54 protein-coding genes and 1 CRISPR repeat array (2 of these 55 cut by a window edge) are annotated in these 56,456 nt (G+C 73.0%); of the genes, 23 read left to right on the forward strand and 31 right to left on the reverse strand.

Translation table 11 applies throughout. From position 1 onward, the window contains the following. Positions 1 to 194 carry the beginning of a LysR family transcriptional regulator gene (locus BUE43_RS29400; protein WP_073489591.1) on the reverse strand. The gene continues 697 nt to the left of window position 1, outside the view, so the window shows 194 of its 891 coding nt (coding positions 1-194); it begins with the start codon at positions 192 to 194; its stop codon lies beyond the left edge, outside the window. 72 nt (positions 195 to 266) lie between these two features. Here BUE43_RS29400 and BUE43_RS29405 point away from each other — a divergent pair, with 72 nt between their 5' ends. Continuing rightward, on the forward strand, positions 267 to 1,184 hold the full coding sequence (locus BUE43_RS29405) for an EamA family transporter (protein ID WP_073489592.1): 918 nt from the start codon (positions 267 to 269) through the stop codon (positions 1,182 to 1,184). Between the two features lie 23 nt (positions 1,185 to 1,207). Here BUE43_RS29405 and BUE43_RS29410 read toward each other — a convergent pair whose 3' ends face one another. Continuing rightward, the gene (locus BUE43_RS29410; protein ID WP_073489593.1) at positions 1,208 to 2,434 is read right to left on the reverse strand and encodes a methyltransferase domain-containing protein; all 1,227 of its coding nucleotides are present in this window, start codon (positions 2,432 to 2,434) and stop codon (positions 1,208 to 1,210) included. A gap of 45 nt (positions 2,435 to 2,479) precedes the next feature. Then, positions 2,480 to 3,352: an aminoglycoside phosphotransferase/kinase family protein gene (locus BUE43_RS29415; protein WP_200797717.1), complete on the reverse strand. Its 873-nt coding sequence runs from the start codon at positions 3,350 to 3,352 to the stop codon at positions 2,480 to 2,482. Positions 3,353 to 3,529: 177 nt separating this feature from the next. Here BUE43_RS29415 and BUE43_RS29420 point away from each other — a divergent pair, with 177 nt between their 5' ends. Further along, on the forward strand, positions 3,530 to 3,772 hold the full coding sequence (locus tag BUE43_RS29420; RefSeq protein ID WP_073489594.1) for a hypothetical protein: 243 nt from the start codon (positions 3,530 to 3,532) through the stop codon (positions 3,770 to 3,772). Between the two features lie 17 nt (positions 3,773 to 3,789). Here BUE43_RS29420 and BUE43_RS29425 read toward each other — a convergent pair whose 3' ends face one another. The 5 genes from BUE43_RS29425 to BUE43_RS29445 form a co-directional block, all read right to left on the reverse strand. Next, positions 3,790 to 4,239 carry an NUDIX domain-containing protein gene (locus tag BUE43_RS29425; RefSeq protein ID WP_073489595.1) on the reverse strand — a complete coding sequence of 150 codons (450 nt, stop codon included), beginning with the start codon at positions 4,237 to 4,239 and terminating at the stop codon, positions 3,790 to 3,792. Beyond that, on the reverse strand, positions 4,236 to 5,231 hold the full coding sequence (hemC, locus tag BUE43_RS29430; protein ID WP_200797718.1) for a hydroxymethylbilane synthase: 996 nt from the start codon (positions 5,229 to 5,231) through the stop codon (positions 4,236 to 4,238). Before hemC ends, BUE43_RS29425 begins: the two co-directional genes overlap by 4 nt. A 33-nt stretch (positions 5,232 to 5,264) precedes the next feature. Beyond that, entirely contained in the window at positions 5,265 to 5,501 is a 237-nt protein-coding gene (locus BUE43_RS29435; protein ID WP_073489596.1) for a hypothetical protein, read from the reverse strand. Between the two features lie 46 nt (positions 5,502 to 5,547). Continuing rightward, positions 5,548 to 5,856: a hypothetical protein gene (locus BUE43_RS29440; protein WP_073489597.1), complete on the reverse strand. Its 309-nt coding sequence runs from the start codon at positions 5,854 to 5,856 to the stop codon at positions 5,548 to 5,550. A gap of 121 nt (positions 5,857 to 5,977) precedes the next feature. Beyond that, positions 5,978 to 6,304 carry a hypothetical protein gene (locus tag BUE43_RS29445; protein WP_143174475.1) on the reverse strand — a complete coding sequence of 109 codons (327 nt, stop codon included), beginning with the start codon at positions 6,302 to 6,304 and terminating at the stop codon, positions 5,978 to 5,980. A gap of 618 nt (positions 6,305 to 6,922) precedes the next feature. Here BUE43_RS29445 and BUE43_RS29450 point away from each other — a divergent pair. The 4 genes from BUE43_RS29450 (at position 6,923) to BUE43_RS29465 (ending at position 8,877) form a co-directional block, all read left to right on the forward strand. Then, positions 6,923 to 7,768, forward strand: a complete 846-nt coding sequence (locus BUE43_RS29450; protein ID WP_073489599.1) for a helix-turn-helix domain-containing protein — start codon at positions 6,923 to 6,925, stop codon at positions 7,766 to 7,768. Further along, positions 7,755 to 7,964, forward strand: coding sequence for a DUF397 domain-containing protein (locus BUE43_RS29455; protein ID WP_073489600.1), 210 nt, complete (start codon positions 7,755 to 7,757; stop codon positions 7,962 to 7,964). The genes BUE43_RS29450 and BUE43_RS29455 overlap by 14 nt, the downstream gene beginning before the upstream one ends. Before the next feature lie 107 nt (positions 7,965 to 8,071). Next, positions 8,072 to 8,416, forward strand: a complete 345-nt coding sequence (locus BUE43_RS29460; RefSeq protein WP_073489601.1) for a DUF397 domain-containing protein — start codon at positions 8,072 to 8,074, stop codon at positions 8,414 to 8,416. Between the two features lie 197 nt (positions 8,417 to 8,613). Beyond that, positions 8,614 to 8,877, forward strand: a complete 264-nt coding sequence (locus tag BUE43_RS29465; RefSeq protein WP_200797719.1) for a DUF397 domain-containing protein — start codon at positions 8,614 to 8,616, stop codon at positions 8,875 to 8,877. A gap of 12 nt (positions 8,878 to 8,889) precedes the next feature. On the opposite strand, the gene BUE43_RS29470 is transcribed toward BUE43_RS29465, so the two are convergent. After that, complete coding sequence (locus BUE43_RS29470; protein WP_073489603.1) at positions 8,890 to 9,513, reverse strand: ferritin; 624 nt, start codon at positions 9,511 to 9,513, stop codon at positions 8,890 to 8,892. A 195-nt stretch (positions 9,514 to 9,708) separates the two neighbouring features. On the opposite strand from BUE43_RS29470, the gene BUE43_RS29475 reads away from it, so the two are divergent. Next, positions 9,709 to 11,553, forward strand: coding sequence for a sugar-binding protein (locus tag BUE43_RS29475; protein WP_073489647.1), 1,845 nt, complete (start codon positions 9,709 to 9,711; stop codon positions 11,551 to 11,553). On the opposite strand, the gene BUE43_RS29480 is transcribed toward BUE43_RS29475, so the two are convergent. The 4 genes from BUE43_RS29480 to BUE43_RS29495 are packed head-to-tail and all read right to left on the reverse strand — an operon-like array spanning position 11,543 to position 15,710. After that, a complete protein-coding gene (locus BUE43_RS29480) occupies positions 11,543 to 12,349 on the reverse strand; it encodes a carbohydrate ABC transporter permease (protein ID WP_073489604.1) in 807 nt (268 codons plus the stop codon). The two genes, BUE43_RS29475 and BUE43_RS29480, sit on opposite strands and share 11 nt — an antisense overlap. Continuing rightward, positions 12,346 to 13,269: a carbohydrate ABC transporter permease gene (locus tag BUE43_RS29485; RefSeq protein ID WP_073489605.1), complete on the reverse strand. Its 924-nt coding sequence runs from the start codon at positions 13,267 to 13,269 to the stop codon at positions 12,346 to 12,348. Before BUE43_RS29485 ends, BUE43_RS29480 begins: the two co-directional genes overlap by 4 nt. Beyond that, positions 13,256 to 14,662 carry an ABC transporter substrate-binding protein gene (locus tag BUE43_RS29490; RefSeq protein WP_143174476.1) on the reverse strand — a complete coding sequence of 469 codons (1,407 nt, stop codon included), beginning with the start codon at positions 14,660 to 14,662 and terminating at the stop codon, positions 13,256 to 13,258. Before BUE43_RS29490 ends, BUE43_RS29485 begins: the two co-directional genes overlap by 14 nt. Beyond that, on the reverse strand, positions 14,652 to 15,710 hold the full coding sequence (locus BUE43_RS29495) for a carbohydrate kinase family protein (protein ID WP_073489648.1): 1,059 nt from the start codon (positions 15,708 to 15,710) through the stop codon (positions 14,652 to 14,654). The genes BUE43_RS29490 and BUE43_RS29495 overlap by 11 nt, the downstream gene beginning before the upstream one ends. A gap of 196 nt (positions 15,711 to 15,906) precedes the next feature. Here BUE43_RS29495 and BUE43_RS29500 point away from each other — a divergent pair, with 196 nt between their 5' ends. Next, complete coding sequence (locus BUE43_RS29500; protein WP_073489607.1) at positions 15,907 to 17,250, forward strand: 6-phospho-beta-glucosidase; 1,344 nt, start codon at positions 15,907 to 15,909, stop codon at positions 17,248 to 17,250. Between the two features lie 28 nt (positions 17,251 to 17,278). Here BUE43_RS29500 and BUE43_RS29505 read toward each other — a convergent pair whose 3' ends face one another. From BUE43_RS29505 to BUE43_RS34460, 4 genes are all read right to left on the reverse strand, one after another. Further along, positions 17,279 to 18,169: a LysR family transcriptional regulator gene (locus BUE43_RS29505; protein WP_327083595.1), complete on the reverse strand. Its 891-nt coding sequence runs from the start codon at positions 18,167 to 18,169 to the stop codon at positions 17,279 to 17,281. A 31-nt stretch (positions 18,170 to 18,200) separates the two neighbouring features. Beyond that, positions 18,201 to 19,538, reverse strand: a complete 1,338-nt coding sequence (locus BUE43_RS29510; protein ID WP_083960290.1) for an Nramp family divalent metal transporter — start codon at positions 19,536 to 19,538, stop codon at positions 18,201 to 18,203. 34 nt (positions 19,539 to 19,572) lie between these two features. Continuing rightward, positions 19,573 to 20,235, reverse strand: a complete 663-nt coding sequence (locus BUE43_RS29515; protein WP_234995992.1) for a cupin domain-containing protein — start codon at positions 20,233 to 20,235, stop codon at positions 19,573 to 19,575. Between the two features lie 387 nt (positions 20,236 to 20,622). After that, on the reverse strand, positions 20,623 to 21,105 hold the full coding sequence (locus BUE43_RS34460; RefSeq protein WP_073489608.1) for a hypothetical protein: 483 nt from the start codon (positions 21,103 to 21,105) through the stop codon (positions 20,623 to 20,625). A gap of 225 nt (positions 21,106 to 21,330) precedes the next feature. On the opposite strand from BUE43_RS34460, the gene BUE43_RS29525 reads away from it, so the two are divergent. Next, a complete protein-coding gene (locus BUE43_RS29525) occupies positions 21,331 to 21,975 on the forward strand; it encodes a protein-L-isoaspartate(D-aspartate) O-methyltransferase (RefSeq protein ID WP_073489609.1) in 645 nt (214 codons plus the stop codon). A 21-nt stretch (positions 21,976 to 21,996) separates the two neighbouring features. Here the strand turns inward: BUE43_RS29525 and BUE43_RS34465 are convergent, their stop codons facing one another. Then, positions 21,997 to 22,170, reverse strand: coding sequence for a hypothetical protein (locus BUE43_RS34465; RefSeq protein WP_159447809.1), 174 nt, complete (start codon positions 22,168 to 22,170; stop codon positions 21,997 to 21,999). A gap of 435 nt (positions 22,171 to 22,605) precedes the next feature. After that, a complete protein-coding gene (locus tag BUE43_RS29530; RefSeq protein WP_143174478.1) occupies positions 22,606 to 23,709 on the reverse strand; it encodes a glycosyltransferase family 9 protein in 1,104 nt (367 codons plus the stop codon). A gap of 192 nt (positions 23,710 to 23,901) precedes the next feature. Between BUE43_RS29530 and BUE43_RS29535 the strand changes: the two genes are divergently transcribed. The 7 genes from BUE43_RS29535 (at position 23,902) to BUE43_RS29560 (ending at position 34,242) form a co-directional block, all read left to right on the forward strand. After that, complete coding sequence (locus tag BUE43_RS29535) at positions 23,902 to 25,272, forward strand: NsdA family TPR-like regulatory protein (RefSeq protein WP_073489610.1); 1,371 nt, start codon at positions 23,902 to 23,904, stop codon at positions 25,270 to 25,272. A gap of 200 nt (positions 25,273 to 25,472) precedes the next feature. Next, positions 25,473 to 26,309, forward strand: coding sequence for a DUF1932 domain-containing protein (locus BUE43_RS29540; protein WP_073489611.1), 837 nt, complete (start codon positions 25,473 to 25,475; stop codon positions 26,307 to 26,309). A 619-nt stretch (positions 26,310 to 26,928) separates the two neighbouring features. Beyond that, on the forward strand, positions 26,929 to 27,603 hold the full coding sequence (locus BUE43_RS29545) for a response regulator transcription factor (protein ID WP_083960292.1): 675 nt from the start codon (positions 26,929 to 26,931) through the stop codon (positions 27,601 to 27,603). A 166-nt stretch (positions 27,604 to 27,769) separates the two neighbouring features. Next, on the forward strand, positions 27,770 to 30,463 hold the full coding sequence (gene lanKC, locus BUE43_RS29550) for a class III lanthionine synthetase LanKC (RefSeq protein ID WP_073489613.1): 2,694 nt from the start codon (positions 27,770 to 27,772) through the stop codon (positions 30,461 to 30,463). Positions 30,464 to 30,630: 167 nt separating this feature from the next. Continuing rightward, the gene (gene norA, locus BUE43_RS36120) at positions 30,631 to 30,735 is read left to right on the forward strand and encodes a noursin family copper-binding tricyclic lanthipeptide (RefSeq protein WP_456114878.1); all 105 of its coding nucleotides are present in this window, start codon (positions 30,631 to 30,633) and stop codon (positions 30,733 to 30,735) included. A gap of 149 nt (positions 30,736 to 30,884) precedes the next feature. Then, the gene (locus BUE43_RS29555) at positions 30,885 to 32,123 is read left to right on the forward strand and encodes an MFS transporter (protein ID WP_073489614.1); all 1,239 of its coding nucleotides are present in this window, start codon (positions 30,885 to 30,887) and stop codon (positions 32,121 to 32,123) included. After that, positions 32,116 to 34,242 (forward strand): prolyl oligopeptidase family serine peptidase, encoded by a 2,127-nt coding sequence (locus BUE43_RS29560; protein WP_073489615.1) that lies wholly within the window; start codon positions 32,116 to 32,118, stop codon positions 34,240 to 34,242. The genes BUE43_RS29555 and BUE43_RS29560 overlap by 8 nt, the downstream gene beginning before the upstream one ends. Here BUE43_RS29560 and BUE43_RS29565 read toward each other — a convergent pair. Beyond that, the gene (locus BUE43_RS29565; RefSeq protein ID WP_268844455.1) at positions 34,157 to 34,885 is read right to left on the reverse strand and encodes a type 1 glutamine amidotransferase; all 729 of its coding nucleotides are present in this window, start codon (positions 34,883 to 34,885) and stop codon (positions 34,157 to 34,159) included. The two genes, BUE43_RS29560 and BUE43_RS29565, sit on opposite strands and share 86 nt — an antisense overlap. After that, entirely contained in the window at positions 34,882 to 36,126 is a 1,245-nt protein-coding gene (locus tag BUE43_RS29570) for a MurT ligase domain-containing protein (RefSeq protein WP_073489654.1), read from the reverse strand. Before BUE43_RS29570 ends, BUE43_RS29565 begins: the two co-directional genes overlap by 4 nt. A gap of 337 nt (positions 36,127 to 36,463) precedes the next feature. Between BUE43_RS29570 and BUE43_RS29575 the strand changes: the two genes are divergently transcribed. Next, complete coding sequence (locus tag BUE43_RS29575) at positions 36,464 to 37,246, forward strand: 5-formyltetrahydrofolate cyclo-ligase (RefSeq protein ID WP_083960293.1); 783 nt, start codon at positions 36,464 to 36,466, stop codon at positions 37,244 to 37,246. Between the two features lie 396 nt (positions 37,247 to 37,642). Here BUE43_RS29575 and BUE43_RS29580 read toward each other — a convergent pair whose 3' ends face one another. Next, positions 37,643 to 37,855, reverse strand: coding sequence for a hypothetical protein (locus BUE43_RS29580; protein WP_073489616.1), 213 nt, complete (start codon positions 37,853 to 37,855; stop codon positions 37,643 to 37,645). Between the two features lie 114 nt (positions 37,856 to 37,969). Here BUE43_RS29580 and BUE43_RS29585 point away from each other — a divergent pair, with 114 nt between their 5' ends. Beyond that, complete coding sequence (locus tag BUE43_RS29585) at positions 37,970 to 40,750, forward strand: ATP-binding protein (protein ID WP_159447810.1); 2,781 nt, start codon at positions 37,970 to 37,972, stop codon at positions 40,748 to 40,750. A gap of 200 nt (positions 40,751 to 40,950) precedes the next feature. On the opposite strand, the gene BUE43_RS29590 is transcribed toward BUE43_RS29585, so the two are convergent. After that, entirely contained in the window at positions 40,951 to 41,235 is a 285-nt protein-coding gene (locus BUE43_RS29590) for a hypothetical protein (RefSeq protein ID WP_073489618.1), read from the reverse strand. 1,018 nt (positions 41,236 to 42,253) lie between these two features. On the opposite strand from BUE43_RS29590, the gene BUE43_RS29595 reads away from it, so the two are divergent. After that, positions 42,254 to 42,772, forward strand: coding sequence for a helix-turn-helix domain-containing protein (locus BUE43_RS29595; RefSeq protein WP_073489619.1), 519 nt, complete (start codon positions 42,254 to 42,256; stop codon positions 42,770 to 42,772). 51 nt (positions 42,773 to 42,823) lie between these two features. On the opposite strand, the gene BUE43_RS29600 is transcribed toward BUE43_RS29595, so the two are convergent. Further along, positions 42,824 to 43,291: a carboxymuconolactone decarboxylase family protein gene (locus BUE43_RS29600; RefSeq protein WP_073489620.1), complete on the reverse strand. Its 468-nt coding sequence runs from the start codon at positions 43,289 to 43,291 to the stop codon at positions 42,824 to 42,826. Between the two features lie 73 nt (positions 43,292 to 43,364). On the opposite strand from BUE43_RS29600, the gene pdxR reads away from it, so the two are divergent. After that, positions 43,365 to 44,729: a MocR-like pyridoxine biosynthesis transcription factor PdxR gene (gene pdxR, locus BUE43_RS29605; RefSeq protein ID WP_083960294.1), complete on the forward strand. Its 1,365-nt coding sequence runs from the start codon at positions 43,365 to 43,367 to the stop codon at positions 44,727 to 44,729. A 30-nt stretch (positions 44,730 to 44,759) separates the two neighbouring features. Here the strand turns inward: pdxR and BUE43_RS29610 are convergent, their stop codons facing one another. Both BUE43_RS29610 and BUE43_RS29615 read right to left on the reverse strand, forming a co-directional pair. Continuing rightward, the gene (locus BUE43_RS29610) at positions 44,760 to 46,061 is read right to left on the reverse strand and encodes an MFS transporter (protein WP_073489622.1); all 1,302 of its coding nucleotides are present in this window, start codon (positions 46,059 to 46,061) and stop codon (positions 44,760 to 44,762) included. Positions 46,062 to 46,216: 155 nt separating this feature from the next. Further along, on the reverse strand, positions 46,217 to 46,975 hold the full coding sequence (locus BUE43_RS29615) for an EI24 domain-containing protein (protein ID WP_073489623.1): 759 nt from the start codon (positions 46,973 to 46,975) through the stop codon (positions 46,217 to 46,219). Positions 46,976 to 47,055: 80 nt separating this feature from the next. Here BUE43_RS29615 and BUE43_RS29620 point away from each other — a divergent pair, with 80 nt between their 5' ends. Further along, the gene (locus tag BUE43_RS29620; RefSeq protein WP_073489656.1) at positions 47,056 to 47,784 is read left to right on the forward strand and encodes a helix-turn-helix transcriptional regulator; all 729 of its coding nucleotides are present in this window, start codon (positions 47,056 to 47,058) and stop codon (positions 47,782 to 47,784) included. A gap of 87 nt (positions 47,785 to 47,871) precedes the next feature. Continuing rightward, positions 47,872 to 48,692: direct repeats of the CRISPR family, unit length 28 nt; unit sequence GTCGGCCCCGCGCACGCGGGGATGAGCC. A 166-nt stretch (positions 48,693 to 48,858) separates the two neighbouring features. Continuing rightward, positions 48,859 to 49,260, forward strand: a complete 402-nt coding sequence (locus tag BUE43_RS29625; protein WP_073489624.1) for a hypothetical protein — start codon at positions 48,859 to 48,861, stop codon at positions 49,258 to 49,260. Between the two features lie 115 nt (positions 49,261 to 49,375). On the opposite strand, the gene BUE43_RS29630 is transcribed toward BUE43_RS29625, so the two are convergent. Continuing rightward, on the reverse strand, positions 49,376 to 49,777 hold the full coding sequence (locus BUE43_RS29630; protein ID WP_073489625.1) for a VOC family protein: 402 nt from the start codon (positions 49,775 to 49,777) through the stop codon (positions 49,376 to 49,378). 224 nt (positions 49,778 to 50,001) lie between these two features. Here BUE43_RS29630 and BUE43_RS29635 point away from each other — a divergent pair, with 224 nt between their 5' ends. After that, positions 50,002 to 51,432 carry a pyridoxal phosphate-dependent aminotransferase gene (locus BUE43_RS29635; RefSeq protein WP_083960295.1) on the forward strand — a complete coding sequence of 477 codons (1,431 nt, stop codon included), beginning with the start codon at positions 50,002 to 50,004 and terminating at the stop codon, positions 51,430 to 51,432. Positions 51,433 to 51,447: 15 nt separating this feature from the next. On the opposite strand, the gene BUE43_RS29640 is transcribed toward BUE43_RS29635, so the two are convergent. The 4 genes from BUE43_RS29640 to BUE43_RS29655 form a co-directional block, all read right to left on the reverse strand. Beyond that, on the reverse strand, positions 51,448 to 52,416 hold the full coding sequence (locus tag BUE43_RS29640) for an oxygenase MpaB family protein (protein ID WP_083960305.1): 969 nt from the start codon (positions 52,414 to 52,416) through the stop codon (positions 51,448 to 51,450). Between the two features lie 161 nt (positions 52,417 to 52,577). Continuing rightward, positions 52,578 to 53,294, reverse strand: a complete 717-nt coding sequence (locus BUE43_RS29645) for a hemerythrin domain-containing protein (protein ID WP_073489626.1) — start codon at positions 53,292 to 53,294, stop codon at positions 52,578 to 52,580. Between the two features lie 88 nt (positions 53,295 to 53,382). Continuing rightward, positions 53,383 to 56,049, reverse strand: coding sequence for a pyruvate, phosphate dikinase (ppdK, locus tag BUE43_RS29650; protein ID WP_073489627.1), 2,667 nt, complete (start codon positions 56,047 to 56,049; stop codon positions 53,383 to 53,385). Positions 56,050 to 56,289: 240 nt separating this feature from the next. Continuing rightward, positions 56,290 to 56,456: the end of an aminotransferase class IV gene (locus BUE43_RS29655; protein WP_200797721.1), read on the reverse strand. Its footprint extends 529 nt past the window's final position; 167 of the gene's 696 nt are visible here — the last part of the coding sequence; the start codon falls outside the window, past its right edge; the stop codon is at positions 56,290 to 56,292.

The following is a 56,456-nucleotide window of genomic DNA, read 5'->3' on the forward strand; positions in this document are numbered from 1 at the left end:
AGCACCTGGCCGGCGTCGGTCAGCCGGAGCCGGCGGCCGTCCCGCTCGACCAGCCGGGACCGGGTCTCCCGCTCCAGTTTCGTCAGTTGCTGCGACACCGCCGACGGGGTGCAGCACAGCACCCTGGCCGCTTCCGTCACGGTCCCGTAGGCCGCGACGGCGTGCAGCGCCCGCAGCCGACCCAGCTCAATCATGAAGCCACACTAACAACACACCCTTACTACAACGCGATTGTGCTTAACGTTCGGCCCGCTGAGGATCGACGCATGCGACCACGTCACATCGCCCTCGCCGTCGGCGTGGCCTTCCTGTGGGGCTTCAACTTCGTCGTCATCCACGTGGGGCTGGGCCATCTGCCGCCGCTGCTGTTCAACGCGCTCCGGTTCGCCTTGGCCGCCTTCCCGGCGGTGCTGTTCGTCGGGCCGCCCCGGGTGCCGTGGCGCTGGGTGCTCACCGTCGGGCTCGCCCTCGGCGTCGCCAAGTTCTCCTTGCTGTTCGCCGGAATGGCGGCGGGAATGCCGGCCGGACTGTCCTCACTGGTCCTCCAGTCCCAGGCCGTCTTCACCCTCCTGCTGGCCGTGCTCCTGCTCCGGGAGCGCCCCGACCGGCGACAGCTCGTCGGCATGGGACTGGCGGTGGCCGGACTGGCCGTGGTCGCCTCGGGCGTCGGCGGCGAGCGCCCGCCCCTGGCCTTCGCCCTGGTGATCGCGGCGGCTGTCGCCTGGGGAGTGTCCAATGTGGCCACTCGCAAGGCCGCGCCACCGGACAGCTTCCGGTTCATGGTCTGGGTGAGCGCGGTCGTGCCGATCCCCGTCCTCGGCCTCTCCCTGCTCACCGAAGGCGTCGACACCGACCTGCGCGCGCTGGCCTCGCTCGACCTCACGGCGATCGGCGCGCTGGTCTACGTCGCCGGCGTGGCCACCCTGGTCGGTTTCGCGGTCTGGGGCCGGCTCCTGCGCACCTACGACGCGGGCACGGTCGCGCCGTTCTCCATGCTCGTGCCGTTCTTCGGAATGTCCTCGGCCGCACTGCTCCTGAACGAGTCCATCCACCTCACCGACGTGGTGGGCGGAACCGCCGTGGTGGCCGGCGTCCTCTACGGCGCCCTCCGCCGCCACAAGCCAGCCCCCACCACCCCACCCCAGACCACACCCACCCCCGCCGAACCCGCCCCCTCCCTCTGACCAACCTGCCCTGGGCCGCGGGCTCACACGAGTGGGAGCGGCCAGCGGTACCACCCCGTGTCGCTGTCGAGCCACACGAACTGTGTCGTGTCGGTGGCAACGAGGCCGTAGCGGTCCGGGGCAGGTTGGCCGAGGTGGGTCCACAGTCGCACGGTCGCTTCCACGGTGTCCCACAGGCGGCGCGGACCCTGCTGAACCACTCGGTGCGCCTTGTCGTGGTCAGGTTCGATGAACGCCTCGGCGCGTGAACCGTCGGCAGCGGAGATGACGAACACCTCGCGGTCGGTTCCCCGGTCGGACCTGGTTCCCCGGTGGAAGGCGCGGGCGCCGGAAACCTGGAGTTGCAGCAGGAACCGGAACCCGTCGTCGTCGGCGATCTCGGCGACGCGAGCCACATCAGGGCTTGTGGTTGTCCTGGCAGGCTCAGAACGCCCGCCCGGCGGGATGATCTCGTGCGGTCGGTGGGGGTCCTCGATGTGGGGTCGGACCCACATGAAGTGGCCGCCCAGGGGAAGAAAAGGCCCGACCACCTCGTCGTCCTCGTCCTTCTTCGCCAGCAGACACAGGGTCCCGCCGAAGAGGTCGCCCCGAACGTTGGCGAGGATCTTGCCACCGGGTGCGAGCTGCTCGATCCACGCGACCGGAATCTCGGGCACGGCGGCCGTGGCGATGATCCGATCGTAGGGACCGTGCTCAGGAACGCCACCGGCGCCGTCGCCGACGACCAGGGTCGGGGCCAGGCCCAGGCGGCCGAGATGACGACGGGCGGTCGTGACGAGGTTGGGGTCGATGTCGATGCTCACCACGTTGTCCGCACCGAGCCGGTGCGACAGAAGGGCAGCGTTGTAGCCGGTACCGGTGCCGATCTCCAACACCCGGTGCCCGCCACGCACATCGAGCGCCTCAAGCATCCGGGCCATGAGTGACGGCATGGTGCTCGAACTGGTCGGCACCTGCACCGGCTCACCACTGGGCAACCTGTATCCCGCACCGTGCGGGCGCTGTTGGGTCACCAGTGACTCGTCGGAGTACACAGTGGACAACCACCGCTCTCGATCCGCGTCGGCGGAGAGGACCTGATGCCCGGCCGGGGTCTGCCGCAGAACGCGAGGAACGAAGACGTGCCGAGGGATGGCGGCGAACGCCGCACGCCACGGGGAAGAGACGAGATCGCCCTGCTCGACCAGACTCGCGACAAGCGAGCGCAGGTGCGCGCCCCACTCGGATTCGGGCTGGTCGGTCACCGCCATGACGCAGCCTCCGGAAGGCAGGCCATCGATTGGGCACTCCTTGTCTCAGGAAAGTCGGTGCGCCGCATAGGTTTGGGCCGTGGTCGCGCGGGCCGCGCCGCCCGGGGCTGGGGCTGTGATGGCGCGGTACCGCCAGAGGCCGGAGACGTAGGCCGCGAATGCGGTGAGCGCTTCCTCAGACGCCGTGTGCCAACCCGGCACAGTCCCAGCCCACTTCTCGGCCTGTTCCGGGGTGTGGCCCGCACCGATCAACCGGATGACGAGGAAGGCGGTGTCGACCCAGGGGGCACCGACGGCCGGCCATGACCAGTCAATGACGCGGACGCCGGAGGACTCGGTGATGAGGAACTGCTGTTGGTGGAGGTCGGTGTGGAGCAGGACAGTCCCATCCACCAGTTCGGGCGCGCGCTGCTCCCAGCGAGTCAGTCTGGTCAGGTTCGACTTCGCCCACTCGTCCAGCACTTCGGGGTGTTCGCCGCCGAGCGTGTGCCACCACCTGCCGCCCGCCCAGCGCTCACGGAGGGACCGGATCTCCGGCGCGCCGCACATGCTGAGACGTCCCAAGGTCTCGGCGACCAACGGAAGATCCGGAGAACCAGGCGCGAAGCTCGCTGGACGGCCGTCCACGTACTCGAAAGCGACGATCAGCCAGTCATCAGTGTCGACGTGGAACAGCACCGCTGGGGCCAGACCGGCCGCCAACTCACCTTGGGTGGTCTCGTTCCGCAGCCGTCGCATCCGAGGAGTACGCGCACCCCGGACGCCCTTGACGAACACCCGCCGATGAGCGATATGGAGGACGGCAGCCAAGTCGCAACTCTGGCCTCGCCGGATCGGGGTGACGTCGTTGACCGGTCCCGTGTGGCTCAGGATCGCGTCGCGGACAGCGGGCGGCAGTTCAGCCCAGTCAACGTGCACGGGTCTCCTTTCTGATGTCGTGGGAGTTATTGGGCGATCGCTTTCGGTGACCAGAGACGGGTGCGACCGGGGGTGGGTGCTGATCTTAGGGTTGCCTTAGTAAGGTGAGCCTGACTCTGGCCGGCTCCGGTCGGGGTCGGTGTCGGCAGCGGCCGACTGACGTGGACGGAGGAAGGCGTGGCTGCCGGCTCGTTCGACGACCACTACTACGACGTTCCGGACCTGCGCGACGTGGTCGCCCGGTTCGGTCTGGTCGGCGCGTTGGAGCGGGTCAACAGCCAGGCGATCCACCCCGAGCTGCCGGCACTGCGCTCCTGCTGGCGCGAAGCGTCGACCGAGCGCCACTTCGGCGGCGTCCCCCGGCTGACCAGCCTCCAGATCCACCTCGCCAACACCGCCCCGGTGCGCCAGAACACGTGATCACGGCGGGGCGCGGATCACGTCTGCTCCAGGTAGACAGCACCCTGGGATGAGCGCAGCGCCGCGCACAAGCGTTGGGCGACGTGCCGGTGCAGCAGGCTGACAGCATCCCTCGGCGTCGCCCACTGCCACGCGCCGAGTTCGCGGCGCTGCGGCATCACGTGATCAGCGAACAGCTCGGCGGAATGAACCCCGAGATCGAACACGAACGCGAACCGGGCGCGGCGGCCGATGGTGCGGGCGGCTTTCCAGGCCACGACGAGGAGCGGCCCCACCGCGAGGGCGAGCCCCAGTTCCTCGCTCACCTCACGGTGGCAGGCCGCCGCCGGGGTCTCGTTCTGCTCGACCACACCACCCGGGAGGTGCCACCACCGGTCTCCCCGGGACCGGACGACCAACACCCGCCCGCCGGTGTCCCGGATGAGCCCGGCCGACGTGGCCGGGTGGCCGGGCACGACGCGGCTCATTTCCGGGTCGCCTCGATCAGGCGGCGCGCACCCTGGTGGAGCAGATCGCCGGCCACCGCGACACCGAGCGACGCGGGATCGTCGAGCGCGCCCCAGCGGTGGGCGTGGACCCACTGCGAGCCATCGCGGGAGAACACCATGCCCACCAAGGACAACTGCCGGTCCGGGGTGATGTGGCAGTGCCCCGCGATGGGCGAGTTGCAGTGCCCGCGCAACGCGTGCAGCAGGGCGCGTTCGGCGGTGGCGCAGATCGCGGTCGGCTCGTGGCTGAAGGACTCGGCGAGTTCGGTGATCACCGCGTCCGCCGTGCGCACCTGCACGGCGATGATCGCCGCCCCGACGGCGGGCACGATCGCCGGCGTGGCGCCGTCGCTCCACACGGTGGGCAGGACCTCGGTCACGCGGTCGGCCAGCCCCAGGCGTTCCAGGCCGGCACGGGCGAGGAGCAACGCGTCGTACTCGCCCGCGTCCAGCTTCTCCAGCCGCCGGTCCACCCCGCCCCGAACCCGCTCGACCACGAGGTCCGGGCGGAACAGGCCGATCTGGGCGCGCCGGCGCACGCTGGAACTGCCGACCTTCGCGCCGGCCGGGAGGTCGGCGAGGGGGCGGCCGTCGCGGGTCACGACGACGTCGTGGACGTCGCCGCGCTCCAGGTAGGCGGCGAGCGCGGTTCCCGCTGGCAGCGGGACGTCGCCGGGCACGTCCTTCAGGGAGTGCACCGCGAGGTCGACCTGACCGCGCACGAGCGCGTGGTCGATCTCCTTGGTGAAGTTGGACTTCCCGCCTATCCGCGCCAGGTCGCCCGACCACAGGTCCGCCGTCGTCCTGATCTTCACCAGCTCGACGGGCAGTCCCGGCACCCTGGCCTGGATCGCGTCCACGACCCGTCGCGTCTGGGCGAGCGCGAGGGGCGTGGTGCGGGTGCCGATCCGCAGGGGACCGTCGGCGACGCGGTCGGAGACGGCCTGCGCCTGGATCATGGTGGTGGTCACGGGATTCCTTCCGGGGCGGACTGCCTGGCGGGTTCAGGGAACGATGGGTCGGTTGGTGGTGCGCGAGGCCGACACGTGCACGGTCGACCGGCCGTCCGGGACGCTGCACCGCCGCCCGTGACGCAGGGAGTGCTCCACGGCGACGCCGAGCGACACCAGTCGATGGAGGATGGTCTCGGGTGGGGCGCCGCACTTCGCGGCCAGGGTGCGGACTGTCAGCGCCACCGCCGCGCTGACCACGATCTCCGGCTCGGACTCGCTCGGACTCACATGGCACATGAAGATCCTTCGCTGTCGGGCTGATCCTCGCGCCGGGTCAGGGCGGGGGCGCGCCGTGGCGGGAGATCCAGCCGTAGGGCGGACGGTCGCCGTAGACGTGGAAGGTGTCGCGCGCCCGCTCCCGGAGCGCCGAGCGGTGATCCACCACCTTGCCCACCATCTCCCGGCAGATGTCGCACTCCGGCCACAGCCGCTCCAGCGCACCCAGCTCGTACGCCCAGGCGGACGCGGCGAGCTGGCAGAAGAGGGTGACCGGCTCCTTGTCGCGCTTCGCCGCGCCGGGATAGGCATGTCGCTTGCCCTCGAAGGGAAGCCAGGTGTAGCCGGGAAAGTCGTAGACGGACACGACACACTCCAAAGTGGACGCTGCGCGAGGAGGGGAAGAGGGGCGGCGGGGCCGGGTCGGGGACCGACCCCGCCGCCCTGAACCCGGCGCGGTACGGGAGGAGGGGACCGCGCCGGGCAGATCAGGCGGGCCAGGGGCGAAGCCGGCCACTGATCGGTTTGCGGGCCAGCTCCTCCCAGGCCGGAACGGTGACCGAGACCGAACACAACCGACACTCGGGCGTACCGCGCTCACTGGCGAGGACGTAGACAGTGACCACCCACCGATCCCCGCGAACGGCGCGCTCCTTCAGGAAGAACTCCCGGGCGAGTGCCAGGGCATAGCCCTCCGGCCCACCGGGGCAGAGGTACCAGTAGTCGTCATCCAGAGTCCGCTGTCCACAAAGGACTTGCTGCCCCCGCTTGATCCGGTAGTAACTCACCAGGTGCCAACGCGGAGGAATCTTCATGTCTCGCCCCACTTCCGCGCCGGAGGAACGCGCCGCAACCCACCCACGACGTCCTCAACACGAGAGAGCGTTTCCGTTGCCGTGTCGGAAAGTTCCCGCACAAGCCTCCGCGACCGACGCGGTCTGCGCACATCAACACGGCGAAGGAGGGCAGCCAGCGACAGACCACCGCCGTTCGCCCGGAGGGCATGACGCGGTATCGACAGAGGGATTGCGGCCACAACCAAGCCGCCGAGGAGCAAGACCAGACCACGGTTGGCGACAAGCACAGGATCGCCCCCTACACGCGGAGACCCGAAGGACAGTGAAGTTGAGGGCCAGGACCGAGACAGGAGGAACCCCTGTGTGCGGTGACGATCGGCTCCAGGCAAGAGAAACACCTAGGCCGACATGGGGCAGCAGCCCCGGTCCTGGCCTGCACCGGATGACCACGAGGACCGAGGAACCCATCCTCGTCCGCCAGCTTCCCGGTACGATCACGAAGGTACAGATAGAAATTGCATCTGGCGTTGCCCTGATGAGGTGAGCTTCCATCGTCACTCAACGTAACCGGGCACACTGTCCGCCGAGCCGGGCTCGATCGGAACGAAGAGGGGTCACGCCATGTCAACGCCACCAGTGATCGCCAAGATCCAGCTCGGCCAGCTGCTGAAGCAGTACCGCGATCAAGCGAAGCTCTCGCCGGAGCAGGTCTCCGAGCACATGCGGTGGCATGGCACGAAGCTGTCGCGCATCGAAAACGGCTACACCGGCGTGACCGATGCGGAGGCCGACCGACTCATCCAGTTCTACTCAGTCCCCGCCGAAGATCACGACCTCGTGCGAACGCTTGCTGCTGACGGTCGACGTCGGGTCAGCTACGGACACGTGCGGACAGATGCCCGAGCATATGTCGGGATGCTGGCGGGAGCCAAGCGTCTACGCGCTTTCGCCATCGACACGTTCGATGGCCTCTTGCAAACAGAGGACTACGCCCGCGCCCTCCTCACCGAGTCATCCACGGCAACCAGGCCAGTGGATAGGGATCACCTCATCTCGGGCCGGATGCAGCGTCAAGAGATCATCCTGTCGGGCAACGTGGCGCTGGAGCACATAGTCTCCGAGGCCGCGTTGCACCAGCTTCGCACCCACAACGATGTGATGCAGGGCCAACTACGGCAGCTTCTCCAGATGTCCGCGCTGCCGAATGTCACGATCCAAGTTCTTCCCTTCGGCCGTCCACACCCCGCCATGGGTCAACCGTTCACGCTTGTGGACTTGGCTCAGCCCGAGCGAACCGTGGTCTACATCGAGGGCATCACCAACTCCTTCTATCCCGATGGGCGCTCGGTGGAGACCCATACGCTGGTTTACGACCGGATCAAGGCTCTCGCGCTGAGCGTGGAGGACACGCGGGGGCTCTTGGCCCGGTCGATCGAGGAGATGGAGAACGACCAAGAGGAGGTCCGGGGTGACGGGGCCTAGCCTGTCGCACACCAAGTGGCGCAAGTCGAGCCGAAGCGGTGCAAACAATGCGCATTGTGTCGAGATCACTGCCGTCGCGGACGTGGCGGCCGTCCGTGACTCGAAGAACCCAAGCGGCCCAGCGCTCGTCTTCGTACCAAGCGCGTTCACCGCGTTCGTGGACGCAGTGAAGACTGGCCAGCTCGACCTGAGCTGATCCAATAGGCGGCGGGGGCCACTCGGGTGGTCCCCGCCGTCGCATGTCCCCAGCAAGGCTCACCGTTCGTACGCTGGCCCGAGGCCGTCGCTAGAGCGGGAGGGCATATGGCAACGATCAAGATCGGACCCTGGCGCAAGAGCAGCCACAGCAACGGCAACGGAGGCAACTGTGTCGAGGTAGCCCCGGCTACTCACTGGCGCAAGTCCAGCCGGTCCAACGGCAACAACGGAGCCTGTGTTGAGGTCGCTGGCATCCCGGCTGGTGCGGCTTGGCGGAAGTCCAGTCGATCCTCCGGCAACGGAGGAAACTGCGTTGAGGTGGGGTCTGTAGCGACTGCCGCTGCGGTGCGGGACTCGAAGAACCGGACCGGACCGGCGCTCGTCTTCGCCCAGACCCCGTTCATCGCGTTCGTCAGCGCAGTGAAGGAGGGGCGGCTCGACCTGAGCTGACCCAAGAAGCAGCCGGCGCGGCGGGGTCCACCCGGGTGGTCCCCACCGTTGGGCGTCCCCAGCAAGGCTCACCGTTCGTACCCTGGCCCGAGGCCATCTCACGAACGGGAGGGCACATGGCAACGATCAAGATCGGACCCTGACGCAAGAGCAGCGACAGCAACGGCAGTGGGGGTAACTGTGTCGAGGTGGCCCCGGTGACTCAGTGGCGGGAGTCCAGCCAGTCATCCGGCAGCAACGGCAACTGTGTGGAGATCGCTGGCGTCCCCGCTGGTGCGACTTGGCGGAAGTCGAGCCACAGCGGCGGCGGTAACGCGAACTGTGTCGAGGTGGCGTCTGGGGCGACCGGGGCTGCGGTGCGGGACTCGAAGAATCCGGGTGGGGCGGCGCTTGTGTTCGGGGCGGGTGAGTTCGCCGCGTTCGTGCGGGCCGCGAAGGAGGGGCGGCTCGACCTGGGGTGAGGGGCCGCGCGGTCAGGCGCCGTCCCCGTGGTGGGCCTCGGCGAGGTGGGCATGGCGAGTGCGGTGGGGATGGTGGCGGTGGACCCAGCCGCCGGCGACTCGGGGGGCTCCGTCCGGGGGGCCGTCGTCGCCGTGCAGGTGTTCGTTGGCCAGGAAGCGTTCGAGGTCGAAGAGGTTGTCGCCGGCGCGGTGGACCACGTGGTTCAGGCTGGACATGCGGGCGCTGCGGGCGACCTGGTCGGCGAGGAACCACTGGAGGAACTGCTCGCCGAGCCGGTCGCCCTCGTCCCTGGCCACCTTGGCGAGGGCTGACAGCTCGGCGGTGCTGGCCCGTTCCTGTTCCAGCGCGAGTGCCACGGGTTCGCGGACGCTGCCGAAGTCGTTGTGCACGTTGTCGACGCCGGGGATGCCGACGTCCACGCCGACGTCCCGCAGGTAGGCCACGATCATCAGGGCCCGGTTGCGGCCGCCCAGCGCCTCGGAGTAGAAGCGCGAGGCGAGGCGGGGGAGGTCACCGGCGTCGAACCACACCGCGATCGCGAGGAGTTGTTGGGCCGAGGTGAACTCGTTGCGCACCTGGTCCCGCAGCAGCTTGTGGAACCGGCCTCCGCCGGCCTTCTCCCTGGTCAGCGCCATGGGCCGACGTTAGCCCCGCGCGGGGCGGCCGGCCCTCCGGCGTCCGCCGACACCCCCTGAACGAGCGAAGGCCAGGTCCCGCGCCCGCCGACGCCTGGGCGGTGTCACCTGGTGGGACGGCCGCGGATCAGGAACGCCTCGGTCCGACATCCTTGCCCGTGGTTCGTGATCCACCGCTGGACGAAGGGCCTGGACATGTCTGATCTCGACGTTCCCGCCAGGAGGTCACGTCGCCGCCCGGCACGCATCGCGTTCGCGGCCGGCGCGGCGGCGTTCGGGTTAGTGACGGCCGCTGTCGTCGCGCCCCCGGCCGCCGCCGAGCACGCGGAACACTGGAACCGCGCGCACAACGACGTCCTGTTCATCGGCGCGCATCCCGACGACGAGTACCAGTCGTTGTCGACGTTCGGGCAGTGGACCGAGCGCCGGCGCTGGAGCGTCGGGGTCGCGACGATCACCCGGGGCGAGGGCGGCGGCAACGCGGTCGGCCAGGAGGAGGGCGCGAAGCTGGGCCTGCTGCGGGAGGGCGAGGAACGCGAGGCCGTGGCGCACGCGGGCATCAGGAACGTGTTCTACCTCGACAAGCCGGACTTCTGGTACACGCTGTCGGGTCCGCTCACCGGGCGGATCTGGGACGGTCCGCCGCAGCGGGCGGACACGTTGGAGCGGCTGGTGCGGCTGATCCGGGCCACGACGCCCCACACGATCGTCACGATGGACCCGCGTCCGTTCGACCAGCACGGCGCGCACCAGCTCGCCGGGCGGTTGGCGGTCGAGGCGTTCCGGCTCGCGGCCGACCCGAACGCCTACCCGGGCCAGATCGCCAAGGAGCGGTACCGGCCCTGGCAGGCAGACCGCCTGCTCGCGCAGAACTGGCGGTTCTCCGGGCCGACCGGTCCGGGCTGCGCCACCGCCGACCTGACCGACCCGGCGAGCGGCCTGCCGCAGGAGGGCGTGTGGGAGGGGGCGCTGTCCTGGCGAACCGGCACGACGTGGGCGCAGCGGGAGCGCGACGCGGCGCGGGTCTACCGCTCGCAGGGGCTCGGCGCGCTGCCAGCCAAGATCACGACTCCACGCCACCAGCTCGGGTGTGACTGGTTCTCCGTGTTGGCCGAGGACGGCCGCCCGGTGCGCGCGCAGGTGCGGGAGCAGGAGTCGCTGCGTCCGCTCTACCAGGAGTTCCGCGACTGGGCGCGGAAAGTCGGGATGCCATGGCTGGCCAACGACGCGCAGCCGACCTACCCGGCCAACCCGTCGACCAAAGTGCCGCAAGCGAAGCGCCGACCGCAGGTGGACGGCCACGGCGGCCAGGACGAGTATCCCGGCGAGTCGCTGAATCTCGTGCACTGGCAGGGAGATCGGTGCGCCTCGCCCCAGGATTGCTCAGCCACGGCGCGGTTGAGCCGCGACGGCGACGACTTGTTCGTGTACGTCGAGGTGTCCGACGACAAGCGGGGCGCGGTCCTGCCGGCCGAGGACTGCAAGCGGCACTGGCGCACCGACTCGGTGGAGATCGCGCTCGACCCGCGGGGCAAGGCCGACGACACCGCGTCCACGTTCAAGGTTGCGGTGCTGCCCACGACGGCCGAGGGCCGGCCGTGCGCGGCGCGGGACGCCGACCAGAACCAGGGTCCGGCCCGGGAAACCGCGCCCGGCCTGGAGTACGCGTCGAAGCCGTTGGCGAGTTCGCCCGCCGGCTACGCGGTGGAGGTCAGGATCCCGCTCGCGGTGCTGCCGGCGGCGGCCGATCCGAACCGGTTCGCGGTGAACGTCCTGGTCTACGACTCCGACACCGACGACAAGGTCGGCCAGTCGCGGCTGGCCTGGTCGCCGTTCGGCAGCGCCCAGGCCGACCCTTACGTCTGGGGGGCGGCCCGTCTGGTCGGCTACACGCCGCCGCCGGGACGGCCGGTCGACCCGGTTCCGCCGGTGATTCCCACGGAGGCGGCCCGCAGCAGCGACTCCCCCGCCTCGGTGGCGCAGAGCCGGCGCACGGGCGTGCCGCTGGGGGTGGGGCCGCGCACGCGGTTCACCCCTTGATCGCGCCGTCCAACATTCCCCGGATGAAATGCCGTTGCAGCACAAGGTAAAGCAGAACGACGGGGAGTGCGACCAACACCGATCCGGCGGCCAACACGGGCACGCTCGTGGTGGCGCGGCCGGCGAAGAAGCGCAGTCCCAGCGGCGCGGTGCGCAGCCCCTCGTCGGTGGCCATCACCAGGGCGAGCATGAACTCGTTCCAGGTCCACAGGAACACCAGCACGACCAGGGTGATCACGGCCGGCCGGGCGAGGGGCAGCAGCACCGACCACAGGGTGCGGAGGTGGCCGGCGCCGTCCATCCGCGCCGCCTCCACCAGTTCCCTGGCGCTGGCGAGGAAGAAGGCGCGCATCCAGAACGCGCCGAACGCCACCGACTGCGCCACCTGGGGAAGGACCAACGACAGGTAGGTGTTGGTGAGCCCGAGGTCCCGCAGGTCGAAGTACAGCGGCACCACCAGTGCCTCGCTGGGCACCATGATTCCCAGCAGCAGCAAGGCGAACAGCACGCCCCGACCGCGGAAGCGCATCGTGCCGAGGGCGTAGCCGGCGAGCACCGACAGCACGGCCGAGACGAGCACGACGCTCACGCTGACGATCGCGCTGTTGCGCAGGTATCCGCCGAAGTGCCCCACGGTCCAGGCCGTGGCCAGGTTCTCCGGCCGCCAGCCGCCCTGGCCGACGACCTCAGGGCGCAGGGCCGTGGCGACGATGGACAGCACCGGGAAGAGCGCGGACAGGGTGAAGACGGCGAGCACCAGGTAGGTGCCGACCCGTTCCAGCCGGGAAACCCTCATCGCGCGCGTTCCTCCCTGGTGATCCGGGCGATGCCCATGGTGATCAGGAAGGTGAGCGCGGTGAGCGCCACCCCGAGCGCGGCGGCCGAGCCGACCTGTCCACTGTGGAACGCCCGGTGGTAGATCTCGTAGGCGGGCACGGTGGTCGAGCGGCCCGGTCCGCCCAGCGGCGTCATGACGTAGACGAGGTCGAAGGTGCGCAACGCCGCGATCGTGGTGAGGGTCGCGGCGATCCCGATCTCGGCGCGCAGGGCCGGCAGGACGACGGCGCGGAACTCCCACACCACGCCCGCGCCGTCCAGTCGGGCGGCCTCGAACGACTCGTGCGGGATTCGCCCGATGCCGCCGAGGAAGAGCACCACCGCAAGGCCGGTCTGCACCCAGGTGCCGACGAAGCCCACCGCGACCAGCGCGGTGTCGGCGTCGCCCAGCCAGCTCGTGGCCCACGAGTCCAGCCCGACCGAGCGCAGCGCGCGGTTCAGGGAACCGTTGGGGGCGTAGATGTTCCGCCAGGCCACGCCGACGACGACCATCGCCACCACCTGCGGCAGGAACAGCGCGGTGCGGAAGAACGCCAGACCCCGCACGCGAGTGCGGTGCAGCGCGGTGGCGAGCACCAACCCCACCGCGATCGGCAGCACCGAGAAGAACACCAGCAGCACGGCGACATGCCCGAACGCCGCGCGCAGCCCGGCGTCGGCGACCAGCGCGCGGTAGTTCTCCCAGCCCACCCACCGCCCGAGCGTCAGGCCGTCCCAGTCGAACAGGGAGATCCATGCCCCGCGCGCCAAGGGAAAGAGCAGGAACAGGGCGTGGACGACCAGTGCGGGCAACAGGTACAGGTAGCCGACACGGCGGGGTTCGCCCGGCGGGCCGGCAGGGCGACGACGACGCGCCCCGCGTTGTTCACCGGCCGCCACGGTCGGCGTCCCGGTCGGCCTGGAGTGCCTCCAGGAACATCGGCACGGGTATTGCCTTGGCCAGCAAGCGTTCCACCGAGTCGCCGATGGTCTCGTAGGCGGTGTTGGTGGCGTAGTCGAGATACGGGACGAGGACGCCGGAGGATGTCACGTTCTCCCAGCCGGTGATGACTGTGCCCAACAGGTCCGCGGGTCGGTCCGCCTTCGGCGGCGTCGCCGGGAGATTTCGGGTCCGCGCCAACACCGTCATGGCCTCCGGGGACGTGATGAAGTCGAGGTAGGCGGCGGCCGCGTCGGGATGGCGGCTGCGGGCGCTCACCGCGAACGGGAGTCCGGTTCCGCCGGTGACCACCGGACGCCCGGTCGTGCCGTCCGAGGAGGGCGGGAGCATGAAGCCCACGTTGTCGCCCATGGCGGCGGACAGGTCGGGCACGAGCCAGCTCCCGCCGACGTGGAACAGGCCCTCTCCCCTGCCGAACGCCGCCCAGGAGTCGTCGGAGTGGACCCCGGCGAACCCCTCGGGGAGGTAGCCCCGGTCCACCCACTCCACCAGGAGCCGGGCCGCGGCCTCGGTCGCCGGGGTTGACCACGAGGCACCGGGACGACCGGTCGCCAGCGCGGTCTCGTCCTCGGGCCGGACGAACCGGTGCAAAGCCAGGCCCAGCAAGTGGATTCCGGTGCTCTTGTCCAGGTTGCCGAACTGGATCGGGAGGCGGCCGGCGCGCTTCGCGGTGGCCAGCGCCGCGTCGAATTCCGCCCACGTCCTCGGCGGAGTCAGCCCGAGCTCGGCCAGGATCGCGCGGTTGTAGTAGATGCCGACGAGTTCTCCGGTCTGCGGCAGGCCGTGCAACCGGCCCTCGCCGAGCAGATCGCCGGCGTCGGGATAACGGCACAACTGCAGGACCTGCTGGGGAAACCGGCTTTCCCAGCCGTAGGCGGCGGCTTCGCCGGTCAACGGTCGCAGCAGTCCCGCGCGCACGAACGCTCCCATGTCCTGCCGGCCGTTGTTGACCTGGAGGACGTCCGGCGGGTCGTCGCCGGTGAGGGCGAGTCGGGCGGTGTCGCGCAGGTCCGCGAAGGAACGGGCCACCCGGCGCACCGTGATGTTGGGGTACCTGCGGTGGAACGCCTCGTTCAGCGCGGTGATCTGCTTCTCCTGCCCGCCGCGCACCTCCTGGTCCCACACGACGAGCGTGACGTCGCCGAGGGCGGCCGGGTCGGTGCGGACCTCGTGCGGCGCGCGGTCGACGGGGCGGGCGGCGGCCGAGCGGGCGCCCGGCACGCACGAGGACGCGGAGAGCGGCACGACGGCCAGGACGGCGACGACCGCGAGGACGACCGCCCGAACCCGCCCCCAGCTCGCCACCCGGCCCGGCCGCGCGTTACGGAACACCCCGCAGGCCGATCGTCGCGCTGGCCCGGCGCACGGTCGTGCAGCCGTGCGCGGGCAACAGGTCGTTGAGGAACCCGTAACCGCGCAGGTTCGAGTCGTCCCGGCGGCCCAGGTGCCGCCACCACGCGGCCAGGTCGCACCAGCCGGGCGCGGACAGCGAGCCGCCGAAGTGCTGCACCGACAGGGCCGCGCACAGGTTGGCGAAGTGCACCCGGTCCGACAGCGGCCAGCCGGCCAGCGTGCCGTACAGGAAGCCGGCGCCGAAGACGTCGCCCGCGCCGGTCGGGTCCAGCGCCGCGACGTTGAGCCCCGGCACGTCGACCTCCTCGCCGGTGCCGGCGTCGACCGCGTAGGCGCCGTGCCCGCCCCTGGTCACCACCACGACCGGCACGATCTCGGCCAGGGCGCTCGCGGCCTGCTTGACGTCGTCGCTGCGGGTGTAGCTGAGCGCCTCGACGGCGTTGGGCATGAAGACGTCGTAGCCCTCCAGCTGCTGGAGCATCCTGGGCTCCCAGCGCTCGGTGGGGTCCCAGCCGACGTCGGCGAACAGCAACGCGCCGTCCTGCTTGGCCGCGCGGACCCACTCGTCCTCGTGCAGGTCGACGTGGACGAAACCGGCCCTGGTCGAGGGCGGCGGGTTGAGCAGCTCGTCGGCGGTGATCGGCGCGGGGTGACCGTGGGTGACCATGCTGCGGTCGCGGTTGACCGCCATGGAGACCGTCAACGGGGAGTGCCAGCCGTAGAACCGGCGGGAGTAGGTGAGGTCGACCCGCTCCTGGTTGGCCAGGACGTCCCAGCAGAAGTCGCCGTAGACGTCCTCGCCGAACGCGGCGGCCAGCCCGGTGCGCAGGCGCAGCCGGCTCAGCGCGACCGCGAGGTTGGCCACCCCGCCCGGGCTGGAGCCCAGGCCGCTGGCCCACACCTCGGTGCCGGCCGAGGGCGCCTGCGGCAGCCCGGTGAAGATGATGTCGAGGAAGACGGTGCCGGAGAGCACCACGTCGAACCGGGTCTGCTCCTCGCCCCCGGCCCCCGGCTCCCCGTGGCACACGGCGTCTGTCGACGCGGACACGGCATCCTCCTCCCGTCGGCTCCCCACCCGCCCCGACCGGCGGTCCGGAGAGTGTCTCTCCCCGTCCGGGTGAGGACAACCCGTGATCGAGTGACACCGGCCGACCGGGCCGCCGGGGTGGCCGACCTGTCGCCGGCCCTGCCACCGGCGGCGGCCGCGCACTACTGTGCGCGGGGTGAGGCTCGTTGTGCTCGGCGGTGGCGGGTTCCGGGTGCCCCTGGTGCACGCCCACCTGCTCGCCGACCCGGACCGGCTGGTGGCCGACCTCGTGCTGCACGACCGCGACGAGCACCGGTTGCGGGCGATCACCGCGGTGCTGGAGAGCCAGGCCGACGGGGCGCGGGCGCGGCCCCGGCTGACCGCCACCACCGACGTCGACGAGGCGCTGGCCGGCGCGGACGTGGTGTTCTCCGCGATCAGGGTCGGCGGGTTGCGCGGCCGGACGCTGGACGAGCGGATCGCGCTGGACCACGGGCTGCTCGGGCAGGAGACGGTGGGGCCGGGCGGGATCTGCTACGCCCTGCGCACCGTGCCCGTCGCGCTCGACATCGCCCGGCGCGTCGCGGCCCTGGCGCCCGACGCGTGGCTCATCAACTTCACCAACCCGGCCGGACTGGTCACCGAGGCCATGGCCACCGTGCTCGGGGACCGGGTCGTGGGCATCTGCGACACCCCGGTCGGGCTGTGCCGGCGGGTCGCGGGCGCGCTCGGGGTGGACCACGACCGCTGCGGGTTCGACTACGTGGGCCTGAACCACCTCGGCTGGCTGCGCCGCGTGCTGGTGGACGGCCGCGACCGGTTGCCAGACCTGCTGGCGGATCCGGCGGCGCTCGGCACGTTCGAGGAGGGCCGGTTGTTCGGCCCGTCGTGGCTGCGGGCGCTCGGCGCGGTGCCGAACGAGTACCTGCACTACTACTACTTCGCGCGGGAGACCGTGCGGGAGGCCCGCGAGCAGGCGCGGACTCGGGGCGAGTTCCTTGCCGCGCAACAGGAACGCTTCTACTCCGGGGCGCTCGACGCCCCGGGTGAGGCGCTGCGCCTGTGGGAGGAGGCGCGCGCCGAGCGGGAGCGGACCTACATGGCCGAGAGCCGCGCGGCGAGCGGAGCCGGGGAGCGCACAGCGGCCGATCTCGACGGCGGCGGCTACGAGAAGGTGGCGCTGCGGTTGATGAAGGCTCTGCGCGGCGACCAGTCGGACACCCTGATCCTCAACGTGCGCAACCGGAACGTGGTGCCGGGACTGCCCGCCGACGCGGTGGTGGAGGCGCCCTGCCACATTGACCGCAACGGCCCGCGCCCGTTGGCGGTGGACGCGGTGGAGCCGCACTTCCTCGCGCTGATGCAGCAGGTGAAGGCGGCCGAGCGCGCCGCGATCACCGCTGCCGTCGGCCGCGACCGCCGGGACGCGCTGCTCGCCCTGGCCAGCCACCCGCTGGTCGACTCCGTCGTCGCGGCGGAACGAACCCTGGACGGGTACGTCGCCGCTTTCCCGGAACTCCGGGACCTGGCCGCCACCTGACCGACCGTTAGCGTCCTCAGTGGACAGTTCACTGTGGACGTATGGCCTGGATCACCTCGGCCAGCGCGGCGACCGGCTCGCGCATCGTGTCCCGCCGGCTGGCGAGCACGAAGTCCACCGCGCCCGGTTCGGGCAGGTCGTTGTCCGCGCCGACGTCGACCAGGCCGTCCGGAACCAGGTTCCTGGTGAACACCGCGACGCCCAGCCCGGCGAGCGCGGCGGCGCGCAGCCCGTTGAGGCTGCCGCTGGTGCAGACGATCCGCCACTCCCGGCTCGCGCGGTCCAGGGCGTTGAGCGCGTGCTCACGGGTGTGGCTGGGCGGTGGGTAGACGATCAACGGCACGGGCGCGTCCCGGTCGAGCCGCAGCCCCTCGGCGCCCACCCAGACCAGGTCCTCGCGCCAGACCACCCAGCCGTGCTCCTCCCCCGGCCGGCGCTTGGCGAAGATGAGGTCCAGGTCGCCCGCGCGCAACCGTCCGGTCAGCACGTCGCTCAGCTCGACGGTGAGCTCCAGGTCGACCAGGGGGTGGCGGAGCCGGAAACCGCGCAGGATCTCCGGGAGCCGGCCGACCACCAGGTCCTCGGACACGCCGAGCCGGACCCGGCCGCGCAGCCCGGGCCCGGCGAAGTAGGCGGCGGCCCGCTCCTGGGCCTCCAGGATGTTGCGGGCGAACCCGACCATGGCCTCGCCGTCCCCGGTGATCACCACGGAGTGGGTGTCCCTGACGAACAGCTCCCTGCCCACCAGGGTCTCCAGCCGGCGCACGTGCTGGCTCACCGTGGACTGCCGCAGCCGCAACCGGTGCGCGGCCTGAGTGAAGCTGCCGGCCTCGGCGACCGCGAGGAACGACCGGAGCACCACATGATCGAACACCAGGTGGGTATACACCGGGTCGGTTCCCCGGGTTCCCCAGCGCATCGGACGGTACTCCGTTCGGGGCAGGGGGGAATCAGCGGAAGGTGAGGTAGGTGAGCACCGCGTTGAGCGCGATCACGGCCGCCGTCACCAGGACCGCGCAGACGGTGGTGGCCCTGCGGTTGGCGTGCTCCCCCAGCACCGAGCGACGCGCGGTCAACAACACCAGGGGAAGCAGGGCGAACGGCAGCCCGAAGGACAGCGCCACCTGCGAGACCACCAGCGCCCGGTCCGGGTCCAGTCCGGCGGCGAGCAGCGCCAGCGCGGGAAGCACGGTCACCACCCTGCGGACCAACACCGGAACCCGGCGGCGCAACAGGCCGGCCATCACCACGGAACCGGCGTAGCACCCCACCGAGGTGGACGCGAGGCCGGAGGCGAGCAGGCCGACCGCGAACAACACCGCGACGGCCCCGCCCAGCGTCCCACCCAGCGCCGTGTGCACGTCGTCGATCGAGTCGACCGGCGCGCCGGCGAGCGCGCTGGCGCCCAACAACAGCATCGCGACGTTCACCAAGCCCGCCAACGTCATCGCCACCACCACGTCGACCCGGGTGGCGGAGAGCAGCCGGGCGCGAGCCCCGGTGGTGGCCGGCCGGCCGAACCGGTCCCTGGACAACGCGCTGTGCAGGTAGATCGCGTGCGGCATCACCGTCGCCCCCACGATCCCGGTCGCGAGCAGCACGCTGCCCGAGTCGGCGAAACGGGGCACCAGGCCGGCGATCGTGGCCGACGCGGACGGCGGGGCGACGACCAGCCCGGCCACGAAGCCGACCGCGACCACCACGAGCAGCCCGATCACCAGCCGCTCGAACCGGCGCTGTCCGCCGTTGTCCTGAGTCAGCAACAACACCGTGGACACCACGCCGACCACGACGGCCCCGACGAGCGAGGGCAGTCCGAAGAGGACTCGGAGCGCGATCGCGCCGCCCAGCACCTCCGCCAGGTCGGTCGCGGCGGCGACCAACTCGGCCTGCGCCCAGTACGCCAGGCGCGCGCCCCTGCCCAGCCGCTCGCCGAGCAGCTCGGGCAGGGTGCGCCCGGTGACCAGGCCGAGCTTGGCCGACAGGTACTGCACCAGGCCGGCCATCACGTTGGCCACGACGACGACCCACACCAGCAGGTAGCCGTAGTGTGCCCCGGCGGCGGCGCTCGTGGCGACGTTGCCCGGGTCCACGTAGGCCACGGCCGCGACGAACGCCGGGCCGAGCGCGGCGGCGCCCGCCCTGGCCCGGCGGAACCGGGACGTCGGGCGGCCGGGCAGGGCGGCGCCGGCGGGTGGTGGGACGGTGACGCCGCCGACCCCCGGCGGGCCGTCCTGGTCGGCCTCCGCCCGGCCCCTCGTGCCGGGTGTCCCCCAGGAAAGCGCCATCGTCCCCTCCTCCACGCCCGCCGACCCCCTCCGGCTACCTCTTCTTCTTCGCGATGACGACCGGCTTGACCTCGGTCGGGATGCCGTGGAACGCCGAGGCCGGCACGCCGAACACCGCGCCGAGGACGTCCCGCGGAATGGCGTTGAGCGACCCGACGATGCCGATGTCGTCGTTCGGCTCGACCGAGCTGGTGTTGAACAGCACGAGCACCTGGAGCCGCTCGGTCGAGCTCGCGTTCTCGAAGTAGTGGAAGAACCCCTGCGGGATGAACACCAGGTCGCCGGTCTCGGCGGTGAAGCTGTCCACCTCGTACTTCCCGGTCGGGTGGGCGCCGAGAATCGTCCAGCGCACCTTCCCGGACATGACGTAGGTCAGCTCCCACGCCGTGGGGTGCCAGTGCGGCTCGCGCACCCCGTCGACGTCCAGGTGAATCATGTAGACCGAGGCGTTCTGCCCCTTGAGGATCGGGAAGTCCTCCTCGTGCGCGCCCCGCAGGTCGCCACCGGAGAAGGTGTTCGGCTTCGCCTTCGTCAGCGAGAAGACGTGCGGGTGCGGGCCGACCGGAGCGCTGGCGCCGGTCGCCCCGAACTTCGCCGCCGCCTGGGCGGCCGGCGTGAGGGCGGCGCCGGCCACGGCGGCTGCCCCGGCCGCGCCCGCCGCCGTGCCCAACAGCTTCCGGCGATTCATCTCCACCATCGCGCTGTCCTTTTCCTGAGAATGGGTGAGGAATTCTTTTTCCACCGCCTCGGAGCGGCGTCTCCATCGTGTCCGCCCCGCCGGGTACTCGGAAAGCTCCGCCCCGTGATCACTATGATCACGTCTCACGATAACGCTCTTTCCGCACCAAAAGGGCCGAGTGCGGCAATTCACGCCACACCCACCCCAACCGGACACCCGTGAACCCGTATCCGCAGGACACGCCCGACCCGGCCACGGAAGGGCCGGCCGGGAGAAGCCGAATTCTGTCATTCTGTCGAGACGCGCGTCACGACCGGCAGAGTATGCCGCGCCCACGGGCGCGGAAAAAGGGGACCTTCCCGACAAACCCGCGTCCGGGCCCGCATGCGCCAGGTGGCCGAGAAGCTACGCGCGGTACCCGTGCAGGTAGACGAGCACTCGCGGCCCACCCGGGTCCAGCGCGACCTCGAAGTGGGTTCGACGGGAGGTGTCACCGCCGGCGAGGACGTACTCCTTGGCCGGGTCAGCAAGCCATCCGAACTCCCTGGCTTTCCACCACGAGCTCCCGGTAAGCGGCTCCCTCCGTTTCCTTTCCCAGTCGAACCCCTCCCCGCTCCGACCGAACTGGACCAGGAACTCCCGCACACACCGCTCCGGAGCCTCGAAGCGGAGGTACATCGTGTCCATCCAGGCATCGTCGAAGTAGTAGCGAAGCCCTTCCACCTCGGCCTCGCAGGGCGGGGACTTCAGCCTGAACCACTCCAACACATATCCCAACGGGCGGTCCGTGCTCCCCTCGTACAAACGAGGGTCCGCGGGCTTGAGCAACGCGGCCAGCAGGAAAACAACAGGACCAACGGTGATGGCGACGAGCCAGAACCGTCGCACCCTCCGCGCGGCCCGCGTTCGGGTACCGCGCGCACGGGAACTGTCACGGGGAAAGCGGCCCACTTCCACAACTCCTGTCCAGAACGTCCGGCCAACGTTACCTCGGCGTGAACAATCCCGAGCGGGAAAGACCAGCGGCCAACACCTGGACGCTACGGAAAGCAGTCCGCGAAAGCGCGTCTACGCTGGGACAGGGGGCCGGCGGAGCCAGTGCGGGGAGCGGCCGTGGCGAACCGTTCACCAGAAGATCTCGTGCGCGCCGTCCGGGCCGCGGGCGTCGTGGACGAGCGAGTGCTCGCGGTGATCGGCGGGACGCCCCGCGCCGCCTTCGTGCCCCCGGAGCACGTCCACTTCGCCTACTGCGACGAGCCCGTGCCCATCCCGCACGGCCAGGTCACCACGCAACCCTCTCTGGTGGCGGGCATGGTCGCGCAGCTCGCGCCGGGCGCGGGCGAACGCGTGTTGGAGATCGGCACCGGCTACGGCTTCCAGACCGCCCTGCTGGCCCGGCTCGCCGCGCACGTCGTGAGCGTCGAGCGCTGGCCCGACCTCGCCGAGACCGCCCGGGAGAACCTGGCCGGCCAGGGCGTCGACAACGTCCGGCTCGTCGTGGGCGACGGAACCCTGGGCGCGCCGGACTGGGCGCCCTACGACGCGGTCCTGGTCTCGGCGGCCTTTCCCGAGGTCCCCGCCCCGCTGGTCGACCAGCTCCGCGTCGGCGGCCGGCTCGTGCAGCCGATCGGCCCCGGCGGCCACGAGCGCGTGACCCTGTTCGCGCGCACCAAGACGGGCCTGCGGGAGCGGAAGGTCGTCACGCTGGCGTGCTTCGTCCGCCTCTACGGCGCCCACGCCTTCCCCGACCAGGCATGACCCCAGCCGGGCACCGCGTGCTCACCACAGTGAAACGTGGACCTTGACGGTGCACGGACAGATCGGCAGCCGGCCGGCGATGTCCTGGTTGCCCCATGCCCCGGCGACCGGCTCGAACGCCTCGCACTCGGTCAACGACCGGATCGCCGCGAGGACGTCCCGGCCGCTCCCGCCGGACCTCGGCAGCGGGAACACCTCGGTCCTCCGCGAGGTGGCCTCGGGGCGAGGACCGAGTGGCCCGAGGACACGGTCCGGATGCCGTCCCGCGGCCGCTCGCTCGGCGCGTCCCCGCGCGTCGACCAGGCGCGGGGAGCCGCTCGCGCCGGCTCGCGCCGGCTCGCGACGCCGCGCCAGCCGTCGCCGCCCAGGCGGTCCGGCACGGCCCGCCGGGCCGCGTCGACGCTACCCCAGCACCGTCGCCTCTCGTTCACCTCTCCGGAACCGGGGACACCCTCGCGTCGTCCCGCGCTCCGGACGGCGCGAGGCGGCGGCCGGGGCATCGAGGACACCCCGTCCGCCGCCGTCCGAGCACTCCGGTGGTCGCTGCCCTCCTCCCGCGGCGGGCAGCACCCCATGTTTGTCCACTTAGGACATATGGTCAGTCCGAAGTAGACACAGCATGGACTTCCCTCACCACCAACCCGCGCACCTGCCGGCGAAGTCGGCCACCCGGGACCGGGGAACGCACCGGAGGTCGGCGGCGTCGCCCCAGACCTCCTCGTCGAGCTCGTCCCGCCCCGGCGACCGGTCGGCCAGCGCGAGCATCTGGGCGAAGCGCGTGGCCACCGCGTGGTGCCGGCGCGAGCCGGTGATCCACTTGGTGTGCGAGCGCCGCGCGTACAGCCCGACCACCTGCGGCCCCGAGCCGTCCGGCCGGGCGGTCAGCGCGGCGAGCTGGGTGAGCCCGTTGTCGACGCCGACCACGACCTCCGCCGAGGCGAACAGGTCCACGCAGTCGGCGGGGTCGGGGGCCTGCACCACCCGCGTACACAGCTCGTCCAGGTCCGGCGCCGACCGCAGGGTCCGGGGGACGACGGCGGTGAACCGCCACGGCGCGCTGCGCGTGCGCATCATCTCCGTTGCCACAGCGGCGAACTCCGCCGGCCCGTAGCTGCACTGCGGCGACCCCGCCGACAGCACCAGCACCACGTGCCACGGCACGGCCCACTCCTCGGAGCGGAACAGCGGCGCCGGTGTGTCGTCCAGGGACAGCCGCACCCCGAGTTGTTGCTCCATCGACAGGTAGTGCCGCATCGGCAGCGCGCCGTGCACCTCGACCTGGCCCGGCCCCAGGTGGTCCAGCCACGCCGGGGGCTCCTCCGCGTCGACGCGGAACCGCACCGGCGACCGGGTGCCGGTGCGGACGATGTGCGGCCCCCACGCCTCGGACGTCGTCATCGGCAGCGAACACCGCCGCATCAGCCGGGCGCGCGGCCCGCTGTAGTGCAGCGGCAACCCCGGCGTCACCTCCCGCAACCCGACCACCGACGCCAGCCCGAGCAGCATGTCGGCCAGGCCCTGCTGGCCGAGGTCCGCGGTCCACCCCCGGGAGCGCACCAGCGGGAGGCAGCCCGGCAGGGGCGACTGCCCCGCCGCTCTCCGGTAGGGCAGCGCGCGGCCGAACGGCGCGTGCTCCACCGGCACGAGTTGGCGGCCCCCGTGGTGCCACCGGACGTCCTGGACCTGCCATCGGTTCGCCGCCTGACCGGATCGCACTGCCTGCTCGGTCCGCACCGCGCCCACCTCCGTCACCGTCGGTCGCCGCCTGAACTGTGCGGGTGATCACCCGGACATCGCGCCGACAGACGGGGACATTTCCCCGACACTCGGGGGACATCATGCGTTCGCGCACTGGGAACACGTCGTTTACTTCCTAGGGTGGAGGGTGTCCCCGACTGCCGGAACCAGCCACGAGGGGGTGATGGTGTGCGTGGAGTCCCCCCTGTCCCCCGCACCCGCGTCGAACAACTGGTCCGCCAACGCCGGCTGACCACCCAGGAGTTCTGCGTCGAGTTCCACACCGCCTCGCAACGGGTCGGCCGGCCGCTCGCGGTGTCCGAGCGCCACGCCAGCCGCTGGCTGTCCGGCCGCCTCGGCGGTCTGCCGCACCCGGCGACCTGTCGCGTCCTGGAGCACATGTTCGGCGAACCGGCGGAGACGCTCTTCGGTCCCCCACAGCCCGACCCCGTGCCCGGCGGACCCGAGGCCATCACCTCGTTAGCCGCCGAGGGGGGTGTGGAGACAGCGACAACGGCGTCGTGGGAGAGGGAGATCGCCATGGCAGCGGTGGAGTCCGCCCGGTTCGGGCAGTTCGCGGAGCAGACCAACGTCGGACCGCACACCCTGGACCAGTTCCGCGCGGACGCGGCGCGGATCGTCGCCACGTACCCGACGCGGCCGGTGTACCCGGTGTTCGTGGAGCTGCGCGAGCTCCGCAACCGGATCTTCGAGCTGCTGGAGGGCCGGCAGCACCCGCAGCAGACGCGGGAGCTCTACCTGGTGGCCGGGGTGCTGTGCGGGGTGCTGTCCAACGCCTCGTTCGACCTCGGCTGGCTGGCCGCGGCCGAGACGCAGGCCCGCACCGCGTTCCTGTGCGCGGAACTGGCCGGCAGCAACGCGTTGCGGGCCTGGATCAGGGGCACGCAGAGCCTGGTCGCCTACTGGGACGACCGGCCGAGGATGGCCGTCGACCTGGCCGTGGACGGCTGGCGGTACCAGCCCGAGGCCGGCACGGCGCGGGTGCGGCTGGCGGCGATCGAGGCCAGGGCGCAGGCCCGGCTGCGGGACCGCAGGGCCACCGAGGACGCGTTGCGCCGGGCCGAGCAGGCCCGTAACGAGGTGCTGGGCGAGGACGATCCGGGAGGCATGCTGGCCTTCCCCGTCGCCAAGCAGACCTTCTACGCGGCCACCACGCGGCTCTGGCTCGGCGAGCAGAGCGACCTCGTGCTGGCGGAGCGACAGGCCGGCGAGGCGGTCGAGCTGTACCAGGAGGACCCGCCGGAGCGGCGGCGGCTGGGCGAGCTGTGCCTGGCCCGGCTCGACCTGGCCGCGGCCCGGCTGGGCCGACAGGACCTGGACGGCGCCGCCGAACAGGTCCAGGAGGTCATGGTGATGTCCGGTCGACGACGCACCGACAGCGTGCACCGCCGGTTGCGCCAGGTGGCGAACGCCCTGCGCCGACCGCACTACCAGACCAGCGCGCTCGCGCTGGACCTGCGCGACCAGATCCTCTCCTTCTGCGGAGCGCCCACGGTTCCCGCCCTGCCCGGGGCCGTTCTTCCTGGCACGGGGCCGTGATGGCGCCTCCCCCGGCGGTGGGCGGCGGTCGCGCCGCCCACCCCGCCGAGTAGTCCGCACCGGGAGTTCACCCGGCACTGGGTCACCGACACCGCTTCGGGAGGTTCCGCGTTGACTCTTTCCACCAGCCACACACCCCGCCCCGCGCCGGGGCAGTCCCTTCCCACCCCCGGTGCGGGGCCGTCGGCCGTGGAGGCCCGATGACCACCGTCGCCCTGTTGCACCCGGGGCTGATGGGCTCCGCCGTGGCCGCCGAGATCCGCCGCAACGGGCACACCGTGCTGTGCTGCCCCGCCGGCCGCAGCGCGCGGACGCGGGAGCGGGCCGAGGAGCTCGGCCTGGTCACGGCGGACCTGCCGACGGCGCTGGAGCGCTCCGCCGTGGTGTTCTCGATCTGCCCGCCGGTGGCGGCCGAGGAGGTCGCCAGGGAGGTCGCCTGGCTCGGCTTCACCGGCGTCTACGTCGACGCCAACGCGGTGAGCCCCGACCGGGCCCGCCAGATCGCCGGCATCGTCCGCTCCGGCGGGGCGACCTCGGTGGACGCCTCGATTATCGGGCACCCGCCGGGGGAGACCGCCACCGCGCGGCTGTACCTGTCCGGCCCGCGCCTGGCCGTCCGGGCGGTGGCGCGGGTGGTGGACGGCAGCCGGTTGCAGCCGGTGCGGCTGGGCGACGAGTTGGGCAGGGCGAGCGCCCTGAAGATGGCGTTCGCGTCGTTCCAGAAGGCCAGCCGCACGCTCGCGGCGGTCGCGCACGCCCTCGCCGACCAGCACGGCGTCACCGACGCCCTGCTCGCCGAGGCCGAGCGGATGCCGACCCGGCTGCTGGCCGACCGCGCCTACCTGCCCAGCGTCGCCGCGCGGGCGTGGCGGTGGGCGCCGGAGATGGACGAGGTGGCCAAGGCGCTGGACGCGGCCGGGCTGCCGACCGAGCTGGCGCAGGCGACGGCGAACGTGCTCACGTTGTGGGGCGCGGACAAGGACGACCCGAGCCAGCCGGTGGCCAGGGTGTTGCGCCAGCTCCACCTGCACGGCTGAGCGGGTTCGCCCGCCGGCCGTGCCACTCCGGGGGACGCGCCCCACCGCGCGAGCGCGTCCCCCGGGCTCGCGTCCCACCGGGTCGCGCGTCCCACCGGCCGGACACGGCCCGACGCGGGAAATGCCCACTCCGCCGAATCATCGCGAGGCGCGTTCCCCGCTTTCCTTGATTGGGCAACGAGAAGCGCGGTTTCACTCTCTCCTAACCTGTTTCACCACACACTCGGCCTCCCCGTCCCCCGCGACCGACGCGGGCGGCTTCCGGGCACCCACAGCAAGCTGAGCCACCCCCATCGAACCCCTGACACCACTGTGGACGGTCCCCCGATCGGCATGTTCGCGACGCTCCGGCACCAGGGTCGCCGCGACACACCCGCCTCTTGATACCCCAAACGAGTGAAGATCGAGGGAAGCGCTCCCCCTACTGGCCAGTTCAAGGTCAACTAACCGCGTCGGAACGGAAAACAATCGGGGCGACGGAGGATTCACCACCCTGTCCGAAAAATCCTCACGTCCGCCTCGTCGCCGGAACGAGGTGGTGACACCGGGCTGCGCGGAAACGCATCCGCACACCGACCCCGCTCGGGGTGGTCAAACTTTTTCCAGAGGGAGCGTGAGAATGTCAGTCACGCACGAGTTCGCGAGCGCGACGGGACCTGCCGGCCGGGAACGGCACCGGCGAATCTCCGTCGCGGTGGTGGACGGCAGAGCCGTCGTCCGCAGAGGAATACCGGCGATGCTCGCCGCCGCCCCCGAGATCCGCACGGTCCGGTGCTTCACCGGAATCTCCCGCGCGGACGAGGTGGCCGACTTCGACGTGCTCGTGCTCGGCGTCCACTCCCGCCGCGACCTGGGGCTGCTCACCCTGGCCCACGACCTGGCCGGCCGGCGGCGGATGCTCGTGCTGTGCAGCTCGGTGCTGCTCGCGGCGACGCTGGCCATGCTCGACGCGGGCGCGGACGGGTACCTGACCACGGACGCGCCGGAACAGGCGGTGCGCGAGGCCGTGCGGCGGGTGGCCAACGGCCAGCCCTACCTCAGCGGACCCGTCGCTGAGCTGCTGCGACACTGCGCGCCCGGCACCGGCGCGCCCCGGCTGGCGCCCAGGGAGGCCGAGCTGCTTCGGCACCTGGCCGACGGGCTCACGCACGCGCAGGCCGCGCGCCGCATGGGCGTCGCGGTGGGCACGGTGGAGACCTACGCCCGCCGCATCCGGACCAAGTTCGCGGTGGTCGGCCCGGTGCAACTGGCCAGGCTGGCCCGCCAGGCGCAGTTGCAACGAATGCTCGACTGAGAACACCCGACCGACCGCCGCCGGATCAAGCTCGTTCCGGAAGGCAGTCGTTCCGGAAAGGCGCTCAAGTCTCCACATCTGGGGACTGGGCCGGGAACGGGTTCACAGAGCACCGTTTCTCCGGGGTGGCGGCGACGAAAACGTCAGGAAACGGGAGATCATTAAGATGGACCTCGCGGCGTTCTACCTGCTGCACTGCCTGGCGGACGAGAATTTCTACGACAGCGTGCGGCGGTGGGACGATTCGGGCAGCCGGTTCGCGGCGGCGGACCAGGAACCGCCGGCCGGGTGGGCGCGCGCGGAGCAGGGAACGTGGACGCTCCTGCGCCCGCCCGGTCGGCGGCTTCCCGACCAGGGCTGGAAAGTGCACGTCTCGGCGCACGTGACGAATTGCGCGGAGGTTCTCGGCGTTGTCCGGGACTTCTGCGTCGAACACCACCTGCCGTTCAAGTTCCTGCGCAGCGTCGCCGCCCTCCGCCTGGCCAACTCGAAGTACGCCGACCGCGCGGCCAGCGGCAAGTTCTGCGCGATCTACCCGAGCGGCCCCGACGAACTCGTCCACGTGTTGACCGCGCTCGACGAGGCGCTGGCCGGCCAGCCCGGCCCGTACGTGCTCGGCGATCTGCGGTGGCGGTCCGGACCGCTGTTCGTCCGCTACGGCGCCTTCCGCCGCCGGTACCGGATGGACGGCACCGGCGAGCTCGTGCCGGCGCTGGCCGACCCGAGCGGGCGGCTGGTGCCCGACGAACGCGGCGTGGCCTTCCGCGTGCCGCCCTGGGTGGAGGTGCCGCCCCCGGTCGCCGAGCAGATCGCCGCGCGCGAGGCCGACCACGTCGAGCTGCCCTACCAGGTGCTCCGCGCGCTGCACTTCTCCAACGCCGGCGGCGTCTACCTGGCCGTCGACCCCGACACGAACCGGCGCGTGGTGCTCAAGGAGGCCCGCCCGCACGCCGGCCTCGACGCCCAGGACGTCGACGCGGTGGAGCGGCTGCGCCACGAGCGGGCCGTCCTGGAGCGACTGTCCGATCTGGACTTCGTGCCCGCGGTGCTGGGCGGGTTCACCCGCTGGGAACACCACTTCCTGGTCCAGGAGCACATCGAGGGGCAGCCCCTGACCCGGTGCGTGGGCGAGCGGCACCCGCTCACGCACCCGACGCCCCCGGCCGAGCGGATCGCCGAGTACACCCGGTGGGCGCTCGACGTCCTCGACCGGCTGCGGGCCGCGGTGGCCGCCGTGCACCGGCGCGGCCTGGTCGTCGGCGACCTGCACCCCTCCAACGTGATCGTCCGCCCCGACGGGCGGGTCGCGCTGGTGGACCTGGAACTGGCCCTGCCAACGCACTCCCGGCGCGCGACGCCGCTGGGCGCGCCCGGCTTCGCGGCGCCGGCCGACCGCACCGGACCCGCCATCGACGCCTACGGACTGGCCTGCACGGCGCTGTGGATGTTCCTGCCGTTCGCGCCGGTGCTGCGGGTGCGCGACCCGGACAAGACCGAGATGTTCCTCGACGTCCTCGCCGACCGGTTCGGCGTGCCGGAGACCCTGGTCGCCGAGCTGCGCGACGAGTTCCAGCCCTCGGGGACGGCCCCGGTGACCCCGGGGCTCCCCCAGGTGCGCCGCCGCGTCCGTCCACTGAGGTCGGTCGACAGCACGCGGATCGCCGCGAGGCGGGCGTTGGCCGATCCCCACCAGGACGGCTGGCCGCTGCTGCTCCGGTCGATCTCCCACGGGATCCTGGCCAGCGCCACCCCGCTGCGCCCGGACCGCCTCTTCCCCGGCGACGTCGCGCAGTTCCGCTCCGGCGGCGTGAACCTGGCCCACGGCGCGGCCGGCGTGCTGCTGGCCCTCGCCAACGCCGGCGCGCCCATCGACCCCGGTCACGTGGACTGGCTCCTGCGGGCGGTCAGGGACTGGGACGCGCCCCGGCCCGGCTTCTACACCGGGCTGCACGGGATCGCGTTCACCCTGGACCAGCTCGGCAGGCGGGCCGCAGCACTGTCCACTTTGGACAGAGCGGTCGAGCTGATGAGCGGGGGCGTTCCCGCCAGGGGCCTGTTCGGCGGCCTGGCCGGGATCGGGCTGAACCTGCTGCACTTCGGCCACGCCACCGACGACATCGTGCTGCACCGCAGCGCGCTCGTGATCGCCGACCAACTCGCCGACCAGGTGGCGAATCCGTCCACATCGGACACTCCAGCACCGGTCGGCCTCGCCAACGGCGGAGCCGGCATCGCCCTGTTCTTCCTGCACTGCTACCGCGACACCGCCGACGCCGCGTTCCTGGACCTGGCCGCCACGGCCCTGCGCGCCGACCTGGCCCACTGCCGCGTCGGCCCAGGGGACACGCTGCACGTCGTCGAGGGCCGGCGGACGCTGCCCTACCTCGGCTCCGGCTCCACCGGCATCGGCCTGGTGCTGCGGGAGTTCCTCCGCCACCGGCACGACGAGGAGCTCGCCCAGGCGCTGCGCCGCGTCCGCCGCACCTGCCAGGTGGAGTCGGCGCTCTTCCCCGGGCTGTTCACCGGGCACGCCGGCCTGCTCGCCGCGTCCGCCGTCCTCGGCGAGCAGGCCCCCCTCGCCAACCCCGCCGTCCGCGCCCACCTGCGCCGCCTGTCCTGGCACGCGGAGTTCCACCGCGGCCGGCTCGCCTTCCCCGGCGACCAGCTCCTCCGGCTCTCCACCGACCTGGCCACCGGCTCCGCCGGCGTGCTCATGGCCCTGGCGGCGGTCTTCGAACGCCGCGCCGGCTTCCTGCCGTTCCTGCCGGTCGGCCAGGACCCGCTCGACCCGGCCGAGACCGAGGACGACAACCCACCGGTCGTGATCCCCCTGCCCCAACGGCGGAACGGGGCGGGATGACCGAACGGCACGGGTTCCGCACGGCACCACGACTTCCCGAACCGGCGCACGTCCAGCGACGCCGGCGCTGGCGACCGCCGCCGGCGGGCGGACCGGGGTCCTCCCTCCCCCACGGCCGCCCGTCCCCCCACCGGCGACCCCTTCGACCGGACCGAGGAGGTGACCCCATGACCACGATCCTGGAGCTGCAGGAGTTGGAGGCCGGACACGGCCCCACGCCGAACCCGAGCGACGTGCTGAGCACGTTCCTCCACGGACACCAGTGCCTGTGAGGTGACTGGTGTCGGTCGGCCGGCGGGCCGCGGCATCTGTCGAACCGGTCCCTGTCGGCGCCCGCAGCCCGCCGGCCGCCACTTCCCCGCTCCCCACCACGGCGGCGCCACGCCGTCGAGCCACATCACGACGTTCCCGACGGAGGCCCGTGCCCCCCACCCCCAGACCCCTCGGCAACCGCGACTTCCTGCTGCTGTGGCTCGCCGCCGCCGTCACCGCCGTGGGCTCGCTCGCCGCGGCCGTCGCGCTCCCCCTGCTCGTCCTGGCCACGACCGGGTCGGCGGCCACCGCCGGCCTGGTCGGCTTCTGCGCCCTGGCCGCCGCCGCGGCCGGCACCCTGCCCGGCGGCCGGCTCACCGACCGGCACAGCCGGCGCACGGTGATCATCGCCTGCGCCCTCGGCAGCGCCGCCGCGACCGGTCTGCTCACCCTCGCGGTGCAGACCGCCACCAGCGTGCTGCCGGTCGTGATCGTCACCTCGGCGGTCGACGCCGCGCTCCGCGCCACGCTCGGCACCGCCGAGATGGCCGCGCTGCCCCACCTGGTCCCCGCCGAGCACCTGCCGCGCGCGCTCGCGGTCAACCACGCGCGCCTGGCCGGCGCGGCCCTGGCCGGACCGCCGCTGGGCGGCGCGCTGTTCGAACTGGCGCCCGCGCTGCCGTTCGCGGCCGCCACCGCGGGCTCGCTCGTCACCGCGCTGTGCGCCCTCGCCCTCGCCACCCCGCTGCCGGCGCCCCGCCGCGACGCGCCCGGCGGGCTGTTCGCCGGACTGGCCTTCCTGTGGCGGGACGGGTTCCTGCGCCAGACCACCCTCGTCCACGCCGCGCAGAACGCCGTGTTCAGCGCGGTCCCGCTGGTCGTCGTCGCGATCGGCGTGCGGCACCACACCTCGGGCCTGTCGATCGGCCTGGTCTACGCCACGGTGGGCGCCGGCGCGCTGGTCGGCTCGGCGCTGGCCACCGGCGTCGGCCACGTGCTCTCGCCGTGGTCGGCGGTGCTCGCCACCTGCTGGGTGCCCGCGACGCTGCTGGCCCTGTCGGCCACCGCGCCGGTGCTCACCATCCTCACCGCCGCCCTCACGCTCAGCAGCGCGATCAGCCCGATCGCCGGCGCGGTGCTCGGGTCCGTGCGCCTGCTCCGGACCCCGGACGCGCTGCAGGGCCGGGTGCAGGCGGCCGCCGCGCTGGTCGGCATGGCCGCGACCCCGCTCGGCCCACCGGCCGCCGGCCTGCTGCTCGACCGCGCCGGCCCGGCGGCCGCCCTGTTCACACTGGCCGCGGGCCTGGCCGTGCTGGCCGTCGTGGTGACCTCCAGCAGCCGCCTGCGTCGCCTTCCCCCACTGCTGCCGCTGCGGCAGTCCGACCCGGACGGAGAGCCCGGTGCCTGACCGCTTCGACTACCCGCTCACCCCGCGCCGCCCCCGGCCGAACCAGATCGGCGGGATCGACTTCGACGACCCGTACCAGTGGCTGGAGGCCGACAGCCCCGAGACACTGGCCTGGCAGTGGGCGCAGGACCGGCTGACCGAACGCCACCTGCGCGGCGGCCCCGCCTGGGAGACCGCGTTGGCCACCGCCCGGCGGTTCCACGCCTCCACCCTCGACCACCACCCGCCGGAGCTGTACGGCCGATGGTGGTTCCGCGAGCACGTCCCGCCGGGCGGGCGGCTGCCGGTGCTCGACGTGGCCGAGACCCCGACCGGTCGGGGCCGCCGCCTGCTCGACCTGGCCGACCTGGCCCCCGACGGGCTGGCCACCCTGCTGTGGCAGCCCTCGCCGAACGGCCGCCTGCTCGCCTACAACGTCGCCGGCCCCACCATGGCGCCGGTGTTCCAGGTGATCGACTCCAGCACGCGCGAGCCGGTGGTCAACGGCCTGCCGCACACCGGCCACTGCCGGGTCACCTGGCTGCCGGACAGCCGCCGGTTCTTCGTCGTCATCGTGGACCCGACCCGGCCGGACGGCGGCACCCGGGTCCTGCTGGTCCGGATCACCGGGAACTGCGCCCGGCCGGAGATCGAGCCGCAGGCGCTGCCGCCGACGTTCGCGGCACGGCGGATCACGGTGTGCCAGGACGGCCGCTGGGCGCTCGCGCACGGCCCCTCGCGGCCCTACTTCCAGCGCGACCTGCGCTCCAGCGTGTCCTGGCGGCCCTTCCTGCGGGCCGTGCCCGGCGCGTTCCGGGGCACGGTCGTCGGCGAGGAGTTCGTGGCCGTGACCGACGACCGGCACCCGCGCGGCCGGGTGGTGGCGATCCCCCTGCAGGGCGGCGGGCTGGACCGCCGGCGGTGGCGCGAGCTGGTGCCGCCCGGCGAGTCCGTGCTGTTCTCGGTGACCACGATCGGCCCCGAGCTCGTGCTCGCCGAGCACGCCGACGGCGCGACCCGGCTGCGGCGCATCGGCCTCGACGGCAGCGCGCGGGGCGAGATCCCGCTGCCCGAGCCCGGCATGGCCTGGCCGGGGATCGGCAGGGAGAACGGCTTGGTCGCGCCGGCCGGCGCCGGCTGCTCCTTCGTGTTCTCGTCGCTCACCCGCGCGCCCGCGGTCTACCGGTACGACTACCCCACCTCGGCGCTGCACCGCCTCACCCGGCCGCACGCGGTGGTCGACGACGCGCGGGTGATCACCGCGACCGCCAGGGGCGCGGACGGGACGCCCATCCCGTACAAGGTCGTGCTGCGCGGCGAGCTCGGCAGGGGACCGCTGCCCACGATCATCGGCGGCTACGGCGCGCTGAACATCGCGTGGCTGCCGGCCTACCTCTCCGGCCTGCCCGCCGCCTGGGTCCACCTCGGCGGCGTCTACGTGCACGCCCACCTGCGGGGCGGCGGCGAGTACGGCGCCGACTGGTGGCGGGCCGCCCGCCGGCGCACCAAGCAGACCACCTTCGACGACCTGCACGCGATCGCCACCGACCTGGTCCAGCGCGGCTGGACCAGCACCGACCAGCTCGGCGTCGTCGGCACCTCGCTCGGCGCGCTGTCCCCGGCCGTGGCGGCCACCCAGCGCCCCGGGCTGTACCGGGCGTGCGTGGCCACCCTGCCCGTGCTCGACCTGCTGCGCTGCCGCGAGGACCGGGTCACCATGGCCGACGTCGTCACCGCCGACCTCGGCGACCCGGACAACCCCGAGGACGCCGCCGCGATCCACGCGTACTCGCCGTACCACCAGGTGCGGCCGGGCGTCCACTACCCGGCGGTGCTGCTGGACTGCGGCGCGGTCGACCGGAGCTGCCCGGCGTGGCACGGCCGCAAGATGGCCGCCGCCCTGCAACACGCGACCGCGACGCGGCACCCGGTGCTGCTCAGGGTGCGCCAGGCCGGGCACACGCTGGAGACCACCCCGGAGGACCGGGTGTTCCGGGAGGCCGAGCAGCTCGCGTTCCTGATGACCGAGCTCGGCCTGCGGCCGTCGACGCCGCTCAGCGAACCCCGGCGGCGCGCAGCCGCTCGGTCCGCAAGGCGTCGACCTCGGGGATCGACAACGGCGCCAGCTCCGTCCCCGTGACCATCGCGAGCAGCCGGTCGGCGAACGCGGGGTTGCGCGCCAGGCACGGCCCGTGCAGGTAGGTGCCGATCACCCTGCCCTGCACCGCGCCCTCCACCCCGTTGACGCCGTTGCCCACCCCGGCCAGGACCGCGCCCAGCGGCCGCGCGTCCTGGCCGAGGTAGGTGCAGCCGCCGTGGTTCTCGAACCCGGTCAGCAGCTCGTCGCCGAAGGCCGGGTCGGGGCGCACCACCAGCTCGCCGATCGCCCGCTTCGGCATCGGCCGGGTGTTGACGTCGAGCAGGCCGAGACCGCCGTGCGCCACGCCGTCGGAGCCGACGAACGAGGTGCCCAGGATCTGCATCCCGGCGCAGACGGCCAGCACGACGGCGCCCCGCCGCGCGGCCTGCACGAGCGTGCCCTGCTGGCGCAGGTGGCGCACGGCCACGAGCTGGGCGACGTCCTCACCGCCGCCGAGCATGTAGAGGTCGCAGTCGGCCGGCACGAACTCACCGGCGTTGATCTCGACGACCTCGCTGCCGATGCCGCGCAGCCGCAGCCGCTCGGCCAGCACGGCCACGTTGCCTCGGTCGCCGTAGGTGCCCAGCATGTCCGGCAGGACCAGGGCGATCCGCACGGCCGACGGCCCGGGGTTCCCGTTCACGCCTCACCCTTCACACGCAGCATCCGGAACGCGGTGTAGTTCGCGATCACGTCGAGGTCGCCCGGCGGCGTCATGCGCACCGCCTCGACCGGGTCGGGGTTCATCGTCACGTCCACGCGGGCGTAGCGCAGGCGCACCGCCATGTCGGCCGCGCGCTCGCCGGCGACCACCACCTGCAGGCCCGCGAGCTGCTCGAACGGCACGTCCCACAGCCAGGACAGGTCGAAGCCGTCGGCCTCCCTGGCGTTGACCACGAGCATGACCGGCCGCCCGCTGGCGCGCACCAGCTGCAGCATCTCGTGCCAGCCCGCCGGGTTCTTCGCCAGCAGCAACCGCACCTTGCGCCCGCCGATCACCAGGTCGCCGTACCGGCCGGCGACCTCGGAGACCTCCCGGATGCGCGGCAGCGCGGCCTCCGGCACGACGCCGAGCTGCGCCACCGCCGCCATCGCCAGCGCCGCGTTGCCGTAGTTGACCTGGCCCGGCAGGTTGAGCTGGAGCGCGAGCTCCCGGCCGCTGTCGGTGATCACCGTCTGGTCGCGCACCGCCCAGGCCGGCTCCGGCCGCCGCAGCCCGCACGCGCAGGCCCAGCGCTCGACCGAGACGTCGATCCGCTCGCCGCACTTGGGGCAGCTCGTGGCGTCGCCGGTCCAGCGGCCGCCGCCGACCGACACCCACACCACGCGCTGGGCCGGCTCGGCGGCGAAGACCACCATCGGGTCGTCGGCGTTGGCCACCACCACGGCCTGCGGGCTGTCGACCACGACCTGGCGCAGCCGCGCGGCCACGGTGCGCACCTCGCCGACCCGGTCGATCTGGTCGCGACTGAGGTTGAGCAGCAGGATCACCGCCGGCTTCGTCTGCTCGGCCGCGATGTCCAGGTGCATCTCGTCGACCTCGAGCACCGCGTAGCGGGCCTCGGGCCGGGCCATCAGGGCGGCGACGTGCCCGTCGGGCATGTTCGCGCCGGTGCTGTTGCTGGCCACCGGGCCGGCGGCCGACAGCGCGCGGGTGACCATCGAGGTCGTGGTGGTCTTGCCGTTGGTGCCGGTCACCAGGACGACCGTGCGGCCGCTGGCCAGCCCGGACAGCACGTCGCGGTCCAGCGCCATGGCCACCCGGCCGCCGATGATCCCGCCCTCGCCGAGCCCGGCCGTCCGCGACAGCCAGGCCGCGCCCTTCCCGAGCTTGGTGGCGGCGAGCGTCCGTCGCCGCTTCCCTCCCGGATCGCGCGAACCCACCAGGCCCACCACCATCTGCCGTCCCATCCCGTTCGGTCACGCCCGTCCCGGTCCGGCCCCGGCACGGTTGGCGTCGACGGGCGGGGGCCGCCACCGGCCGCCCCGCGCCCCCGTACGGCAGACGTCCGCCACCGTTCCGGGTTGCCCGACCGCTCGTCGCTCGCTGTCCCCCAATTGTTGCGGATGCGTCTCGAAGCGCCCGAATTCCGCAGGTCCGCCCCGGTTTTCACCCGCCGGTCCCACCGGGGGTGTGACATCCGTCCGCACTGTACGCCGCACCGTGACCGAGCGGCCGGCCCCGGCCGCCGCGCCGGCGTCCCTCATCTAGGGTGGCGACGTGCGGACACCCCGACGACACGACCACGACGCGGGCGGGCCGTCCGAGCTGCTGGCCGCCAAGGCGGAGCTGCGGGAGCGGGTGTGGGCCGAGCTCACCGAGGCCCGGGTGGCCCGGTTCCCCGGCGCTCGGGGCCGCATCCCCAACTTCACCGGCGCGGAGGCGGCGGCCGAGCGGCTGCGGGCCACCGAGGCGTGGCGCCGGGCGCGCACGATCAAGGCCAACCCGGACTCGGCGCAGTGGCCGGTGCGGCAGCGCGCGCTGGAGGACGGCAAGACCGTCTACATGGCCGTGCCCCGGCTCGCGGAGGAGTCGCCGTTCTTCCTGCTCGACCCCGCGAACCTGGCCGACACGCCCCGCAGGGCGTCCTCGATCAAGGGCGCGACCGCCTCGGCCGTGCGGGTCGAGGTGGCCGAGCTGGAGCCGGTGGACCTGGTGGTGACCGGCTGCGTGGCGGTGGGGCCCGACGGCGCGCGGCTGGGCAAGGGCGGCGGGTTCAGCGACCTGGAGTTCGCGGTGGCCGCCGAGGCCGGGCTCGTCGGGCCGGACACGCTCGTCGTGACGACCGTGCACGAGATCCAGGTGCGGGAGCCGGGCGCGATCCCCACGGTCGACCACGACGTGCGGCTCGACCTGGTCATCACCCCGGACCGGATCGTGGACTGCCGGGACGGCCGGGACCGCCCGGCCGCCGGGGTCCGCTGGGACGAGCTGACCGAGGAGAAGATCGCGGCGATCCCGCTGCTGGCCAGGATGCGCGCCGCCCGGGGCCGACCGGACTGACGGCGACGGCGGGGCCGACAGCACCGGCGGGACCGGCGGCAGCGCTGGACCGGGCAGTGCTCAACTGACAGCGGTGCTCAGCTAACGGCAGTGCTCAACAGCGCTCAACGAACAACAGCGCTCAACTAACGGCAGCGCTCAACTAACGGCAGCGCTCAACTGACGGCAGTGCTCAACTGACGGCGGGCCGGACTGACGGGCGCCATGCGCGGGGTTGGGGACGTGCGGCGACCGACGAAGTCGGTCACTCCCCGCGCATGACGCCCGCCAGGAGGGATCGGGGCGGTCCACCCCACCAGGCTGCCCCTCCTTACCGAGGACGGACCGACCCGACCCGATCGTGGGACCGGAGCCGGGCCACCCCCAGGCTGGCCCGCTCCGGTCGTGTGCGCGTGATCAGAGCTCGCGGATGGTCGACGCGTTGTCCGGGGTCGGCGAGCCCGCGCGACTCACCTGGCACCCGCGGACGCGGCGCCGGAGGACGACCGAACCCCGGGAGGCGACGCCACACCCGCACACCGCCGTCCCGGTCACCCGCGCGGCGAGCGGCGCGCCCAACGCGGCGGCCATCGCCTCGCCGGCGACTCCCAGGACACGGCGTGCGGACATCGGGTCCTCCCAGCAGGAGCGGTCTCTACGCGCCTCCGATCCTCCACTCGGCCGTTCTGGTGGAGCATCGTGGAAACCCCGTATTCCGGGCGGCCGGCCACGTAGCTTGTGCGCGTGCCGGGATTGGTGGGCAGGGCGGATCAGCTCGACGCCTGGAGCGCGACCGTGCGGTCGTTCCCGTCGCGGTCGACGTTCGTCGAGGTGGTGGGCGAGCCGGGGATCGGCAAGACCCGGCTGCTCGCCGAGTTCGGCGCGACGGCGGCGGCGCGCGGGCACCGCGTGGTGCGCGGAGGCGGCTCGGAGTTCGAGCAGGAGGTGCCGTTCGGCTGCTTCCTCGGGGTCTTCGAGGAGCTGTTGACCGCCGGCGGCGACGACCCGCTGGTGGCCGCCGTCGTGGCCGGCCAGCCGGTGAGCTCGGTGGCCGCCGAGCGGCACCGCATCTACCGGGCGGTCCGGCGGCTGCTCGCCGCGGCCGGCGGGGGCGTGCTCGTCCTCGACGACCTGCACTGGGCCGACCGCGCCTCGCTGGAGCTGCTCAGCCACCTGCTGCGCCACCCGCCGGCGTGCCCCCTGCTCGTGGTCGGCGCGTACCGGCCCCGGCAGTGCCCGCCCCGGCTCGCGGCGGCGGTGGCCGAGACCGCGCCCGGCCTGGAGCGGGTGCGCATGGAGGTGGGGCCGCTGTCCGAGGCCGAGGTCGCCGAGCTGCTGGGCCGGCGGGAGGGCGCCGCCCTGCCGCGCCGGCTGTTCCTGGCCAGCGGCGGCAACCCGTTCTACCTGGAGGTCCTGCGCCACCTGCCGACCACGTGGTCGAGCGGCCCGCTCCCGTCCTGGGACGGGGAGCTGCCGGCCCCGGTGCTCGCCGCGTTGCGCCGGGAGCTGGTCGACCTGCCGGCCGAGGCGCTGGCGGTGGCCAGAGCCGCCGCCGTGGTCGGCGACCCCGTCGACCCCGGCCTGCTGCCGGCGGTGGCCGACCTGACCGAGGACGCGGCGCTGACCGGGCTGACCACGGTGGTCGAGCGGGACCTCGTGCGGCCGGACGAGGGCCGCCGGTCGTTCCGGTTCCGGCACCCGCTGGTCCGCGGGCTGGTCTACCGCGACAGCAGCGCGGGCTGGCGGCTCGCCGCGCACCACCGCGCGCGGCGGGCGCTGGCCGCCAGGGGCGGCGGCCCGCTGACGCTGGCGCCGCACGTGCTGCGCTCGGCCGCCGTCGGCGACCTCGACGCCGTCGTGCTCCTGCGGCGGGCCGCGACGGACGTGCTGGACACCTCGCCGGCCACGGCGGTCGAGTGGCTGCGCGGCGCGCTGGCCCTGCTGCCGCTGGACAGCGTCCCCGGGTGGCGGCTGGAGATCCTGCTGATGAAGACCAGGGCGCTGGCGATGACCGGCGACCTGGACAAGAGCCGGGCGATCCTGCACGACATCCTGGCCTCGGCGCCCCGCCGTCCGCTCGGGCTGCGCGCGGCGCTGGTGGCGCAGTGCGCGCTGGTCGAACGGATTCTCGGCCACTACACGACGGCGTCCGGGATGCTGGCCACCGAGCTGGCCGAGCCCGCGCTGGAGCGCGAACCCGACCTGTCCCACCCGCTGCGCGTGGAACTGGCCACCGTCGCGGCGCTGCGCGGCCGGTTCGAGCAGAGCCAGGAGGTGGTCGCCCCGCTGCTCGACCACGCCGACCGGGCCGTGGCGACCGCCGCCCACGCCGTGCTCGCCATCGGCGGCGCGCACACCGGGGCGATGACGCAGGCCCGGGAGTCGGTCGAGCGGGCCGCGGCCGGGGTGGACGCCATGAGCGACCGCGAGCTGTCCCGCGTGCTGGACGCGGTCGGCCAGCTCGGCTGGGCCGAGACCCTGCTGGAGCAGCACGTCACGGCGCGCCGACACCTGGAGCGGGGCCTGGACCTGAGCCGCCGGTTCGGCCAGAACCAGGTCGTCACGTACTTCCTCCTCGGCCAGTGCTACGCGGCCGTCGCGCTCGGCGAGCTGACCACCGCCGTCGAGCTGGCCGAGGACGCGGCCGAGAGCGCCCGGCTGATCGCCAGCCGGCCGATGACCGCGATGGCGTACGCGCTGCGCGCCGGCGCCGAGCTGTGGCTGGCCGGCCCGGAGAGCGCGGCGCCCTGGGCGGAGCGGGCGGTCGCCGCGACCGACCGGCACACCTGGTGGTGGGACGCCGCCGGCGGCGCGCTGACCAGGGTGCGGCTGGCCCAGGGCCGGTTCGCCGAGGCGCGCGACCTGCTGGCCGACGTGCTCACCGGGGCGGCGAGCTGCATGCGCCCGTCGTGGCTGGCGCTGTGGGGCGACATCGCCATGGCCGGGGGCGACCCGGCCGAGGCCCGCCGCTCGGTGTCCGAGGCCGTGGCCGAGGCGACCGACCTGGGCCTGGCGGGGCAGCGGGGCAACGCGCTGATCAGCCTGGCCCGGATCGACCTGGTCGAGGGCCGCCCGGACCGGGCGGGGGAGGCGGCGCGCGAGGCCGCCCACGCGCTGCACGGGGTCGGCCAGCCGCTCACCCGCGCCCGCGCGCTCGTCATCGCGGCCGAGGCGGCGCTGGCCGTCGACGACGTCGCCGGCGCGGCGGAGCACGTGCGACAGGCCAAGGCGATCGCCAGGGAGCGCGGCGCGACCGGGCTGCGCCCGCCCGTGCTCGACCTGGAACGCCGGCTCGGCGCGCGGCTGCCCCGGCCGCCCGAGACGGCGGCGGTGGCCACGCTGACCGAGCGCGAGCGGCAGATCGCCCGGCTGCTCGCGGTGGGGCTGAGCAACAAGGAGATCGCCGACCGGCTGGTGATCGCCCCGCGCACGGTGGAGACCCACGTGACGCGGGTGCTGCGCAAGCTCGCGATCCGGTCCCGGGCGGGGGTCGCCCAGCTCCTGCCCGACCTCGACCACCGCTGACGATCCACCAACAAACGCCAACAACCACCAACAAACACTGACAACCAACGCTGTCAGCGCTGTCAGCGAGTGAGACGGGCGGTCGCCACGGCGCGCGCCACGGCCCGGCGGCGCGCCGGGGATCTCACCCGCCGGCCCGCCGCCCCTCCGCCCCGCCGCCGAGGCGACGTCGGCGGCGGAGGGTGTCCGGACGGGGCCGGTCAGGTGGTGGCCAGACCGAGGCCGAACGCGTCGGCGACGGCCTCCCGGCACCACCGCATCCTGGCCACTGTGATCTCCGGGTACTCGCCGTAGGCCTGGGCGAGCTCACAGGCGCAGGTGCGTGGATCACCGCTGTGCGCGACCAGGCTGGCGCGCACGGCGTCGCGGACCTGGTCGGCGGAGGGCTGACTCTCGGGGCGGAGTGGACTGCAGAACAGGGCCTCGGCGAGGTCGGCGAGACTCTCGCCGCGGCCACCCGGCTGCGCGTCGTTGCGCGTCGTCATCACGGTGCTCTCCTCACACCTCGCGGGGGTTCGGTGTGTCGGCGAAGGGGCGGAGCAACACCCGTCGGCTGACGGATCACAGCAAGTATCCACCGATCACCCCGCCGCTGTTCGCGGCTTGCCCAAACTGCCGGTCAACATCGGCCGACCCGTGCTCGACCCGCTCGGCAGGACGACACGCGGCGACACCAGGGGTGACCAGGGCACGGCTCAGTACACCTCCACCGGGCGCGCACCACTCGTCCCAGCGATCGGCCGCGCGCCCGGTGGAGCACGAGGTCGGCGTGTCGTCGCCCCGGCGGCCGCGCCCCGGGGCGGCCGGGCGGCCCGGCGGCCCCGGGGCCGGGCTGGCCCGTCCGGACCACGCGCGCCGGGCGCCCCCGAATAGCTACTGACCGGTCGGTCCGCGGACACGGGGACGGCAAAAGTCCGTTAAAGCGGACGGACGACGAACGAAACAAATGATGACGACAGCCGCCGGACGGGTTCATACTTCACGCCCGGCCCGACCGCCGACGCAGGCCCGGCGTCCAGTCAAGCATCCGGTGCGCAATCATTTTCACCAGCCGGGCGCATACCGCCGGAAGAAGGCCGGGAGCAGTCACCGCTGCGCCGAACGGAGCACCAGGCCGGAGAACCCCGGGGCGTTACCGAAAAGGCTGAGCCGTTCGGAGCAACGCCGCTGGTCCGCCCGCGCTCGCTGTTTATACCGGACGCACGTCCTGGACGCAATGTTTTCCGCCCCACACTACCCGGGGCGCACCATCATTCCACGAAATGGAAACCGTCGGAAAGATACTCCCACCCTCCGAAGGAATTAGGCCGTTTCGGTGATCCTGGTTGCTGGGGGCAACCCAAGACGTTTCAATCCGGCGATGTGGGGAAATTGCCGTCGGCTGTCATCGTGGCGGAAAGCTACGGAGACGCACTGGGGAGACCGACTCGGCGCGACGTGAGCGCGCGCCGTCCGGTCACGCCGAACGTCCCCGTCACGCCAAACATCACTGGGGAGCCCAAGATGCTGGGAACGTTGGACAGGGAAGAGGTGCAGTTGGTGCGTTGGCCAGCGGAGGCCGCGCTCCGCGACCACTGCCGGGCGTTGGGCGTGCCCCGGCTGCTCGTGGTCGAACGCGGCGCGTCGGCGCCGATCTCCGCGGACTTCCGCGAGGACTGGGTGCGGGCGCCCATCTGCAAGAACGACCTCAAGGCCAGGGTGGCCGCGTTGCGCGCCAGGGTCAGCGCGCACCGCGTGCCCCAACTCGATCCCAGCGGGGTGATCCGGTTCGGCACCCGCTCCGTCACCATCTCACCGACCCAGGCCGAGCTGCTCGAACTGCTCGTCGAGCGGTTCGGCCAGCTCGTTCCGCGCAAGGCGCTGGGCGCGCGGATCGCCGGCCGGCCGGGCGGCGCCACCCGCAACGCCCTCGACCTGCACATCATGCGGCTGCGTCGCCGGATCCAGCCCCTGGGCCTGGCCATCCGCACCGCGTGGGGCCGGGGTTACCTGCTGGAGGCGGCGGAGCTGGACAGCCGCTGAGCGCACACCGCCCGGCGGGCTCCCCCGAGGAGCCCGCCGGGCCACCGGTCCTCACGGGCCGACGACGTCCCCCGGCTGGAAGTCGCCTACCGGCGGCCGCTGGAACGTCATCAGCCGGTTCCACGTGTTGATCACAGTGATGGCCATGACCACCTTCGCCAGCGTCGAATCGTCGAAGTGGCGGCGCGCCTCCTCGAACACGTCGTCCGGCACCTGGTCCCGGTGCAGCAGCGTCATGGCCTCGGCCAGCGCCAGCGCCGCACGCTCGGCGTCGGTGAAGAACGGCGCCTCGCGCCAGGCGTTCAACGCGTACAGGCGCTGCTCGGTCTCGCCGGCGTGCCGGGCGAGCTTGGTGTGCATGTCGAGGCAGTAGGCGCACCCGTTGATCTGGCTCACCCTGACCTTGAGCAGCTCGGCCAGGATGGGGTCGAGGCCGCGCTTGGTGGCCGCGCTGAAGGCGAACATCGCCTTGTACGCCTCCGGCCACGCCTCGCCCAGGTTGAATCGGTAGTCGTTCACGTCCGCGAGGCTAGGTCGAGCCGATCAACTGGTCCAGAGCACTGGACCAGTCGGCGCCTGGGAGACTGGACCAGTGGCCGAGCTGCACCTGGACCTCCCGCCGATCCGCCCCCTGCGGGTCGCGATCGAGCAGGCACTGCGGGAGGCCATCCGCACCGGGCGGCTGGCCACCGGAGCGCCGGTGCCCTCCACCCGCGCCCTGGCCGGCGAGCTCGGGGTGTCCCGGGGCACGGTCGTCGGGGCCTACGACCAGCTCGTCGCCGAGGGGTGGCTGCACACCCGCCAGGGCGCGCCCACGGTGGTGGCCCGCGGCCAGGTCGCCGAGGCCCCGGTGCCCCCGACGCCGCCGGTCGCCCGCCCCCGGTGGGACCTGCGGCCGGGCTTCCCGGACGCCACCCTCTTCCCCGCCCGGGCCTGGATCGGCGCGCTGCGCGGCGTGCTGGCCAGCGGCGCCCCGGACGCGCACGAGTACCCCGACCGGTTCGGCCACCCCGAGCTGCGCCGCGCGTTGGCCGACCACCTCGCCCGCAGCCGCCGGGTCGTCTGCCCGCCGGAGCGCATCGTCGTCCTCCCCGGGTTCGGAGCGGCCCTCGTCGCCCTGACCACGATGTTCGGCGCGCTCGGCCACCGGTGCGTCGGCATGGAGGACCCCTGCTTCGAGCTCCACCGCCAGCTCGTGGAGCGCGCCGGCCTGGCCGTGCGCCCGGTGCCCGTGGACAACCGGGGCGTCAACCCCTCTGGGCTGGCCGCCACCCCAGTCCGCGCGCTGGTCGTCACGCCGGCGCACCAGAACCCGCTCGGCCCGACGCTGGACCCCGCGCGCCGACACCAGCTCGTCGAGTGGGCCCGCCGGGTCGACGGCTACCTCGTCGAGGACGACTACGACGGCGAGTACCGGTTCGACCGCCGGCCGGTGGGCGCCCTGCACGCGCTGGACCCCTCCCGGGTCGTCTACGCGGGCACGGCGTCCAAGACGCTGTCCCCCGGGGTCCGACTGGCCTGGCTGGCGGTCCCCGCCCGGCTGATGGAGCCGCTCGCCGCCGCCGTGCCGGTGGGCGTGGTGCCCAACCTCGACCAGCTCGCGTTCGCCGAGCTGCTCCGCGACGGTCGGTTCGCCCGGCACGTGCGGCGCACGCACGTCGAGTACCAGCGCCGGCACCGCCGGCTGGTCACCCGGCTGGCCGGCGTTCCGGACGCCACCCTGACCGGGATCGCCGGCGGGCTGCACGCCGTGCTCCGCCTGGCCGGCGGCCCCGCGCGGGAACGCGAGCTGCTGGCCGCGGCGGCCCGGCGCTCCCTCGCGCTGCAGGGCCTCGGCCCGTACTGGCACGGGCGCCAGCGGGAGGGCGGACTGGTGATCGGCTACAGCCGACCGCGCGCGGCGGACGCCGACGCGGCGATCGACCAGTTGGCCGAGTTGCTCCGTTCCCCGCGCTGACCACGACCGACCGGGGCGCGCCCGTTCGACCTAGTCGGCGCTGGTCCGGTCGGCCGGAGCCCGTCTGCGCTGGTCGACCGCGATGACCAGCCCGGCGGCCACCAGCTCCAGCACGGCCACGACCACCACCACGGCGGACAGGCCCGACCCGGCCAGCGGGGCGACGAGCCGGGGGAAGAAGCCGGCGCCGAGCACGAACGCCACGAAGGACAGGGACAGGACGGAATCCCGGGCGGTTCCGGCCGCCGCGTCGAGCGCGTCGACGAGGGCCGGCGCGGCCACGGCCACGCCCAGCGCCGCCGTGGCCAGGAGGGCGGCGAGCGCGCCCGCCGAGCCCCCGCCGGCCCACAGCCCCGCCGTGGCGGCCGCCGTGACGGCCAACGCCAGCGCGGCTAGGCGCAGGGCGCGCAGCCGGCGGAGGAAGTGGTCGGCCGCCGCCACGACCACCACCGGGATGGCGGCGCTGGCGCGCACGGCGAACATCGTGTCGGTGTCGGCGGTCAGCGCCGTCGGGCCGAGCGCCTCCAGCGCGACCCCGACCGCCGCCATGCCGCCGAACACCGGCAGCGCCGCGAGGCACAGCAGCGCCGTCCGGGGCCGGACCAGCAGCGTTCCCGTCTGCCGCAACGTCGTCCGCAGCACGCCGCGCGGTCCGTGCACGGCCCTGCCGAGCACCAGGTGCAGCCACGCGCCCGACCACACCACCGCCACCGCCCCGACGCCGAACACCCCGCGCCAGCCGACCAGGCCGGCCACCACCTCGGCGAGCGCCGGGCCGGCCACGGCGGCCCCGACCAGGGTGAGGACCGCCCGGCGGGCGGTCCCCGGCCACTGCCCCGGGTCGACGCGGTCCCGCAGGTGGGTCAGCACGGCGGCGAAGAAGAACCCGGCGCCGGCGCCCTGGACGATCCGGAACGCCTCGCCGGCCGCCAGCGACGTGGCGGCGGCCAGCGCGGCGCCGCCGAAGGCGAGCGCGGCCAGGGCGAGCGTGATCACCGGACGGGTACCCAGCCGCCGCGCGGCCGACCCGCCGAGCACGAACGCCACCGCGCAGACGAGCCCGAACGAGGTGATCAGGCTGGCGGGGGCGGTCGGCGGAACCTTCCAGTCCCGCGCCAGCTCGGCGAGGACCGGGATCACCGCGTACAGCTGCCCCGCCACGAGCACGCTGGTGACGACCATCGCCGCGATCGCGCGCCGCCGCCGCTCCCACGACGGGGCGACGGCCACCGCCTCGGTCTCGTCGACGACCGGCGCGCCAGCGTCGTCCGCGCCGGCGGCGTTCGCGGTGCTCGCGGTGTTGTTGGCGTCCTGGGCCCCCGACGACGACATACGGGCCGCCCTCCCTCGGCTCCACCCCTGGTCCCGGCGCGCGATCAGCGACCGCGTCCTCGCGCCACACGGTAGGAACGAGATCGCGACGGGTCCAGCGAATCCGGCGATCCCACCCGCAGGGACGCGCTCCGCCCCGTTCGTCGCGCGCCCGATCAGCGCAGCCGGACCCCGGTCGGCTGACCCAGCAGCTCCCGGCCGAGCAGGGTCGCGGCGACCACGGCGGCCGGCATCACGACGATGGCCGCGAACGGGATGATGCTCAACAGGTACGCCGGCATCCCCACCCCGAACGCCAGCCCGCGCCGCTGCCGCAGCAGCAGCCGCCGCTGCTCCGGCTCGATCTCCCGCCGCCCGAACGGCACGGCCACCAGCTCCCGTACCAGCAGCCACGCCCCCACGAACGCGGCGATCACCGGCACCACCGTCTGGCCCAGCACCGGGATGAACCCCGCGAGGAACAACGGGATCGCCCACAACACCGACAGCACCACCGTCGACAGGACCTCCCGCGCGACCTGGAGGAGCCCCCGCAGCCACCCGCTGTTCCCCGCGTCCGGCGCTCCGCCCAGCCCCTGGTCCACGATCTCGGAGATCTTCTCGTAGAACGGGTCGCCGATCAGCAGCGTCAGCGCCGTGAACGAGACCACGCCGACCGCGACGGCCGCGCCGAGCACGGCGATCCCGGCGGCGACGCGCGTCGCGGTCCGGGCGAGGTCGCTCCACCCGTCCGCGAACGGCGTCAGCCAGGTGGCGATGTCGCTGAGCCAAACACCCAGCATGATCCACGCCCCCAGCAGCAACACGGTGGTGATCAGCGCGGGAACCGCTCCGAGCAGCAGCAGCCGTGGTGAGCGCAGGATCGTCCCGAACCCCCGGCCGAACAGGCGTACCCCAGCGACGAACTCCCGCATCCGCGAACCCTTCCTCACTCCCGAGAACCGGCGCATGATCGCACGTCACTCCGTCGGCGGCTGGTGGAATGCTGCGGAACATGTATCGGGAACGGCCGTCCACCCTGCCCGGCGCCGTCCTGTGGACCAGGACCGTGCCGGCCGACGAGACCGAGCACCGCGTCCTCCCCGACGGCTGCCTGGACCTGATCTGGCACAACGGCCGCCTGCTCGTGGCGGGCCCGGACACGACCGCCCAGCTCGGCAGCAGCACACCGGGCGCGACCTACACCGGCCTGCGCTTCGCCCCCGGCATCGGCCCCACCGTCCTCGGCGTGCCCGCCCACGAACTGCGCGACCGCCGCGTGCCTCTCGCGGACCTCTGGCCCTCCGCCCGAGTTCGCCGACTCACCGAACGCGCCGCCGAAACACCCCGCCCCGGCCACTTCCTGGAGAACCTGGCCCGCGACCAGCTCCGCGACACCACGCCCGAACCCTCCACGCGAGCCCTCGTGGCCAGCATCGCCTCCGGCGACTCAGTGACCACCACGGCCAACGCCCTGGGCCTGAGCACCCGCCAACTCCACCGCCGTTGCCTCCACGCCTTCGGCTACGGCCCCAAAACCCTCGCCCGCATCCTCCGCATGACCCGAGCACTCACCCTGGCCCGCTCCGGCACCCCGTTCGCCCAGGTAGCAGCCGAATCCGGCTACGCCGACCAAGCCCACCTGTCCCGCGAAGTCCGAGCCCTCGCCGGCATCCCCCTGACCCAACTCATCACCCCACCCCTCCGCCCCGCTGAGAGGAGCCGTGATCGTCACAACCGGTAGCGTTCCCACCAATGCACCAACACCACCACCCAAACCCAAGTGGTCAAAAACGGCCCATGCCGCTCCGATCACCGCAGGTCAAGAAGTGTCGGCCCCGCGCACGCGGGGATGAGCCGGAACGTCCTGATGAGTCCCATGCAGGCGGCGTGTCGGCCCCGCGCACGCGGGGATGAGCCCCCGCGCCAGCTCATGGGTCTCGACGGTGAGCAGTCGGCCCCGCGCACGCGGGGATGAGCCCTCGCAGGTCCCGCAGCCACGCCGCTAGCCCGTGTCGGCCCCGCGCACGCGGGGATGAGCCGCGCGACGTCCACACCGGACACGGCCGAGGCACGTCGGCCCCGCGCACGCGGGGATGAGCCCGCGGTCGGGAGCACGCTGAGCTGGCCGCCGGCGTCGGCCCCGCGCACGCGGGGATGAGCCCGCGGCGGGCGCGAGCCTGCGGGAGCTGTCCCGGTCGGCCCCGCACGCGCGGGGATGAGCCGTTCAACGACGCCCTGTCGATCCTGCGGCAGTCGTCGGCCCCGCACGCGCGGGGATGAGCCGCCCTCATACTCGCGGACGGCGACGACGCGGACGTCGGCCCCGCACGCGCGGGGATGAGCCCACCGTGGCACCTCGTGCTCGGCTGGCGGCATCGTCGGCCCCGCACGCGCGGGGATGAGCCGCCTCAACGTGGCGTAGGCGCGGTCCAGATCCAGTCGGCCCCGCACGCGCGGGGATGAGCCGTCCAGCCGCAGTGGAGGGTCCAACGGTGGCGGGTCGGCCCCGCGCACGCGGGGATGAGTCCACAGCACACCCCGAATTGGGGCAGAGGGGGCGGTCGGCCCCGCGCACGCGGGGATGAGCCGCAACGAGGACACGCAGGAAATCCCGCCGGTGAGTCGGCCCCGCGCATGCGGGGATGAGCCCCGGCGATGCCCGCAGCGCTCCGGGACCAGTCAGGCCCGGCACGGCTTCTGCTGGTGCGGCCCCTGCTATCGGCATGCCGTGATCAGCTCCCCTCGACAGGGGTCGGGCGGAGCCCGCGCAGCTGGCAGGCTGTGCGGATTGCCCGACAGCGTGGAGGGGGAAGCAATGGGGATTTGGAAGGACGCCAAGGAGAAGTACGAGGCGAAGGTCGCGCAGCAGCGGCACGCCGCACTCCAGCAGCGGATGGAGGCTGTGGTTACTCAGGCCCGCGCCGCCCGGGCGCAGGGCCTGACCATCTTCCAGGTCACGCTGGAGATCGCGGAGAACGAGCGCACCATGCTCCCGTCCTCGCAAGGGTGGGATGGCTACAACACCCGAAGAGTCGAACACGGCGGCTCCTCGGAGATCCTGTCCGCAGTGCAGGCCGAGGGTTGGGAACTCGCCCACTTCAGCGCATCCGCGCTCCAGACCGGATCGGTCAGCCGGGACAAGTTCCTTTCCAGTGGGCAGGAGACCGGCTTTTCCGGGGTGTTGTTCGGCGTCTACGTCTTCCGTCGCGCGCAGTGACCACCCGGCCGGACCTCCCGCCGGTCGAGTTACGTCGGCCCCGCACGGGTGGGGAGATATGGGCGGTGCCCGGTCGGGGCGGGGGTGGGGGGCGTCCCGACCGGGCGGAGTGGGATCAGTTCTGGGTGGGGAGGGGGGCGAAGAGGTCGATCGGGTTGCCGTCGGGGTCGTGGATGACGGCGTAGCGCTGGCCCCAGAACGCGTCCCAGGGCTCCTTGTGGCCTTCGTGGCCCGCCGCGACGAGGGCGGCGTAGGTGCGGTCGACGTCGGCCGGGTCGGCGCAGGCGAAGGCGAGGCCCACCCGGCCGCTGCCGGTGGGCGGGGTCCAGGTGGGGTCGAAGGAGCGGACGGTGTCGACGGTGTCCCAGGCGAGGCGGAGGCCGCCCGGCAGCGTCACCTCCACGTGCGGCTGGTGGTCGGCGTCGGCGGGGATGTCGAGGCCGAGGTCGCGGTAGAAGGCCAGCGACCTGGCCATGTCGGCGACGACGATGCCGACGAGGTTGAACTGAGGTGCCATGCCGCCGACCGTAGGCGGGCGGGGCGGGCCGCGTCTTGAACGAAACGGACGTTCACGGGCGGGGCTCCCCCACACGGCGTCGTTCGCGTCGCTGGATGCGTTGACGCCCGCACGGGCGCGGTTGCCGCGCGAAACTCCCGGCTCCAACACTCCGAAGAGGACTCCCACATCCCTTCCAGGGCCGTATCCGGCCTTCGCGCGACGCAGTCAGAGAGGCAGCGGACATGACTTCCTCGCCGAGGTCCACCGCCACGCTCGACCGCCCGGAGCTGTCCTCGGCCGAACTGGTGGCCCTGACCAGCGTCCCCGACGCCGAGCAGCGGCTCGTCCAGTACGTGGACCTGTTGCGGGAGAAGGGGATCGAGCCGCCGACGAACCTCTCGGTCGCGGAGAACGTCCTGCTCTACCCCGAGCACCTGAAGCCGTACGTGTTCCGGAACCTGCCGGCGGTTCCCGAGCGGTCCATCAAGTACGCGCCGCCCATGGGCTCCGAGGCGCTGCGGAAGCGGATGGCGACCCTGTTCCGCGACTCCTTCGACATCACCGTGGACCACAGGAACATCTACGCCACCTGCGGGGTTTCCTCGGCGTTGGAGTGCATCGCCCTGGCGCTGCGCGAGGGCGGGGTGCTCCGTGCCGGCGACGCCGTGATGCTGCCCGCGCCCTGTTGGCAGGGATTCCGGTGGTCGTTCCAGCAGCGGCCCGAGTTGCACTGCGTCGGGGTCGACCTGCTGGAGGCGGGCGCGGAGCGGTTCGAGCTCACGCTGGAGGACATCAAACGCGAGTACCGCAACGACAAGCACCGCCCGCCGAAGCTCCTCGTCCTGACCAACCCGCACAACCCGTTGGGGGTCAACTACGACGAGGACCTGCTGGAGGAGATCTACCGGTGGGTGTTGGACGAGACCGACATGCACGTGATCTCCGACGAGATCTACCGGCACTCCCAGGTCGAGGACGCCCATCCCGACTTCGTCAGCGCGTTCGCGCTGCGCGCCTACCGCGACGCCAGCAAGGAGAAGCGGGCCCGCGTGCACCTGGTGTGGGGCTTCGCCAAGGACTTCGGGCTCTCCGGGTTCCGGCTCGGGTTCGTCGTCTCCACCTCTCCCCTGGTTCGGCGCGCGATGCAGGGCTCCGACCGACCGGCCGACGAGTGGAAGAGCCTGTCCTGGTTCAGCCCCTTCGACTCGCTCAAGCAACACCTGTTCGGCCACCTGCTCAAGGCGAAGATCGGCGACGAGGACTTCGCCACGCGGGCCATGGCGGACTACCGGGGTTTGCTCACCGCCGCCTACCGCGAGGTCGTGGGAGCGTTGCGGGAACAGGGAATTCCGCACGTCCACCGGCAGAACGGCAACCCGGGGGTGTTCTGCTGGCTCGACCTGCGCGACCACCTGCCGGACAGCTCCCGGGTGAACGGGTCGAGCCTCGCGGCGGACCCGGTGTTCGGCGGCGAGTACGGCTACTGGGTGGACGAGCCGGAACAACAGCTCGCCAAGGACATCGCCGACAACGCGAGGGTTCTCCTCCTGCCGGGAAGGACGTTGTTCTGCCACTGGCCGGGCTATTTCCGGCTGTGTTACACCGCCGAGGAGACGTCGAAGGTGTGCGACGCCGTCGAGCGCGTCGGGGAGTACCTCCGGTCACGGAGTTGATTGATCTCCCGGGCGTCACTTCTTCGGCCGGCGGGCCAACCAGCGCGGGTCGATGTCGGTGGGCTCGGGCGCGCCCAGCTCCGCGATCGTGTAGCCGGTGGGATAACCCGGGTAAGTGCGGTTGTGCCGGTCGTGCGCCAGCCGGGACGACCTGCGCGGCGGCAGAAGGCGCACGACCGCCGAGCGCGCCCGGAGCGCGGCGGGGACCAGTCGCCGGAGCCACGCGGGGGCCGGCCGGAACCCGAAGGACTTCCGCACCGGCTCGTCCAGCATCGCCACCACGCACCGGCGCACCAACGGCCGCAGCGGACGGGGAAACCACGAGACGAAGAGGTCCACTGTGTACTGTCCAATGTGGCGATTCGTCTCGCCGTAGCGGAAGTGCGCGCGCTCGTACTCGACGTTGAAGCGCTCGAACTCCTCGTAGCTGTCCGGGATCTCCCTGATCCCCATGCGGCGGCCCACCTCGCGGTAGAAGTGGAACGCCGCGAGCCGCTCGTGGTCGGTGAGCGGGCGCCAGCCGAAGCGCTCCACCCACCGCACCGGCTCGTACACGAACGTCGACAGCACGTACCGCATGTCCTCGTCGCTGATCACGTAGCGGCCGTGCATCCGGTTGATCACGCGCAGCGCCTGGCGCCCCCGGTCCGAGTCGTAGCCGTGCTCGGCCAGCTCGGCCATGAGGATCGCGGTGTCGTCGTACCGCTTCTGCGGCCGGTGCGCGAACTCCCCCGTGGCGTCCAGCAGCGCGGAGACCGAGGGCGTGCAGTAGGTGCGGAACAGCGCGAACTCCAGCGCCTTGCGGTAGTCCCACGGGAACTCGAAGCCCGACGAGATCCGCACGATCTCCTGGTGGTCGCGCTCCGGGTCCAGCGAGACGATCCGCCGCAGCCAGCCGTACCGGTCCACGCCCGGCCGCCCCCGCCGCTGGCGCTGCCGTCCCGTCGCGGGCGTGGCCACCCGGCCGGCGTCGGCCTCCCCCATGGGCTGTCCCTCCCGGCCGCGGCCCGCCGCCGGCGCGCCCACGACCGTCGCGTTCCCGAGCGATGTCGTCGACAGCGATCTTGCTCCAGGGGAGGGCCGACGCGCGCGCCCCCGTTCGGGTCATCCCGCCGGGTCATCCCGACGTGTTCATCCCGGCGCGGTCACCGCCGGCGACGGCCTCCGCTCACCGCGGCGGCGAGCTCGTCCTTGGTCATCTTCGACCGCCCCTCGACGCCGAGCTCCCGCGCCTTCTCGTACAGCTCGTCCCGGCTCGGCTCCCGCTGCGCCGGCGCGCCCTTGGCGGACCCGGCGGGCTCCTTCTGCCTGGTCGACCCCTTCCGGCCGGAACCAGCGGCGGACGTCCTGCGGCCCCTGGCGGTCTCCTCCGACTGGCGGGGCGCGGGGGTCAGCCGGGTGGACTCGGCCTCGTAGGCGGTCATCTCCTGGGCGCGGCGCTCCTTGAAGATCTTGCCCAACTCGCGGAGCCGCTTCTGCCCGACCGCCTCGGCCAGGGCCGGCAGCACCTCGCTCTCCTCCTCCTGGACGTGGTGCTCGACCGCCCCGACCAGCTCGTCCAGGACGCTCTCGAACTCGTCGGACGCGGGGTCGGTCTGTTCGAGCTGGTGGAGGATGCGCTCGGCCTCCTCGTGCTCCTCCTTGCTGTGCTCCACCTCGTCCGCCTCCTGGGGCGCGGCCTTGGCCACCTCCGGGTAGACGTGCTCCTCCTCGGCCCTGCTGTGGGCGATGAGCATCGCGCCCAGCGTGCGGACCAGTTCGGGCCGCCGCTCGACGTCGGTCCGCATCTCCTCGAACAGGCGCTCCATCTCCCGGTGGTCCCTGGTGATCAGGGTGATCGCGTCGGTGCCCGTCGCAGCCATCTCCGCCTCCTCGCGTCGCGCGGGTTCGCGCAGGTGACGTACCCCGGACGGGCGGTGTCCAACCGCGTAGCCACTCTCGCGGGTGGCCTCACCGGGCCAGCGCGGCCCGGCCGGCCTCCAGCCGGGCGACCGGCACCCGGAAGGGTGAGCAGGACACGTAGTCCAGCCCGGCCTCGGCGAAGAAGTGGACCGAGGCCGGGTCGCCGCCGTGCTCCCCGCACACGCCGACCTCCAGGTCGGGCCGTGCGGCCCGGCCGCGCCGCACGGCCTGCCGGACCAGCTCGCCGACGCCGACCACGTCCAGGGTCTCGAACGGCGAGTCGGGCAGGACGCCGAGCTCCAGGTAGCGCGGGAAGAACGCGGACTCCACGTCGTCGCGGGAGAACCCCCACACCATCTGGGTCAGGTCGTTGGTGCCGAGGCTGAAGAAGTCGGCGTGCTCGGCGACCCGGTCGGCGGTCAGCGCCGCGCGGGGCACCTCGATCATCGTGCCGACCGGCACGTCCAGCCCGGCCGCGACCTCGGCCAGCACCGACCGGACCTCCGCCCTGGCCAGTGCCACCTCGGTCGCGTCGGCCACCAGCGGAACCATGATCTGCGGCCGGGGGTTGCCGCCGGTCTCCGCGCACTCCACCGCGGCCTCGGCGATCGCCCGCACCTGCATCGCGTAGAGGCCAGGCAGCACCAGACCGAGCCGCACACCCCGCAATCCCAGCATCGGGTTGTGCTCGTGCAGCCGGCGCACCGCGCGCAGCAACCGCTCGTCCTCGGGGCGTTCCTCGGCCAGCGCCCGCGCGACCGCCACCCGGGCGGTCAGGTCCGCGAGGTCGGGCAGGAACTCGTGCAGCGGCGGATCGAGCAGCCGGATCGTGACCGGCAGGCCGTCCATCGCGCGCAGGATGCCCACGAAGTCGCCGCGCTGCAGGGGAAGCAGCTCGGCCAGCGCGCGTTCCCGCTCGGCGTCGGTGTCGGCCAGCACCAGCCGTTCGACGTGCTTGCGCCGCTCCCCCAGGAACATGTGCTCGGTCCGGCACAGCCCGATGCCGCCCGCGCCCATCCGGCGCGCCCGCTCGGCGTCCTCGGGGGTGTCGGCGTTGGCCCGCACCCCCAGTCGCCGCACGGCGTCGGCGTGCCGCACGAGGGTGTCGACGGCGCGGACCAGCTCCGCACCGCCGTCCTCCGTGCCGGGGGCGGGCAGCGCGCCCCGCTCGAAGTACTCGGCGACAGCGGAGGGCACCACCGGCACCTCGCCCAGGTAGACGGCCCCGGTGGTGCCGTCGACGGACACCACGGCGCCCTCCTCGACGACCACCTCGCCGGGCCCCACCAGGCGCCGCCCGGCCACGTCCACCTCCAGCTCGTCCGCGCCGCACACGCAGGGCTTGCCCATGCCCCTGGCCACCACGGCGGCGTGCGAGGTCTTGCCGCCCCGGCTGGTCAGCACGCCCTGCGCGGCGACCAGCCCGGGCAGGTCGTCCGGGTTGGTCTCGCGGCGCACCAACACCACCCGCCGCCCGCGCGCCGCCCAGGCCGCCGCCGTCGCCGAGTCGAAGACGACCTCGCCGACGGCCGCGCCGGGGCTGGCGTTGACGCCGGTGGCCAGCCGGGGCCGGTCGGTCCCGGGGTCGAACCGGGGGAACAGCAGCTGGGCCAGCCGCGCGCCGGAGACCCGGCGCAACGCCTCGTCGGCGTCGATCAGGCCCTCCTCGGCCAGCCGCGCGGCGACCACGAACGCCGCGGCCGCGGTGCGCTTGCCCACCCGGGTCTGCAGAATCCACAGTTTCCCGCGCTCGATCGTGAACTCGATGTCGCACAGGTCGCGGTAGTGGCGCTCCAATGTGGACATCACGTCCAGCAACCGCTGGTGGGACAAGGGATCGAGCCGCTCCAGCTCGCGCAGCGGCACCGGGGTGCGCACACCGGCCACCACGTCCTCGCCCTGCGCGTTGGGCAGGTAGTCGCCGTAGGCGCCCTGCCGACCGGTGGCCGGGTCCCTGGTGAACGCCACGCCGGTGCCGGAGTCGGGGCCGGCGTTGCCGAACACCATCGCGACCACGCTCACCGCGGTGCCCAGGTCGTCGGGAATCCGCTCGCGTTGGCGGTAGAGCACGGCGCGCGGCGTGTTCCAGCTCGCGAAGACCGCGCGCACCGCCAGCTCCAACTGCTCCCAGGGGTCCTGCGGGAACTCCCGCCCGGTGTGGCTGACCACCAGGTCCCGGTAGACCCCCACCAGGGACCGCAGGTCGGTCACGCCCATGCGCAGCTCGCCCCCGGGCGCGGCCCGGTGCAGGGCGTCGACGAAGGGCTCGTCGCGCATGCCCAGCACGGTGGTGCCGAACATGTGCACCAGTCGCCGGTAGCTGTCCCACGCCAACCGCTCGTCGGCGAAGCGCTGGGCGAGTCCGGCCACCGAGGCGTCGGTGAGCCCGACGTTGAGCACCGTCTCCATCATCCCGGGCATGGAGAACCGGGCCCCGGAACGCACCGACACCAGCAGCGGGTCCTCGGGGTCGCCGAGCCGGCGGCCGGCCCGCCGCTCCAGCTCCGCCAGGTGCGCGCGCACCTGGGGCCACAGCTCCTCGGGCGGCGCGCCGGTCCGCAGGTGACGCCGGCAGGCCTCGGTGGTGATCACGAACCCGGGCGGGACCGGCAGCCCCAGCCGGGTCATCTCCGCGAGGTTCGCGCCCTTGCCACCGAGCAGGTCCGCGAGGTCGCGGTTCCCCTCGGCGAAGTCGTAGACGTACCTGGCCGACATGGTGGCCTCCCGTCGCGTGGCGCGGGGACGGCGGCGTCCCCGACCCCGGCGGCGAGACCGGGAAGCGCCGGACAGCCCGGACAGGGAGGTCGCTGTCATCAGGGGTCGCCGTGGACCGCTGTAGCGGTCATTGTCCGTCGATGTCGCGCCGTCGGCATCGGCCCAGCGCAGGAGGCCCACCACCGCCGCCAGTCCGCCGCCCGGTCCGCCGTACCGACTGCGACCTCCGCGCCGACCCACTCACTCCACCACCGGGCGGATGCCGTGCAGGGCGTTGACGAGCCAGACCTCACGTCCGGCCAGGGCGGACAGGGTGCACCGCCGGCGCCGCACCGCGATCCCCCGCGCTTCGGCCTCGCGGCGAACCAGCGCAGCGGTCACACCCGGCAGGACGCGCAGCGCCGGGT

This window comes from Streptoalloteichus hindustanus, from assembly GCF_900129375.1.
GTDB classification, from domain to species: domain Bacteria; phylum Actinomycetota; class Actinomycetes; order Mycobacteriales; family Pseudonocardiaceae; genus Streptoalloteichus; species Streptoalloteichus hindustanus.

Bases quoted from the DNA above. Each gene is read 5' to 3' on its own strand.
- BUE43_RS29405 (WP_073489592.1), top strand. From the start codon at position 267: ATGCGACCACGTCACATCGCCCTCGCCGTCGGCGTGGCCTTCCTGTGG.
- BUE43_RS29410 (WP_073489593.1), bottom strand. From the start codon at position 2,434: ATGGCGGTGACCGACCAGCCCGAATCCGAGTGGGGCGCGCACCTGCGC.
- BUE43_RS29425 (WP_073489595.1), bottom strand. From the start codon at position 4,239: ATGAGCCGCGTCGTGCCCGGCCACCCGGCCACGTCGGCCGGGCTCATC.
- BUE43_RS29445 (WP_143174475.1), bottom strand. From the start codon at position 6,304: ATGAAGATTCCTCCGCGTTGGCACCTGGTGAGTTACTACCGGATCAAG.
- BUE43_RS29460 (WP_073489601.1), top strand. From the start codon at position 8,072: ATGGCAACGATCAAGATCGGACCCTGGCGCAAGAGCAGCCACAGCAAC.
- BUE43_RS29470 (WP_073489603.1), bottom strand. From the start codon at position 9,513: ATGGCGCTGACCAGGGAGAAGGCCGGCGGAGGCCGGTTCCACAAGCTG.
- BUE43_RS29475 (WP_073489647.1), top strand. From the start codon at position 9,709: ATGTCTGATCTCGACGTTCCCGCCAGGAGGTCACGTCGCCGCCCGGCA.
- BUE43_RS29480 (WP_073489604.1), bottom strand. From the start codon at position 12,349: ATGAGGGTTTCCCGGCTGGAACGGGTCGGCACCTACCTGGTGCTCGCC.
- BUE43_RS29505 (WP_327083595.1), bottom strand. From the start codon at position 18,169: ATGCGCTGGGGAACCCGGGGAACCGACCCGGTGTATACCCACCTGGTG.
- BUE43_RS29510 (WP_083960290.1), bottom strand. From the start codon at position 19,538: ATGGCGCTTTCCTGGGGGACACCCGGCACGAGGGGCCGGGCGGAGGCC.
- BUE43_RS29515 (WP_234995992.1), bottom strand. From the start codon at position 20,235: ATGGTGGAGATGAATCGCCGGAAGCTGTTGGGCACGGCGGCGGGCGCG.
- BUE43_RS29540 (WP_073489611.1), top strand. From the start codon at position 25,473: ATGACCACCGTCGCCCTGTTGCACCCGGGGCTGATGGGCTCCGCCGTG.
- BUE43_RS29545 (WP_083960292.1), top strand. From the start codon at position 26,929: ATGTCAGTCACGCACGAGTTCGCGAGCGCGACGGGACCTGCCGGCCGG.
- lanKC (WP_073489613.1), top strand. From the start codon at position 27,770: ATGGACCTCGCGGCGTTCTACCTGCTGCACTGCCTGGCGGACGAGAAT.
- norA (WP_456114878.1), top strand. From the start codon at position 30,631: ATGACCACGATCCTGGAGCTGCAGGAGTTGGAGGCCGGACACGGCCCC.
- BUE43_RS29580 (WP_073489616.1), bottom strand. From the start codon at position 37,855: ATGTCCGCACGCCGTGTCCTGGGAGTCGCCGGCGAGGCGATGGCCGCC.
- BUE43_RS29590 (WP_073489618.1), bottom strand. From the start codon at position 41,235: ATGACGACGCGCAACGACGCGCAGCCGGGTGGCCGCGGCGAGAGTCTC.
- BUE43_RS29595 (WP_073489619.1), top strand. From the start codon at position 42,254: ATGCTGGGAACGTTGGACAGGGAAGAGGTGCAGTTGGTGCGTTGGCCA.
- BUE43_RS29610 (WP_073489622.1), bottom strand. From the start codon at position 46,061: ATGTCGTCGTCGGGGGCCCAGGACGCCAACAACACCGCGAGCACCGCG.
- BUE43_RS29615 (WP_073489623.1), bottom strand. From the start codon at position 46,975: ATGCGGGAGTTCGTCGCTGGGGTACGCCTGTTCGGCCGGGGGTTCGGG.
- BUE43_RS29620 (WP_073489656.1), top strand. From the start codon at position 47,056: ATGTATCGGGAACGGCCGTCCACCCTGCCCGGCGCCGTCCTGTGGACC.
- BUE43_RS29625 (WP_073489624.1), top strand. From the start codon at position 48,859: ATGGGGATTTGGAAGGACGCCAAGGAGAAGTACGAGGCGAAGGTCGCG.
- BUE43_RS29630 (WP_073489625.1), bottom strand. From the start codon at position 49,777: ATGGCACCTCAGTTCAACCTCGTCGGCATCGTCGTCGCCGACATGGCC.
- BUE43_RS29635 (WP_083960295.1), top strand. From the start codon at position 50,002: ATGACTTCCTCGCCGAGGTCCACCGCCACGCTCGACCGCCCGGAGCTG.
- BUE43_RS29640 (WP_083960305.1), bottom strand. From the start codon at position 52,416: ATGGGGGAGGCCGACGCCGGCCGGGTGGCCACGCCCGCGACGGGACGG.
- BUE43_RS29645 (WP_073489626.1), bottom strand. From the start codon at position 53,294: ATGGCTGCGACGGGCACCGACGCGATCACCCTGATCACCAGGGACCAC.
- ppdK (WP_073489627.1), bottom strand. From the start codon at position 56,049: ATGTCGGCCAGGTACGTCTACGACTTCGCCGAGGGGAACCGCGACCTC.